Here is a 56,347-nt window from a genome sequence, read left to right as displayed (position 1 = left end):
GACGCAGCCGGCTCGGCGCGCGCGGCCGGCCCTTCAGCCCGCCAGCTCGGCCAGGTCGAAGACGGCGTGGTCCACGTGGAGGATGCGCCGTACGGCCAGGAGGACGCCCGGGGCGAAGGAGTCCCGGCTGGAGCTGTCGTGCGTCAGGGTGAGCGTCTCCCCCGTCCCGCCGAAGATGAGCGTATGCCGCGCGACGAAGCCGGGAAGGCGGACGCTGTGGATGGGTACGGGCGACCGGGCCCCCGCCGCCGCCAGCGCCTCGGAGAGGTGGAGCGCCGTCCCGGAGGGAACGTCCAGCTTGGTGTCGTGGTGGAGCTCCACGACCTCCACCTTGGGGAAGAAGCGGACCGCCTCGCGCGCGAAGCGGCCGAGGAGAAGGATGCCGAAGGAGAAGTTGGGGATGACCGCGGCCCCCAGGCGGAGCTCGTGCGCGCGCTGGCGGATCGCCTCCAGCTCCTCGTCGGCCAGGCCGGTCGTCCCCACGATGGGCCGCACGCCCAGTTCCAGCGCGAGGAGTGCATGGCCCCCCGCCACCGCGGGAAGCGTGAAGTCGACCAGCACATCCGGGCGCTCGCGCTCCAGGCAGGCGCGCAGGTCGGCCTCCACTTGGAGCGGCGTCGCGACTCCGGTGAAGGCGCTGAGCGGCTCGCCCGCGTGGCGCTGGCCGACGGCCCCCACCACCTCGACGCCCTCGGCGGAGAGAAGGCCCCTGGTCACCGCGCTGCCGGTCCTGCCCGAGGCCCCCGCCACCACCACGCGTACCGAGCTGCTCATGGCCTCGCCACCCCCGTTCAACGGACCATGCTAGCAGAGGGCGGGGGCGCACGTCAGGCGCACCCCCGCCCTCGCCTCCCGTCCGCAAGGAGCCGGCCGCCTAGTAGCTGCGCACGTCCCGCGCCCCTTGCTGGCGCAGGATTTGCGCCGCCTCGTCCGCCCTGCGGCTGTCCTGCACCACAGCCAGGAAGCGGCCCTGGCGCACGTCCTGCTCGTACCTGCGGCTCTCGTTCTCGGGGATGCCCATGTCCACCAGCCCGCCGGCCAGGCCGCCGGCGGCGGCACCACCCAGGGTGGCGGCCAGCGGCCCCATGGCCACCAGCGGTCCGATCCCCGGGATGGCGAGGGCGCCCAGCGAGGCGGCCAGACCCACGCCCGCCCCGATGCCGGCGCCCCATCCGGTGCCGTTGGCGAGGTTCTGGTCGCCCCAGCCGCCCCCGGCCCCGGCGCGGTCACCGGCTCCGCCGCGCGCCCGCTCGTCCTTGCCCGCCAGCGAGACCTGGCGGTCGTTGAAGCCGGCCTGCTCCAGCGCCCGGACCGCCCGTTCGGCGGCGTCCCGGCTGTCGAAGAGCCCGGCTACCGTCCTTGCCATCGCACAACCCTCCCAGGCCAACCTGACTGCCGCCGCTAGTATTCCCGGCGGCCCGCCGCGCGGAGGGAGAGGCGCGATGCCCGATCCTGCCAGGGCCCGGCCGCGCCCGTCAGAGCCGGACCGTGGCGGGGTCGACGTCGACGATGACCACCTCGCTACCGATACGACGGACGCTCGACCAGGGGATCTCCCAGACGCTGCGGCCGCCGAGGAGGCGCCAGCCGCCCTCCACCGCCAGCGCGTGGATCTCCCCCGTGGCCGGGTCGATGATCAGGTCCGCGTCCGACATGCGGCCCAGCTTCTCGCCGTCGCGCAGGTTGACGATCTCCTTGCCTTCGAGGTCACTCCAGAGCATCCGCCCCACCTCCGTCCCGCTCGCGTACGGCGTAACCCGGCCGGCTGGAACGGCCGCGCTGCCGTGCCAGGTTCTCGCGCTGCTTGCGCACGTAGGCCTCATAGAGCTCCTCCGGGCCGACGCCCAGATGGAGGCAGAGGCTGACGAAGAAGTGGAGGACGTCGGCCAGCTCCTCCCGCACCGCCTCCGCCTGGACGGGTTCCGGGTTCTTCCACCACTTGAAGTTGAGCGCCTCCAGCACCTCGAACAGCTCGGCGGTCAGCGCCAGGCTCAGCTTCTCCGCCCAGACCTCGGCGGGGAAGTCGAGGCCGCGCAGCCGGGCGATCTCCTCGTCCAGCTCCGCCTGGCGCAGAAAGATGTCCGCCAGGCGGTCGTGAACCCGCTCCGCCTCCGCCAACGCTTCCCACCCCCGGACGGCGCCTAGTTCGCCGCACCGGCGTGCGGCGCCTGCGCCGGCGCCAGGATCCATACGTGCAACTGCCAGCCCTCGATCCGCGCCCGGACGAGGACCGGCCCGTCGCTGTCGTTGCGGAAGCGGAAGTCCAGCATATCCCAGGCCACGGTGGCGTCGCGGCCCGGCGGGACGTAGTCGACGGCCAGGCTGTGACCGTGCCGCTCCACCACCTCGAGGCCGGCGTCCAGCACGGCGTTGTAGAGCGTCGAGGAGACCTGGCAGAGCCCGCCGCCGACGCCGGGCACGAAGGCCTCGCCCGAGATGACCGGCGCCTCCAGGTAGCCGCGGGCCCGCGTCGGCTCACCCAGCGCCCTCCAGAAGGAGAAGACCTCGCCCGGCAGGACCAGCGAGTTGTCCAGGGCGGCCGCGCCCACCTCGATGTTGTGCACCCGCTCCCAGCTGCCTTCGAGCCAGGTCCGGTAGCTCCCCAGCTGGCGCGTCATGGAGCGGAGGAGGCGGGCGGTGATGCGCGGCTCGACGGGCAGGCGGACCGAGCGGAGCCGCGCCCCGGCCCGCGCGTCCAGGACGGCGCGCACGGTGGCGGCGACGTCCACCTGCTCGCCCGCCTGCTCGGGCAGGATCCGCCCGCTACCCGGCTCCACGCGCGCGTTGCGCGGCGGCCGGTAGGCCGCGCGGGCCATGGCCTGGACGCGCGCGCGCACCTCGCCCGGCAGGAGCCCGCCCATGGGCTTCCCATCCAGCGTGACACCGGGGCGGACGCCGAAGAGCAGGCGCTCCACCCGCGGCACCGCCCCGCCGGCGGCCAGCACCAGGAGCAGCGCCAGAACGAGGAACCAGGCCCGGCGTCGTTCCCGCGCGCTTCCTCCGCCTCCTGCCAGCCCCCTCCAGCCGGCCAGCGCCCCTTCGCCTCCGCTCCACCGCTATGCCCAGGCTGTCCCCGGCTATGACGGCAGCAGGCGGCGGGTGGCGCGGGACAGGCATGAAAAAAGCTTCCCCCGTGCTCCGCCAGCGTGATCCGGTAGGAAGCTCTCCTCGTGGTACCCGCCCGGCCGTGCGACGGAGCGGGCCTCCAGCGGTTACTCTCCGTCCCTCTCTCAGCGTCGGTGCCCGTGACGCGAGCGGTGGCGCGGCGGGCGCTCGCCCTCCGGCTGCGCCGCCTGCCCGTCCCGCGCCTCGCCGCCCCGACCGGGCGCCGGCTTGCCCGAAGCCCGGTGGTCGGCGGGGGCGACCTTCGGATGCACCTCCTCTTCGGCGGCGCGCTCGGGGAACTGGCGCAGCGCGTCGCGACGGGAGAGGTTGACCCTGCCCAGCTCGTCGATCTCGGTCACCTTGACCAGGATCCGGTCGCCCAGCGAGACCACGTCCTCCACCCGGGCCGTCCGCTCGGGGCCCGCACCCAGCTGCGAGATGTGGACGAGGCCGTCCTTGCCCGGGAAAAGCTCCACGAAGGCGCCGAAGTTGGTCAGGCGGACCACCTTGCCCAGGTAGACCTCGCCCGGTTCCACCTCGTGCGTCAGCTCGCGGATCATGGCCACCGCCCGCTCCGCCGCCGCCAGGTCCGGCGTGGCCACATAGATCTTGCCGCTCTCCTCCACGTCGATCTTGGCGCCGGTCTCCTGGACGATGCGGTTGATGGTCCGGCCGCCGGGACCGATGACGTCGCGGATGCGGTCGGGGTTGATCTGCAGCGTCAGGATGCGCGGCGCGTAGGGCGAGAGCTCGGGGCGCGGCTTGTCGATGGCCTCCAGCATCTTGCCCAGGATGAAGAGCCGTCCCCGGCGGGCCTGCTCCAGCGCGCGCGCCAGGATCACGCGGTCCACGCCCTCGATCTTGGCGTCCAGCTGCATGGCGGTGATGCCGTTCCGCGTGCCCGCCACCTTGAAGTCCATGTCGCCCAGGTGGTCCTCGATGCCCTGGATGTCCGAGAGGACCTCCACTTGGTCGCCCTCGCTGATCAGGCCCATGGCGATGCCCGCCACCGGTTCGCGAATGGGGACGCCGGCGTCCATCAGCGCCAGCGTGCTGCCGCAGACCGAGGCCATGGAGGAGGAGCCGTTGGACTCCAGGATCTCGGAGACCAGACGGATGGTGTAGGGGAACTCTTCCTCGGGCGGGATCATCCGCTGAAGCGCCATCTCCGCGAGGCGGCCGTGGCCGATCTCGCGCCGGCCGGGCGCGCGCAGCGGCCGCACCTCGCCGGTGGAGTAGGGCGGGAAGTTGTAGTGGTGCAGGTAGCGCTTGTACTCCTCCGGCTCGCCGATGGAGTCCAGGAACTGGCGGTCCTCCAGCGCACCCAGCGCGGCCACGGTCAGCGCCTGCGTCTGCCCGCGGGTGAAGAGGGCCGAGCCGTGCGTGCGCGGCAGGAGGCCGACGCGGCAGCTGACCGGCCGGATCTCGTCGGGTCTGCGCCCGTCGGGGCGGATCTTCTCGTCCAGGATCATGCGCCGCAGCTGCTCGCGCTCGATGGCGTCGAGCACCGTGGCCACGGCCTTCTCCTGCTCCGGGAAGCGCTCCAGCAGGGCGTTCTTCAGCTGCTCCTTGGCCTGGGCCAGCGCCTCCTCGCGCGCCAGCTTGTCCGGGTTGAGCAGCGTCTCGCGCAGCACCGCCGTCGCCTCGGCGCGGACGGCCTGCTCCAGCTCCTCGGGCACCGCCACCGGCGTGAAGGCGAACTTGGGCCGCCCCAGCTCGGCGACGATGCCGTCCTGCCACTCGATCAGCTGGCGGATGGCCCGGTGGGCGAAGTCCATCGCCGCCAGGATGTCTTCCTCGGGCAGCTCGTCGGCGTTCCCCTCGACCATGATGACCGCCTCGCGGGTGCCGGCCACGGTCAGGTCCAGGCGCGAGCGCTGGTACTGCTCCAGCGTCGGGTTGAGGACGAAGTTGCCGTCCACCATGCCCACCGTGACGCCGGCGATGGGCCCGTCGAAGGGGATGTCGGAGATGGAGAGGGCGATGCTCTCGCCGAGGATACCCAGGATGTCCGGCTGGTTGTCCCCGTCGAAGGAGAGGACGGTGCAGACCACCTGCACCTCGTTGGTCAGCCCCTTGGGGAAGAGCGGCCGGATGGGCCGGTCCATCAGCCGCGCCGAGAGGACCGCCCGCTCGCTGGGCCGCCCCTCGCGCCGGAAGAAGCTGCCCGGGATGCGCCCGGCGGCGTACTGGCGCTCCTCGAAGTCGACGCGCAGGGGGAAGAAGTCGATCCCCTCCCGCGTCTCCTTGGACATCACCGCGGTCACCAGGACCACGGTATCCCCGTACCGGACCAGGCAGGCGCCGTTGGCCTGCCGGGCCACCTCGCCGATTTCCACGCTGAGGGGCCGCCCGGCCAGGGTGGTGCTGAAGACCCGCTTCTCCAAACAGTGACCTCCTCTCTGCACGCGCGGGGCGGGGGAGGTCCCCCGCCGCCGCCTAACGGGTCCGGATCCCGAGGCTCCTGGTCACTTCCGCGTACCGCTTCGGGTCCTCCCGCTCCAGGTAGTTGAGCAACCGCCGGCGCTTGCCCACCATCTTCAGGAGTCCGCGCCGCGAGTGGTGATCCTTGGGGTGGGCCCGCAGGTGCTCGGTCAGGTCGTTGATCCGCCGAGTCAGGATGGCCACCTGCACCTCGGTGGAGCCGGTGTCCTGGGGGTGACGGGCATAGCTCTCGATGATGCTCCTCTTGACGGACTGTTCCAGGGACATGCTGCCTCCAGCCTCCCTCGCGGGGCGCCCGGCGGGCGCCGATCGTCGCCCGCGGCCAGGGATGCGCCGGGAGGTCGCTCGCCATTCCGGGCCGGGGCCTGAAAACCGCGGTTATTCTACCACGCGAGCCGTCGCCGGGCTGCTTGGACGTCCTCGGCGATCTGGCGGCGAAGCTCCTCCGCCCCGGCGAAGCGCCGCTCCTCCCGGAGCCGCTCCACCAGGTCCAGGGAGAGCCGGACGCCGTAGAGATCCTCCTCGATCCCCGGGAGGTGCGCCTCCACCACCTCGCGACGGCCGTCGAAAGTGGGCCGGATGCCGACGTTGACCACCGCCGGCGCCCGGCGCACCGGCCTCCCCTCCCTCGCCCGCGCCCCGCCGGGCGCCTCCGCCGGCTGCCACTCCGCCCAGGCCGCGTAGACGCCCCGGGCCGGCCGCAGCAGCTCCTCCGGCACGTCCAGGTTGGCGGTGGGGAAGCCCAGCTGCCGGCCGCGCCGGTCGCCCGGCACCACGCGCCCCTCCAGGCGGAAGGGCGCGCCCAGGAGGCGGCCGGCCTCGGCCACCTCGCCGGCGGCCACCAGGGCGCGAATGCGCGAGGAGGAGACGGGCCGCCCGCCCTCGCAGACCGGCTCCACCACCACCGTCTCGAAGCCCAGCTCTCCCCCCAGCCGGCGCAGCGTCTCGGGCCGCCCCTCGGCGCCGCGGCCGAAGGTGAAGTTGTAGCCGACGACCACCGTGCGCACGTCCAGCCGGGCCGCCAGCAGCTCGCGCACGAAGCGCTCGGCCGGCCAGGAAGCCACCCCGGGCGAGAAGGGGATCTCGAAGAGCGCGTCCACGCCCAGCGAGGCGATGCGCCGCGCCCGCTCCTCCCGGCCGGTGAGGAGCCTGGGCGCCCCGGCCGGCGCCAGGACCTGCGCCGGGTGCGGCCAGAAGGTGAGCGCCACGGCCTCGCCACCCTCTTCCCGCGCCCGTTCCACGGCCCGCCGGATCAGTTCCCGGTGGCCCAGGTGGACGCCGTCGAAGGTGCCGATGGCCACCCGCGCCCGGCGCGCGGCGAACTCCTCCAGGCGGTCAGAGCGTCGCACGCCAGCCCTCCTCCGCCCGCCAGATCATCTCCGGCCGGCAGACCAGCCAGGCCGAGCCCTCCGGACGCGGCCGCACCACGCCCACCCAGGCGTCGCGCGTCTCCACCTGCAGCCGTTCCGGCGGCGGGTCGCCGGGCACCACGAGCCGTGGCAGGCGGATGGGCTGGCCGTGGCGCAGACGCCGGGCGTCGATGCGGTCGACCGTCACCCGGGGCAGCTCCGGCAGCGCGCGCCCCGGCGGCAAGAGCGCCTCCCAGCGCTCCGTCGGGCGGAGATCCTCCAGCTCCTCCAGCGTCCAGGCCGACTCCAGCCGGTGGCCGCCCACCTCGACGCGCAGGAGCGAATCGAGGACGGCGCCGGTGCCCGCCTCCTCGCCCAGGCGCGCGCAGAGCGAACGGACGTAGGTGCCCGCCGAGCAGCGCAGGTCGAGCAGCGCGGCCGGCTGCTCCCCCTCCTCCCACCCGCGCAAGACGAGGCTTTCGATGTGCACCTCGCGCTCCGGCATATGCACCGTCCGGCCCTGGCGGGCAAGCCGGTAGGCCCGCTCGCCCTGGACGTGCGCGGCCGAGTAGATCGGCACCGGCAGCCGGACGCGGCCCTGGAAGCGCGGCAGCAGGGCCTCCACGTCGCCCGCGCTCAAGTGCGAGGCGGAAGTCCTCTCCAGCCGCCTGCCCTCCGCGTCGCCCGTCTCGGTGCGAAGGCCGAAGCGGCACCAGAAGAGGTAGCGCTTCTCCCCGCCCAGCAGGTAGGCCAGGAGGCGCGTCCCCCGTCCCACGCCCACCAGCATCAGCCCGGCGGCCGCCGGGTCGAGGGTGCCGGCGTGGCCGACGCGCCGCTCGCCGAAGAGCCTTCGTATGCGGTTGACCAGCTGCTGCGAGGTAGGGCCGGGCGCCTTGAGGACGGACAGGAGCCCTCCCTCGGCGCGGCGCGCGGGTCCGGTCGCCTCTTCTCCCGCGACCCTCACGCCTCCCCGCCTCCCGCCTCGGGGCCGGCGGCCAGCGCCTCTTCCACGGCGCGGCTCACCTCTGCCACCACCTCGTCCAGGCTCCCCTCCACCGTGCAGCCGGCCGCCCGCCCGTGGCCGCCGCCGCCGAAGCGGACGGCCACCGCGGAGACGTCCAGCCAGCGGTTGGAGCGGAGGCTGACCCGGACGGCCGGCCGCCCTTCCAGGCGGACCTCCTGGAAGAGGGCGGCCGCCTCGACGCCCTGGAGGCTGCGCGGGTAGTTGACCAGCCCCTCCACGTCCTCCTCGGCCGCCCCCGCCTCCTCGAGCAGCCGCGCCGGCACGCGCACCCGCGCGAAGCGGCCGCCCGCCAGGACCTCCAGGCCCTCCAGCACCCGCCCCAGCAGGCGGAGCGAGCCGGGCGTCCTCTCCTCCCAGAGCCGTCGCGCGATCTCGTCGGGCCGCGCCCCCGCCCGCACCAGGCGCGCCGCCCGCTCCAGCGTGGAGGCGGTGGTGTTGGAGTAGCGGAAACCGCCCGTGTCGCTGGCGATGGAGGCGAAGAGCGCCGTGGCCACCGCCTCGTCCGGCTCCAGTCCCAGCTCGTCCAGCAGGTCCAGCACCTGCTCGCCCACGGCCGCCGCCCCCGGCTCGATCCAGCGGGTGCTGCCGTAGCGGGTGTTGGAGGGGTGGTGGTCGATGTTGACCACCTCGCGCGCCTGCTCCAGGAGCGGCCGCACCTGGCCCACCCGCTCCAGGTCGCCGCAGTCCAGCAGCACCGCCGCGTCCGGGCTCTCCTCCAGCGGCGCCGGCGGCTCGAAGCGCCCGGCGCCCGGCAGCCAGGCCAGGTAGCGCGGGATGCCGCCGTCCACCAGGAAGCGCACCCGCTTCCCCGCCCGCTCCAGGGCCAGGCCGAGCCCCAGCGCCGATCCCACCGCGTCGCCGTCGGGCCGGACGTGAACCGCCAGGAGCAGGCTCTGCGCGGCGCCGAGGAGGCGGGCCACCGCCTCCCGCCCCTCGTGGGCCCGCTCTTCCGCCTCGCGCACGTCGCGGATCAGCTTGGAGATGCGGACGCCCCGCTCGATGCTGTGGTCCGGCACCCACTCCAGCTCCGGCGCCAGGCGCAGGCGAAGGCGCCGCGTCACCTCGCCGCGGAGGTAGCCCTGCGAGCTGCGCAGCCCCTCCAGGGTGGCGGCCTCCGCCTCGGGGCCGCCCAGCACGCTGACGTAGACGCGCGCGTGGCGGAGGTCGGGGCTGACCTCGACGCCGGTGATGGAGACGAAGCCGATCCTGGGATCCTTCAGCTCGCGCAGGATGGCGCTCAGCTCCCGCTCCAGGCCGCCCGCCACCCGCCCCATGCGTGTCTTGGAGACCACCCTCGCACGCCCCCAGCTCTCAGCGGGCCACCTCGACGACCTCGAAGAACTCGAGGACGTCGCCCACCTTGATGTCGTCGAACCGCTCCAGGCCGACGCCGCACTCGTAGCCCTGGGCCACCTCGCGCACGTCTTCCTTGAAACGGCGCAGCGAGGCCACCCGGCCCTGGTAGACCACGACGCCTTCGCGGATGAGGCGGACGCCGGCGTTCCGCCGCACCACGCCCTCCTGGACGTAGCAGCCGGCCACCGTGCCGACGTCGGGCACGCGGAAGGTCTGGCGCACCTCGGCCCGGCCGATGACGCGCTCCTCGGTCTTCGGGGCGAGAAGACCGCTGACCGCCTTGCGCACGTCGTCCAGGAGCTCGTAGATGACGCGGTAGGTCTTCACCTCCACCCGCTGCTCCTGGGCCAGGGCCGTGGCCTTGGCGTCGGGCCGGACGTTGAACCCGATGACGATGGCGTCCGAGGCGGCGGCCAGCATGATGTCCGACTCGTTGACACCGCCCACCGCGGCGTGGATCACGTCCACGCTCGCCTCGTCGTTGCGGATCTCGCCCAGCGAGCCGCGCAGCGCCTCCAGCGTCCCCTGCACGTCCGCCTTGAGCACCACGCGCAGCTGCTTCTGCCCGCCCTCGGCCTGCCGCGCGAAGAAGGTGGCCAGCGTCACCGGCTGGCGCGTCCCGATCTCCGCCTCGTGCGCCTCCGCCTGGCGGGAGAGGGCGATCTCGCGCGCCGTCCGCTCGTCCTCCACCACGCGGAAGACGTCGCCGGCTTTGGGCAGGGTGGCGAAGCCCGAGATCTCCACCGGCGTGCCCGGGCCGGCCTCCTCCAGGCTGCGGCCACGGTCGTCCGTCATGGAGCGGACGTGGCCGTAGGCCGAGCCGGCGACGAAGGGCTGGCCCTGGCGCAGCGTCCCGTCCTGGACCAGGACGGAGGCGACGGGGCCCAGCCCCCGGTCCAGGCGCGCCTCGATGACGGTGCCGATGGCCGGTCCGTCCCGATGGGCGCGCAGCTCCTGCATGTCGGCCACCAGCAGAATCATCTCCAGGAGCTCGTCGATGCCCTGGCGCTTCAGCGCCGAGACCGGGACCACCACGGTCTCGCCGCCCCACTCCTCGGGCACCAGCCCCTGCTCGGCGAGCTGCTGCTTCACCCGGTCCGGGTTGGCGTTGGGCTTGTCGATCTTGTTGAGCGCCACCACGATGGGCAGGCCCGCCGCCCGCGCGTGCTGGATGGCCTCCACGGTCTGCGGCATGATGCCGTCGTCGGCCGCCACCACCAGGACGGCCACGTCGCCGATCTGGGCGCCGCGGGCGCGCATGGCCGTGAAGGCCTCGTGCCCCGGCGTGTCGAGGAAGACGATGCGCCGCCCGTTCTGCTCCACCGTCGAGGCGCCGATGTGCTGCGTGATGCCGCCCGCCTCGCTGGCGGCCACATGGGTCTCGCGGATGGCGTCCAGCAGGCTGGTCTTCCCGTGGTCGACGTGGCCGAGCACCACCACCACCGGCGGCCGCTCCATGCCCGAGGCGGCCGCCTCGCTCAGGCGCTCCTGGAGAAGCTCCTCGTCGCTCAGCACCCGCTCCGGCCGGCGGATGGTGGCGCGGGAGCCGAAGGCCTCCGCCACCCGTGCCGCCGTCTCGGCGGGAATCTCCTGTCCGGCCGAGGCCATCACGCCCATGGAGACCAGCCGCTTCACCACCTCCACGGTGGGCAGGTGAAGCTTCTCCGCCAGGCGCGAGACGCCGATGCCGCCCTCGTCCAGCTCGATCTCCGCCGGCACCTGGATCTGCGCCAGCCGCTCCGCGGCACTCCGCTTCTTCCGTACCGGCTGCTTCGGTCCGCGCGGCGCGCGCCGCTCCTCGTCCAGGTCGACGAGACGTCCGTCGCGCCAAGCGTCCCGCCCCGCCTCCGGCCGCGCGCCACCGCCCCGGCCGCGTCGTGCCGGGCGCCCGCGTTGCCCGGCCGCAGGGCGGCCTCCCGCCGCCGGCGCCGGCCGTCCGCCGCCGAAGCGGCCGCCCCCGCCAGGCCGGCCGCCACCCGGGTGGCCGCCTCCGCCCGCGGGAGCCGCCCCACGCGGGGCGCCCCCCGGGCGCGGCGCACCGCCCCGCGCGCCCGCCGAGGCCGGGCGCGCACCCGCCGGCGCCCCGGCGCGCGGCGCACCGCCGTTCCCGTGTGGGCGCGCGCCGCCCGGCTGGGTGCGCGCGCCGCCCGGCGAGGCGGTACCCTGCCCGGGCCGCGCGGGAGCTCCGCCCGCCTGGGGGCGCGGGCCGCCGCCCGGTCTCCCGCCCGCGGCCGCAGGCCGCGGCTGGCCCGCCGCCGGCGCCCGGCCGGGCTGGGGCTGGGCGGTTCCGGCCACCCCCGCGGCGCCGCCACGGCCGCCGCCCTGCTCGGCCGCCGACCTGCCCGGCGGGGCGACCGGCGCCTCGGGATGCGCGGCCGCTTCGCGCTGCGCGGCCTGGCCCTGCACCTGGCCCTGGCCCCGGCCGCGGGCGCCGCCCGCCCGGCCGCCGGCCTGCTGGGCCTGGGTCGCCCGGTCGGCGAACTCACGCCGGATCCTGGCCGCCACCCGGTCGTTGATGGTGCTCATGTGGTTGTTGATGTCGATGTTCATCTCCTTGTGAAGGAAGTCCAGGATCTCCTTCGAATGGATGTGCAGCTCCCGCGCCAGCTCGTAGACTCGGATCGCGTGCGGCAATAGCCTCCACCTCCTGGCGAGCCGGCCGGTGAGGGTCGCTCGCCGCTTTCCATCGGTCCTCCAACGTCTCGGCCAGCCGGCGGTCGGTGACGGCCAGCACGCCCACGGGCGGCCGGCCGATGGCCGAGCCCAGCTCCAGGCGGCAGCCGGCCACGAGGCAGGGTACGCCGGCACGCGCCGCCTCCCGGCTGACCTGTTCCCGCGCCGCGGGTCCCGCGTCCTCGGCCAGCACGATCAGGGCGGCCCGGCCCTCCTGCAGCGCCTCCCGCGCGGCGCGCCGCCCCCACGCCACCCGGCCGGCCGCCATGGCCAGTCCCAGGAGCTCGCGCCAGGCCCGTGGCAGCGCGCTCAAGGCGTCGCCCCCGGTCCGGCCAGGAGCGGCTCCAGCTCCCGGCGGAGCGCCTCCACCGTCTCCGGCGCGGGTCGGAGGCGGAGCGCGCGCTCCAGCCGGGCCGGCGTCAGCCCCCGCTCCACGCACTCCACTTCGGCGTGGAGGTAGGCGCCCCGTCCCGCACGCTTGCCGGTGGGATCGAAGCAGATGGCGCCGTCGGGGGTGCGCACCAGGCGGAGCAGCTGGCGCTTGCCCCCGGTCTCTCCGCAGCCGATACAGGTCCTCTGGGGCGGCTTCCTCACCCTGTTCATGGTCGTCGTCCCCCGTCCCCGCCCTTCGTCCCCGGTCCGGCCTCCGTCGCGGGGCCCGGCTTCAGAGGTCGTCCTCTGCCTCCTCCCCGGAGCGCTCGGGCCGTTCGGGCTCGGGTGCCTCCGGGAACGGTGGCAGGTCGACGTCGTCGAAGTCCAGCTCGTCGCCGCTCAGCTCGCCCGCCTCCTGCAGGCGCCTGCGGCGCTCCTCGCGCTCCCGGCGCTCCTTGAGCGCCTGGCGGAAGGCGCGCTCGAAGGGGAGCATGTCGGCCTCGCTGACGAAGGTGCGCAGCTCCTCGGCGCCCGACTGGACGGCCGCCTTCATGGCCTCGTCCGCCAGCTGCGACTCGCTGCGGATGTCGATGCGGTAGCCGGTCAGCTTGGCGGCCAGGCGGGCGTTCTGGCCGGAGCGTCCGATGGCCAGGGAGAGCTGGTAGTCCGGCACCACGACGCGCGCGCTCCGCTCCTCCTCGTGAATCCGGACCTGGCTGACCCGGGCCGGGCTGAGCGCCGCCGCCACGAACTCGGCCGGGTCGTCGGACCAGCGGATGACGTCGATCTTCTCGCCGTGCAGCTCGTTGACCACGTTCTGGATGCGCATGCCGCGGTGGCCCACGCAGGCGCCCACCGGGTCGACGTTGGGGTCGCGCGAGGCGACCGCCACCTTGGCGCGGGCTCCCGCCTCGCGTGCGACGGCACGGATCTCCACGACGCCGTCGTGGATCTCCGGAACCTCCAGCTCCAGGAGGCGTTTGAGGAGTCCGGGGTGGGCGCGGGAGAGGACGACCTGGGGCCCTTTGGCCGTCTGGCGGACCTCGGCCAGGTAGACGCGGATACGGTCGCCGGGACGGTAGATCTCGCCCGGGATCTGTTCCGACGGCAGCAGGACGGCCTCCGTCCGGCCCAGGTCGATGTAGACGTTGCGGCCCTGCACGCGGCGGACCACCACCGTCAGCAGGTCTCCCTCGCGGCTGGCGAACTCCTCGTAGATCAGGTTCCTCTCGGCCTCGCGCAGTTGCTGCATGACCACCTGGCGGGCGGTCTGCGCGGCGATGCGCCCGAAGTCGCGCGGCTCCACCGGGCGTTCCACCACGTCGCCCAGCTGGTAGGCGGGGTCGATCTCGCGCGCCTCCTCCAGGCTGATCTCGGTCTCCGGGTCCTCCACCGGGTCGGCCACCGTGAACTGGTTGGCGACGCGAAAGTCGCCCGTCTCCGGGTCGATGCGCACCACCACGTTGCTGGCCGTGCCGTAGTGCTTCCGGTAGGCCGACTTGAGCGCCGTCTCCAGCGCCTGGATGAGGATCTGCCGGTCGATGCCCCGCTCGGTCGCCAGAGCGTTGAGCGCTTCGAGCAATTCCTGGTTCATGCCGGGCCCTCCTGGAGCAGTTCAGCTCTCCTCCTTCAACTGCACGCGTGCCACCTTGGCGCGGGGAAGGCGGAGGAGGCGCTCGCCCTCCTCCCCCTGGACCGCCAGGAGCACGTCCTCCCCCTCCAGGCCCTCCAGTCGCCCCACGTGGCTGCGCGCCCCCTCCAGCGGCTCGAAGCAGCGCACCTGGACGGTCCGCCCCCGGAAGAAGGCGAACTCGCGCTCGTTCCGCAGCACCCGGTCCAGGCCGGGCGAGGCCACTTCGAGGTAGTACGGTTCGTCGATCAGTCCCAGTTCGTCCAGGCGGGGGTCGATGGCCCTGGAGAAGCGCTCGCACTCCTCCATGCTGACGCCGCCCCCGGGCCGGTCGATGACGAAACGGAGGAAGCGCCGCCCGTTCTCTCTCTGCCAGGCCACGTCCAGGAGCAGAAGGCCGAGCCCCTGCAGGAGAGGCTCGGCCAGCGCCGCGGCCGACTCCTCGATCTCCCTCCGCGCCACACCCCTCACCTCCGACGAGAGAGCGGCCACACACAGAGAAGAGTGGGTGCGGCACCCACTCTCCCACGCGCCTCCTGCGGTCAGTTCACTATAGCACGCTGCCGCCGGAGGCGGCAATCGCCCCGCCCGCCTCTGCGAACCAGCGGAGCGTGCGGCGGAGCCCTTCCTCCAGCGGCACCTCGGGCCTCCAGCCCAGCCTCCGCTCGATGCGCCCGGCGTCGAGGAGGCTCGAGCGCAAGTCGCCCGCCCGCGCCGGACCGTGGACGGGCGCCCGCGCCCGGGCGCCGGTCAGCTCGGCCAGCGCCCGGCCCATCATCTCCACCAGCCGGTTGACGGTGGTCCCCCGCCCGGTGCCCACGTTGAAGGCGACGAAGGGGGTCCCTCCCCCGGGCAGCAGCCGCGGCGGCTCCGCCTCCAGCGCCAGCCGGTTGGCGCGTGCCACGTCCGCGACGTAGACGTAGTCGCGTACGTTCTCGCCGTCCCCGTGGACCAGCGGCGGCTCCCCCGCCAGGAGGCGGCGGCTGAAGATGGCCACCACGCCGGCCTCCCCGTGCGGGTCCTGGCGCGGGCCGAAGACGTTGCCGTAGCGGAGCGCGACGCCCTCGAGGCCGTACTCCCGGGCGAAGAACTCCAGGTAGCGCTCCCCGGCCCACTTGGCGATGCCGTAGGGCGAGACGGGCGCCAGCGGCTGCTCCTCCACCGCCGGCCGCTCCACCTCCCCGTAGAGCACGCCCCCCGAGGAGGCGAAGACGACCCGGCGGCTCCCCGTCTCGCGGGCCGCCTCCAGCACGTGCAGAAGCCCCACGACGTTGACGCGGGCGTCGGCGGCCGGCTCGCGCACGGACCGGCTGACCGAGATCTGGGCCGCCAAGTGGAGCACCAGCTCGGGCCGCAGCCGCCGGAAGAGGCCGCGCACCGCCTCGGCGTCGCCCACGTCGGCCACCCAGAGCTCCGCCCCGGGCGGCAGGTTCTCCCGCCTCCCGCCCGACAGGTCGTCCAGCACCGCCACGCGGTGCCCGCGGGCGAGAAGCTCGTCCACGCTGGCGCTCCCGATGAAGCCGGCGCCGCCCGTCACCAGGATGGTGGCCAACCGCTCACCTTCCCCCTCGCCTCCGCTCTTGCCGGTCCCTCACAGGCGGACGAGCACGCGCCCCCGCACCTCCCCGCGCAGGAGGCTCGCCGCCGCCTCGGCTACCCCCTCCAGCCCCACCTCGGCCGCCCGCACCCGTTCCAGCACGACCGCCGGCAGCTCGGCGGCGAGACGCCGCCAGACGCGCCGGCGGAGTTCGACCGGCGCGTAGGCCGAGTCGATGCCGGCCAGGGTGACGCCGCGGAGGATGAAGGGATGGACGCTGGTCCGGAGCTCCGCGCCGCCCGCCAGGCCGACCAGCGCCAGCGCCCCGCCGTAACGCAGGGTGCGCAGGAGATAGGCGGTGGTCTCCCCGCCCACGGGGTCGACCGCCGCCGCCCAGCGCTGGCTCTCCAGCGCCTTGGACGAGGACGCCGAGGTGGCGGCGCGCTCCAGCACCTCCTCCGCGCCCAGCTGCCGCAGGTAGGCGTCCGCCTCCGCCTTGCCCGTGCTGGCCGCCACCCGGTAGCCCCGCGCGGCGAGGAGCGCCACCGCCAGCGAGCCGACGCCGCCGCTGGCGCCGGTCACCAGCACCGGGCCGTCGCCGGGCCCGAGCCCCAGTTGCTCCAGGCGCTCGACGGCCAGGCCGGCCGTGAGACCGGCCGTGCCCAGCGTCATGGCCTCGCGCGGCCCCCAGCCCTCCGGAATGGGCAGGAGCCAGTCGCCCGGCAGCCGGGCGTACTCGGCCAGTCCGCCGAAGTGGGCCACGCCCAGTTCGTAGCCGGTGGCCAGCACCTCCTCTCCGGGCCGGAAGCGCGGGTCGCGCGAGTCGACCACGCGGCCGGCCAGGTCGATGCCCGCCACCATGGGGTAGCGCCGCACCACGCGGCCGTCGGGACGCGTGGCCAGGGCATCCTTGTAGTTGAGCGAGGAGTACTCCACCCGCACCGTCACGTCCGCCTCGGGCAGCGCCTCCGCGGGCAGCTCCCGAACCCCGGCGAAAAAGCGCTCGCCTGTACGCTCCACCCAGAAAGCGCGGAAACTCGACCGACCCTCCGGCTTCATGCCGCCACACCCCCTCGTCGGGCTCGGTCTCCCGCCGCCGGGGCGCCCGCGGTGCGGACCGCCCCCGGCCCCGTGCCGCCCCCAGGCCGGCGGGGCCTCAGAAGAGGACCATCTGGTCCGAGAGCGGCAGCCCCTCCAGGACGCCGTGGCGCTCCAGCAGCTCCATGACCGCCCGGCTCAGGCGGCCGCGCCGCTGCAGGTCCTCGCGGGAGAGGAAGGGCGCCTCCTCGCGCGCGCGCACGATGGCCTCCGCGGCGCGGGCGCCCAGCCCCTGGATGGCGACGAAGGGCGGCCGCAACCCGCCCTCCTCCACCAGGAAGCGGGCCGGGTGCGAGCGCTCCAGGTCGATGGGCAGGAAGCGCATCCCGCGCAGCGCCATCTCCACGGCCACCTCCAGGATGGTCACCTGGTTCTTCTCCTTCGCCGTGGCCTCGTTTCCCTTCGCCTCGATCTCGCGGATGCGGCGCCGCCAGGTGGACGGCGTTTCGCCGATCCAGGCGGCGTCGAAGTCGTCGGCGCGGACGCTGAAGTAGGTGGCGTAGAAGGCGGCCGGATGGTGGACCTTGAACCAGGCGATGCGGAAGGCCATGATCACGTAGGCCACCGCGTGCGCCTTGGGAAAGAGGTAGCTGATCTTCTGGCAGCTCTCCACGAACCAACCGGGGACCCCGTGGCGGCGCATGGCCTCCTCGTCGGAGGGCTTCAGCCCCTTCCCTTTGCGTACCTGCTCCATGATGCGGAAGGCTTCCTCCCGCTCCATGCCCCAGCGGATCAGGGCCAGCATGATGTCGTCGCGGGTGGAGATGACTTCCTGGAGCGTGGCACGCCCCGAGGCCACCAGCTCCTGGGCGTTGTTGTTCCAGACGTCCGTGCCGTGGGAGAGGCCCGAGATGCGGACCAGCTCGGCGAAGCTCTTGGGACGGGTCTGGGAGAGCATGCCGCGCACGAAGCGCGTGCCGAACTCGGGCAGCCCCAGCGTGCCCACGTCGCTGCCCAGCTCCTCGGCCGAGAGGCCCAGCGGCTCCAGCCCCGAGAAGAGCGCCAGCGTCTCCGGGTCGTCGAAGGGGATGGCGTGGGCGTCGACTCCGGTCAGCTCCTCCAGCATGCGGATGGCCGTGGGGTCATCGTGGCCCAGCAGGTCCAGCTTGACCAGCCGCGAGGAGATGGAGTGGTAGTCGAAGTGGGTGGTGACCGTCCCCGACTCGCGGTCGTCGGCCGGGTGCTGGAGCGGCGTGTAGCGCAGGATGTCGTCGCCCCGCGGCACCACCATCAGGCCGCCCGGGTGCTGGCCGGTGGTCCGGCGCACCCCCGAGCAGCCGCGCACCAGGCGGCGCACCTCCGCCTCGCGCAACTTCCTGCCCGTCTGCTGCGCCCAGGCGCGGACGAAGCCGTAGGCGGTCCGCTCGGCGATGGTGGAGATGGTGCCCGCGCGGAAGACGTGCCCCTCGCCCAGCAGCTCCTCCGTGTAGCGATGGATGCGCGGCTGGTACTCGCCCGAGAAGTTGAGGTCGATGTCGGGCACCTTGTCGCCGTGGAAGCCCATGAAGGTGGCGAAGGGGATGTCGTGCCCGTCCTTGACCAGCCGCCCGCCGCAGCGCGGGCAGCTGCGCTCCGGCAGGTCGAAGCCGGAGGCGACGCCCGGCTGGGCCGGGAAGTCGCTCCAGCGGCAGTCGGGACAGCGGTAGTGGGGCGGCAGCGGGTTGACCTCGGTGATCCCGAGGAGCGTGGCCACCAGCGAGGAGCCCACCGAGCCGCGCGAGCCCACCAGGTAGCCGTCCTCCAGCGACTTCCGGACCAGCCGCTGGGCGATCATGTAGAGGCTGGCGAAGCCGTTGCCGACGATGGAGCGGATCTCGTACTCCAGCCGCTCGGCCACCGCCTCCGGCAGCGGCTCGCCGTACAGCTCGCGGGCGCGCCCCCGCGCCGTCTCCTCCAGCTCCTCGGCGGCGCCGGGCAGCTCGGGCGCGTGGAGTCCCTCCGGGACGGGGAGGATGTCCGGGCTGCAGAGCGCCGCCACCTGCCGCGGCCCCTCGATCACCACCCGGCGGCAGCGCTCCTCGCCCAGGTAGTCGAACTCGGCCAGCATCTCGTCGGTCGTGTGAAAGAAGAGCGGCGACTCGCGCTCCGAGTCGTCGTAACCCTGGGCCGCGTGGAGCACGTTCCGGAAGAGGCCGTCCTCCGGCTCCACGAAGTGGCAGTCGCTGGTGGCGCAGACCGGCTTCCCCAGCCGCTCGCCCAGCTCGACGATGCGCCGGTTGATCTGGCGCAGCGCCTCCTCGTCCGGCAGCGTCCCGTTCTCGATCAGGAAGCGGTCGTTGGCCAGCGGCTGCACCTCCAGGTAGTCGTAGAAGGAGGCGATGCGCTCCAGCTCCTCCTCCCCCGCCCCGGCCAGGAGGGCCCGGAAGAGCTCCCCCCGCTCGCAGGCGGTGCCGATCAGGAGGTGCTCGCGCCGCGCCGCCAGGAGGCTCTTGGGAATGCGCGGGAAGCGGTGGAAGCTCTCCAGGTGCGAGCGCGTCACCAGCTCGTAGAGGGCGTGCAGCCCTTCCTGGTCGCGGGCGATGAGGATGGCGTGGTTGTATGGGCGGCTCAGGTCGCTCTCGTCGACCTGCAGGTAGGCCTCCATGCCGTAGAGGATCTGGACGCCGTACTTCTTCCCCGCCTCGTACGCCTCGGGGAAGGACTGGACCACGCCGTGGTCGGTGATGGCGATGGCGGGATGCCCCCACTCGGCCGCCCGGCGGACCAGCTCCTCCGTCTCGCTGACCGCGTCCATGGCGCTCATGCGCGTGTGGCAGTGGAGCTCCACCCGCTTCTCCGCCGCCTCGTCCCGCCGCCGTCGCGGCGCCACCACCTGGGCGTCGCGCACCGTCAGGCGGGGCTCGCCGGCCGTCTTCTCCATCTCCCAGCGGCCGCGCAGGCGGAGGCGCTGGCCCGGCTTGAGGAGCGCGAAGCGGGCGACGCGCTGGCGCGGCAGGAAGCAGCGCGCGGTCAGGCTGTCGCTGCGGTCGCTCACATCCATCTCGAAGAGCCAGCGCCCGCTCTTCAGCTCGCGCCCCTCGATGGCGAGGATCTCGCCCTCCACCACCACCTCGCCGGGCTCCTCGCCCAGCTCGGCCATGCGCACCGGCTCCTCCGGGATGCGGCGGCCCGCCAGTACCTCGCCCTCGGTCGGCGGCTCCTGCCCGCCGGTCGCCGGCGGCTCGCCCGGGGCGCTCTCCACGGCAGCGAACGCCTCGCGTAGCAGCTCGGCCTCGATCTCCCCGGGCTCCTCCGCCTCCGGGGCCTCGTCGACGACCAGGCGCACCTCCACCTCGCGCCCCAAGAGCGCCGCCGCCTCCTGCGCCAGGAGCCCCTCGGCGCGCTCCTCGCGCAGCCAGTCCCGCCCGGAGGCGTGGGGCAGCCGGATCTCCAGCCGGTCCGGCTCGGGCCAGTCGGCCCGGCCGGCGCGCAGGAGCGGCCCCACGGCCGGGTTACGCGCCGCGGCTGCCTCCACCAGGCGCGGGAAAAGCTCCTCCGGGGAGAGCCTCCGCACCTCGACGCGGTACTGGCGGAAGCCGGGGAAGCGCCGCCGGAGCAGGTCGGCCAGCTCCCCGCCGGCCTCCGGATCGCAGCCCGTCACCTCCAGCCGCGCCTCACTGGCGTCGGCGGCCAGGCGGAGCGCGGCCACCCGCGCCCCCGCCCAGCGGCGCCGCTCCTCCCCGGAAAGCCCCGTCCAGAGCTCTCCCAGGAGCCAGTCCACGCCCGCGCCGGCGGGCGCGGCCGGCTCCACGCGCAGCCACCTCGCCACCACGCCGCCCACCCTACTCGGCGGAGAGCGCGGCCCGGTCGGCCGCCAGGCGGCGGCGCAGGACGTCCGCCAGCTCCTCCAGCGGCAGGCTCTCGGTCTGTCGGCCCGCCCGCCGCGTCAGCTCCACTTCGCCGCGCGCCAGCGCCTTGGGCCCCACCGTCACGCGGTAGGGGTAGCCCACCAGGTCGGCGTCGTTGAACTTGACGCCGCTCCGCTCGTCCCGGTCGTCCAGGGCCACCTCCACGCCCGCCTCCTGCAACTCGCGGTAGAGGCGCTCGGCCGCCTCGCGCTGGGCCGGTTCGGCGTAGTGGACGGGTACCACCACCGCCTCGAAGGGGGCGACGCTGACCGGCCAGACGATGCCGGACTCGTCGTGGTGCTGCTCGATCACCGCCGCCACCGTGCGCGTCACGCCGATGCCGTAGCAGCCCATCAGGATCGGGCGGCTGCGCCCTTCCTCGTCGTAGAAGGTGGCGCCCAGGCGCTCGGAGTACTTGGTCCCCAGCTCGAAAACCTGGCCCACCTCGATGCCCGCCCGGCTCTCCATGGGCTCGCCGCAGCGCGGGCAGGGATCGCCCGCACCCGCCAGACGCAGGTCGTGGACCGGACCAGCGGGGAAGTCGCGCCCGGGGTTGGCGTTGCGCAGGTGCCAGTCCTCCTCGTTGGCGCCCACGGCCCAGTTCCGGCCGGCCGCCACCTCGCGGTCGAGGAGGAGGCGGGCGCCGCGAAGCCCCACCGGCCCGGCCGAGCCGAAGGGGGCGCCGGTCTCCCGCAAGACCCGCTCCTGGTCCGCCATGCGCACCTGCAGCGCGCCCAGCGCGTTCTTCAGCTTGATCTCGTTGAGCGTCCGGTCGCCGCGCAGGACGGCGGCCACCAGCTCCTCGCGCCCGCCGGCGTAGGTGGCGACGTAGAAGAGGATCTTGGCCGTATGCCCCACGTCCACCGGGAGGAAGTCGACCAGCTCCTGGATGGTCCGCACCCCCGGCGTCGCCACCCGCTCCAGCGGCCGGAGGGGCTCCTCGCCCGCCGGCGGCGCCGCCGACTCGGCCTTCTCGGCGTCGGCCGCGTAGCCGCAGCGCGGGCACCAGACCACCTCGGCCTCGCCGCTCTCGGCCAGGGCCATGAACTCGTGCGTGTAGCTGCCGCCGATGGCGCCCGAGTCGGCCTCCACCACGCGGAACTCCAGCCCGCAGCGGCGGAAGACGCGCTCGTACGCCTCGTACATGGCCCGGTAGCTGCGGTGCATGCCCTCCTCGTCCCGGTCGAAGGAGTAGGCGTCCTTCATCACGAACTCGCGCGAGCGCATCACCCCGAAACGGGGGCGCACCTCGTCCCGGTACTTGTTCTGGATCTGGTAGAGGGTGAGCGGCAGCTGGCGGTAGGAGGAGACCGTGCCGCGCACCAGGTCGGTGACGATCTCCTCGTGTGTCGGCCCCAGCGCGAAGAGCCGCCCGTGGCGGTCACTGAGGCGGAACATCTCCGGGCCGTACTCCTCCCAGCGGCCCGTCTCCTGCCAGAGCTCCGCCGGCTGGACGATGGGCAGCCGCACCTCCAGCGCCCCCGCCCGGTTCATCTCCTCGCGCACCATCTGCTCCACCTTCTGGATGGCGCGCGTCCCCAGCGGCAGGAAGGTGTAGATCCCCGCCGCCACTTTGCGCATCAGCCCCGCCCGCAGCATCAGGCGATGGCTGGGAATCTCGGCCTCGGCCGGCTCCTCGCGGAGCGTCGGGGCCAAGTACTGCGAGAGGCGCATCCGCCGATCCCCCCGTCTCCTCGCTCCTTGCCTCTCCCGGATAAAAATGTTTCCGCGGGGCCTCGCCGGCCCTGCGGAAGAGCGGTCGCCGGGCGCGGGTCAAGATCCGGCGCCGACCGGTTCGGACGCCTCCCCGGCCCTGCCCAGCCGGGCGATCTCCTCCAGCAGCACGTCGACCATCTCGCGCTCCGGCACCTTGCGCAGCACCTGCCCCTTGCGGAAGATGAGGCCCACGCCGTTGCCCGAGGCCAGCCCGATGTCGGCCTCCCGCGCCTCGCCGGGCCCGTTGACGCCGCAGCCCATGATGGCGACGCGCAGCGGACGCTCCACCGGCGGCATGCGCTGCTCCACCTCGTGGACGATGCGGAAGAGGTCGACCTCGCACCGTCCGCAGGTGGGGCAGGAGACGATCTCCAGGCGCTTCTCGCGCAGGCCCAGGGCATAGAGGATCTCCAGCCCCACCGCCACCTCTTCGGCGGCGTCGCCCGTGATGGAGACGCGGATCGTGTCGCCGATCCCCTCCGCCAGCAGGTGGCCGATGCCCACGGCCGACTTGACCGCCGCCGCCAGGCCGGGGCCCGCCTCGGTCACGCCCAGATGGAGCGGATACGGCACCTCGCGGGCGATCTCCTCGTACGCCGCCACCATGGTGGGCACGTCGGAGGCTTTGAGCGAGATGACGATGTCCTGGAAGTCCATGCGCTCCAGGATCTCCACGTGGCGGAGGGCGCTCTCCACCATGGCCCGCGGCGAGCGGCCGTACTTCTCCAGCAGCGGCCGCTCGATGGAGCCGGAGTTGACGCCGATGCGGATGGGGACGCCCCGCTCGCGGCAGGCCGCCACCACCTCGCGCACCTTCCACTCGGCGCCGATGTTTCCCGGGTTGATGCGGATCTTGTCCACTCCCTGGCGCAGCGCCTCCAGCGCCAGCCGGTAGTCGAAGTGGATGTCGGCCACCAGGGGGAAGTCGCCCACCTCGCGCTTGATGGCACCCAGGGCGACGGCCGCCTCGGCGTCGACCACGGCCAAGCGCACGATGTCCGCGCCCGCCATGGCCAGGCGCCGGATCTCGTCCACCGTGGCGGCGACGTCCCGGGTGTCCGTCTTGGTCATGGTCTGCACGGTCACCGGGGCACCGCCGCCGATGGCCACTTTGCCTACGCGCACCTGCCGGCTCTCGCGCCGGTCCACCTCTCCCGACCTCCTCACGCTCCGCGCCCGGGGCCCGCTTCGGCTCCCGGGAGTCAGCCGATCAGCCTCACCAAGTCGCGGTAGGTGACCGCGATCATCAGCAGCATCAGGAGAGCGAAGCCGATGAATTGGACCAGGTTGACCTTGGCGGGATCGACGGGCCTCCCGCGGATCCACTCCACCAGGATGAGAAGCAGGTGACTCCCGTCCAGGGCAGGGATCGGCAGGAGGTTGATCAGACCCAAGTTGGCGCTGATCAGCGCGCCCCAGAGGAGCAGGTAGGAGAAACCCAGCAGGCTGGCCTGGAAGATCTCCGCGCCGATGCCCACCGGCCCCATCACCTGGACGCCGCCGGCGTGGCTGACCATCGCCCCGATCCCCTGAAACCAGCCGGCGATGACGCTCCACGTGGCCCCGAAGGCCTGGAGGATCCCCTGGCCGGGGCTCATGCGCCGCAGCTCACTGGCCGGGGCCACCCCCACCAGGCCATGCCCGTCCGCCTGGCGCTGGGGTGTGACCGCCAGCGTCAGCAGGCGGCCGTCCCGCTCCACCGTCAGCTCCAGCCTCCGGCCCGGGCTGGAGGCCACCACCTGCTGGAACTGCTGCCATTCGGTCAGCCGCTGCCCGTCGACAGCCACCAGCCGGTCGCCCGGGCGAAGCCCCGCCGCGGCCGCCGGGAGGCCCGCCTGCACCGAGGCGATACGCAGGGTGGTGCCGGAGGGGATGCCGGCCACGGTGAAGGTGACGGCAAAAAGCACCACGGCCAGGGCGATGTTGAAGAGTGGCCCGGCGGCGATGATGGCCAGTCTCCAGAGGAAGGACTTGTCCTGGAAGGAGCGGCCGGGCGGGATCGGCGGGCGGAGCCTGAGCCGTGCCCGGGCCGCACCCTCCCCCTCCTCGTCAGCCGCCCGTGGAGGGCCGTCTCCCACCACCTCGCGCGCCAGGTCGTCGGGCTCCGCCTCGAGGCCCGCCAGCCGGCAGAAGCCACCCAGGGGGAGGAGACGGAGGTTGTAGGCGGTCTCGCCCCAGCGAAAGCCTGCCAGCCGGGGGCCGAAGCCCACCGCGAACTCGTCCACGCGGACGCCGCTCAGCTTGCCCATCAGGTAGTGGCCGAACTCGTGGAAGACGATCAGGAAGGCGAAGACGGCCACCACCAGGATCCAGTTGCTCACCATGTCGCCGCCATCGCCTCCATTCGCCGGCGCGCCCGCTCGCGCGCCCAGCGGTCGGCCTCCAGGACGTCCGCCAGCGAAGGCTCGGCCACCGCCCGGTGCTCCGCCAGCACCTCCCCCGCCACCTCGGGCACGGCCAAGAAGGGAAGGCGCCCCTGGAGGAAGCGTCCCACCGCCTCCTCCTTGGCGGCGTTGAGAACCGCCGGCGCCGTGCCGCCCGTCCGTCCGGCCAGGTAGCCCAGCTCCAGCGAGGGGAAGGCCTCGCGGTCGGGCGGGGCGAACTCCAGCCGGCCCACGCTCGCCAAGTCCAAGCCGGGCGCCGGCGAGGGCCACCGTTCCGGATAGGTGAGCGCGTACTGGATGGGGATGCGCATGTCGGCCGCGCCCAGCTGGCCCAGGACGGAGCCGTCGACGAAGGCGACCAGCGAGTGGACGATGCTCTGCGGGTGGATGACCACTTCGATTTGATCATACCCGACGCCGAAGAGGAAATGCGCCTCGATCACTTCCAGCGCCTTGTTCATCAGCAGCGCCGACTCCACCGTGATGCGCGCCCCCATCCGCCAGGTCGGGTGGCGGAGCGCCTGCTCCACCGTCACTCCCGCCAGCCGCTCCCGCGGCCAGCCGCGGAAGGGACCTCCCGAGGCCGTCAGGATGAGGCGCGCCACCTGCCCTTCGGCCCCCCGGCCGGCCAGGCACTGGAAGATGGCGCTATGCTCGCTGTCCACGGGCAGGAGCGGCGCCTCGGGCCGGTGGACGGCGAGGCCCGGCTCGGCCGCGAGCCAGGGGTAAAGCCTCTCGAGTTCGCGTCGCACCACCGGCCCGGCGGCCACCAGGCTCTCCTTGTTGGCCAGCGCCACCCGCCGGCGCGCCTTGAGCGCCGCCAGCGTCGGCGCCAGGCCCGCCACGCCGGTGACGGCACTCAGCACCCCGTCCGCCTCGGTGGTGGCGGCCAGCTCCACCAGCCCCGCCTCGCCGGCCAGAACCTCCACGCCCTCGCCGGCCAGCCGGCGCTCCAGCTCCGCCGCGGCCGCCTCGTCGGCCAGCGCCACCCGCCCCGGGTGGAACTCGCGCACCTGTGCCTCCAGGCCGTCGACGTCGCGGCCCGCCGCCAGGCCGCGCACCCGCCAGCGCCCCGCGTGGGCGCGGAGGACGTCCAGCGCCTGGCGGCCGATGGAGCCCGTGGAGCCCAAGATGACCAGATCCCGCAAATCCGAAAGCCTCCCGCTCGGCCGGCGGCGCCGCCTCAACCGGCGCCGGTGAAGAGGCGGATCAGGACCAGGCTGGTGGGCGCGATCAGGAGGAAGCTGTCGAAACGGTCGAGCACCCCGCCATGCCCCGGGATGAGGCTGCCGGAATCCTTCCACTCCGCCGCCCGCTTGACCAGCGATTCGAAGAGGTCGCCCACCGGACCCAGCAGGGCGGCCGCCATCCCCAGGGCGACGGCGCCCGGCAGAGCCAGACCCGTCCAGGGCGTCGCCGCCATCCAGACCACCAGCGCCGTCACGCCGCCCGCCACCGCCCCCTCCACGCTCTTGCCCGGGCTCAGCCCGGGCGCCAGGAGGCGGCGGCCCCAGAGTCTGCCCACGAAGAAGGCGGCGGCGTCGTTCAGCCAGGTCCCGGCGAAGACCAGGGTAAGCCAGAGCGCCCCGTGCTCCAAACGGCGCAGCGCCACGGCCGAGGCGAAGAGGGAGGGGTAGAGCAGCGCCGCCACCAGCGCCACGTACTCCACCAGCGCCTCCCGCGCAGGCCTCCGCTCGGCCACCACCTGCCACTCGGCCCGCGCCAGGAGCAGGAGGAGGGAGAAGGCGAGTACGTAGAGGCCGACACGCGGGCGCAGCTGCCAGAGGAGGACCGCCAGGGCGGGCGGCAGGGCGGGCAGCCAGGGGGCGAAGCGGACGCCCAGCGCGCCCGCCAGCCGGCCCCCCTCCCAGCCGGCCACGCCGGCCAGGAGCGCCATGGCGGCCGCCAGGGGCCAGCCGCCCAGGAGGACCGCGGCCAGCAGCAGCGGCAGGCCGATCAGCGCCGAGAGGAGCCGCTCACGGAGCATCGCCGGGCCACTCCGCCAGTCCTCCGAAGCGGCGCTGCCGGTGCGAATACTCCTCCACCGCCCGGCGCAGCTCCTTCTCCCCGAAGTCCGGCCAGAGCACCTCGCTCACCCAGAGCTCGCAGTAGGCCACCTGCCAGAGGAGGAAGTTGCTGATGCGGTACTCGCCCGCCGTCCGGATGAGGAGATCGGGGTCGGGGATCCCCGCCGTGTACAGCTCGCGCGCGAAGCGCGCCTCGTCGATCTCGTCCGGCTCCGCCTCGCCCCGCGCGCAGGCCGCGGCCAGGCGCCGGGCCGCCTCCACGATCTCGCGCCGGCCGCCGTAGTTGAGCGCCACCTGCAGGTAGAGCCGGTCGTTGCCCGCCGTCCGCTCCTCCGCCAGCCGGATCTGCCGGCGCGTCTCCTCCGGCAGCTCCTCCAGCGCGCCGATGGCCCGGAAGCGGACGCCCTGGCGGTAGAGGTCGTCCAGGTCGCGGGTGACCGCCTGCCCCAGCAGATGCCAGAGGAAGCGGACCTCCTCCGGCGGGCGGCGCCAGTTCTCGGTGGAGAAGGCGTAGAGCGTCAGGTAGCGCAGGCCCAGTTCGATGGAGCCGCGGACCACCCGGCGAACCGACTCGACCCCGGCCTGGTGGCCGAGGCCGCGCGGGAGCCCGCGCCGCTCGGCCCAGCGCCCGTTGCCGTCCATGATGATGGCCACGTGCGCCGGCAGGCGCAGCGCCCGCGGCCCCTGCGCCTGCTCCTCGCCCGCCTCCGACCTCGGCCCCGCCGTCCGCCCGCTCACCGCCCGCACCTCCATCCCCACCCTACTCCCGCGGCGCCTCCGCCGCGAAATCGGGGAAGCGGGCGGCGAGCAGCTCCACACCCCCCGCCTCGCCGGGCCGGACGCGCACCACGCGGGCGCGCCCCGGCCCCTCGCCCGTCCACCGCACCCTCACCTCCAGGCCGGCGGCCCGGGCCTCGGCCTCCACCGTCTCCAGCGGCCGCAGGAGCCACCTCTCCCCGCGCTCCAGGCCCGGCGTCGCCTCGCCTGTCGACTCCGCCCCCGCCAAGGCTCAGACCTCCATGATCTCCTTCTCCTTGGCCGCCAGCGCCTCGTCGATGGCCTGGACGAAGCGGTCGGTCAGCCTCTGGACCTCCTCCTGCTCGCGGCGCTCCTGGTCCTCGCTCAGCGCCTCCGCCTTCATCTCGGCCTTCAGCTGCTCGTTGGCCTCGCGGCGGATGTTGCGCACCGCCACGCGCGCCTCCTCGGCCATCTTGCGCACCTGGCGGACCAGCTCGGTGCGGCGCTGCTCGGTCATGGGCGGGATGACCAGGCGGATCACCTGGCCGTCGCTGGACGGGTTGAGGCCCAGGTCCGACTTGAGGATGGCCCGTTCCACCGCCGTCACCAGCCCCTTGTCCCAGGGCTGGATGACCAGGGTGCGCGCGTCGGGCACGTGGATGGAGGCCACCTGCTGCACCGGCAGTTCGCTCCCGTACGCCTGCACGCGGACGCGCTCCAACAGCGCCGGCGTGGCCCGCCCCGCCCTCACGCCGCCCAGCTCGCGCTCGAAGTTCTGTACCGCCTTCTCCATGCGCTGGCGCGCCCCGTCGATGACCGCGCGGCTCACTGCGGCTCACCCCCGACCCAGGTTCCGATGGCCTCGCCCAGGACCACGCGCCGGATGTTGCCCGGCCGGGTGACGTCGAAGACGATGATCGGAATCCCGTTGTCCATGCAGAGCGAGGCGGCGGTGGCGTCCATCACCCCGAGGCCCCGCTCCAGCACCTCCATGAAGCCGACCGTCTCGTAGCGCCGCGCCCCCGGGTGGGAGCGGGGGTCCGCTTCGTAGACCCCGTCTTCCTTGGTCGCCTTGAGGATGACCTCGGCCTCGATCTCGGCCGCGCGCAGGGCCGCCGTCGTGTCGGTGGAGAAGAACGGGTTGCCGCTGCCGGCGGCGAAGATGACCACGCGGCCCTTCTCCAGGTGGCGGATGGCGCGGCGGCGGATGTACGGCTCCGCCACCTCGCGCATCTCGATGGCGGTCTGGACGCGGGTGGGGACGCCCAAGTGCTCCAGCGCGTCCTGCAGGGCGAGGGCGTTGATCACCGTGGCCAGCATGCCCATGGCGTCGGCGGTGGCCCGGTCCATGCCCATGGCGGCGCCGGCCGCACCCCGCCAGATGTTCCCCCCGCCGACCACCACGGCCAGCTGGACACCCATGGCCGCCACCTCGGCCACCTGGCGGGCCAGGCTCTCGACCACCTGGGGATCGATGCCGTAGCCCTTCTCGCCGGCCAGCACCTCCCCGCTCAGCTTGAGGACGATGCGGTGAAACCTGGGTTGCGGCGCTGCCTCCATCGGCGGAGACCTCCCTGGGAGCGGGGCGGCCTACGCGCCGGCAGACGCCGCCACCCCGGCGCCCGGCGCCTGCTCCCCCGCCTCCTCGCCCAGCTGGAAGCGGACGAATCGTCGTACCACGATATTCTCGCCGAACTGGGCGATGGCCGAGCGTACCAGCTCGCCCACCGTCCGCTCCGGCTCCTTGACGAAGGGCTGGTCCAGCAGGCAGTATTCCGCGAAGAACTGCTTCTCCAGGCGCCCTTCGACGATCTTATCCACGATCTGTTCGGGTTTTCCTTCTTCCAGCGTGAGGCGGCGGATCACCTCGCGCTCGTGGGCCAGAACCTCGGCCGGAACCTGCTCGCGCGAGACCCAGCGCGGGCTGGCGGCCGCCACGTGCAGCGCCAGGTCGTGGGCCAGCTGGCGGAAGCCCTCGGTCCGGGCGACGAAGTCGGTCTCGCAGTTGAGCTCCAGGAGGACGCCGACGCGGCCGTTGGTGTGGATGTAGGCCTCGATCAGGCCCTCGCCGGCGTGGCGCCCGGCCTTCTTGCCGGCGGCCGCCAGGCCCTTCTCCCGCAGCCAGTCGGTCGCCTTCTCCATGTCGCCGCCGGTCGCCTCCAGCGCCCGCTTGCAGTCCATCATCCCGGCCCCGGTGCGCTCCCGGAGCTGCCGTACCTGTTCCGCCGTGATCTCCGCCATGCTCCGACCTCCCTTGTTCCGCGGTGGACATGGCGAAGGGGCGGCTCGCCGCCCCTTCGCCTCGGGCCCGTCCCGTCAGGCCGAGACCTGGACGCCCTGCCGGCCCTCCAGGATGGCGTCGGCGATCTTGGACGTGATCAGGCGTACCGCCCGGATGGCGTCGTCGTTCCCCGGGATCACGTGCGTGATCTCATCCGGGTCGCAGTTGGTGTCGACGATGGCCACGATGGGGATGCCCAGGCGGCGCGCCTCGCTGACGCAGATCCGTTCCTTGCGCGGGTCGACCACGTAGAGCGCGTCCGGCAGCGAGGACATGCCGCGGATGCCGCCCAGGTACTTCTCCAGCTTGGCCTTCTCGCGCAGGAGCGAGGCCTGCTCCTTCTTGGGCAGCCGCTCCAGCTCGCCCTCCTCCACCAGCCGGGTCAGCTCCTCCAGCCGCTTGACGCGCGAGCTGATGGTGACGAAATTGGTCAGCGTGCCGCCCAGCCAGCGCTGGTTGACGTAGGGCATGCCGCAACGCTCCGCTTCCTCGCGGATGGTCTCCTGGGCCTGCTTCTTGGTGCCCACGAAGAGCACGTTGCCGTCCTGGAAGGCGAGGTCGCGCACCCAGGCGTAGGCCTCGTCCAGCATCTTGACGGTCTTCTGCAGGTCGATGATGTAGATGCCGTTCCGCTCCGTGAAGATGTACGGCCGCATCTTGGGGTTCCAGCGGCGCGTCTGGTGGCCGAAGTGGACGCCGGCCTCCAGCAGCTGCTTCATGGAGACGACCGACATGCTCCCACCTCCCGGTTCTCCTCCGCCGCCTCATCCCGCCTGCCCACCCGCCTCGGCGGGCACCGGGGGCGGTCGGCGCGCGTGCGAAATGGGGCTGCGCGCGGCGCGCGGCCCGTCGCAGTATACCATCGGCCCCCCGGGGCGGCAATCGAGCCGCCCCCCTCCGGAACGGGGCGGGCGGGCCTCAGGCCGGCCGGGCTCGGCCGGCCGTCATCTTCCCGCGGATCCGCAGGACGGCGCGCGAATGGAGCTGGGAGATGCGCGAGACGGTCACGCCCAAGAGACCCGCCACCTCGGTGGCGGTCAGCCCCTCGTAGTAGAGGAGCGTGATGATCAGGCGCTCGCGCTCGGGCAGCTCCTCGATGGCCCGACCCAGCTCCCGGATGGTCTCCTTGCGGATGACCGACTCCAAGGGGTCGTCGGCCGCCTCCGCCTCCTGGAAGGCCGGCGCGCCCAGGCTCTCGCCGGGGATGCCCAGCTCCTCCAGGCTGAGCACCGCCGCCCGGCTCAGCTCCGTCAGCCACTGGCGGACGGTGCGTGCCGGCACCCCGAGCCGCTCGGCCACCTCGGCGTCAGTGGCCGGCCGGCCGCGCTCCGCCTCCAGCGCGGCGTAGGTCTCGCGCAACTGGCGGTCGTGCTGGCGCAGCCGCGTCGGCGCCCAGTCCAGGGCGCGCAGCCCGTCGATCATGGCGCCCTGGATGCGCGGCACGGCGAAAGTCTCGAAGCGGATGCCACGCGAGGGGTCGAAGCGGTCGATGGCCTGGAGGAGACCGCCCAGGCCCTCGTTGACCAGCTCCTGCTGCTCCACCTGGGGCGGCAGACGGACGGCGAGGCGGCTGGCGATCCGCTGCACCAGCGGCAGGTAGGCCAGCACCAGCCGCTCGCGGAGCGCGCGGTCGCCGGACTGGCGGTAGGCGGCCCAGAGCCTCGCCAGCTCCGCCTCGCCCGGACCGCCCGTCTCGGGGCTCGGCGGGCTGCCGGCTCCCGCCGGGCTTCCAGCTGCCATGCCTCCACCTCCGTTCAGATGAGCCCCTGGCGGCGCCAGCGCCGCTGTTCGGCGAAGATGCGTCGCATGATGGCCTGCTCCTCGGCGGGTCCCAGCTCCAGGAAGGCGAAGGCCGCCTCCCAGAGGCCCGCCTCCCGCGGCGCCGGCGCGGCGCGCACCAGGCGCGCGGCCAGGTCCAGCTCGGGAGCGGCCGGGGTCGGGCGACGCCCCCTCTCGCCGCCGGCGGCTGGCCCTCCCTCCCCGGAGGCCCCCAGGTCGAGGCGCAGCCGGTAGATCTCGCCCGGCGTCAGGCGGGCGCCGCCGCCCCCCGCAGCACCGCCCCCCTCCCCGGTGCGGTCGCGCAGGCGGAGGCGGCAGAAGAGGCCGCCCACGCTCAGGTCGACCGTCGTCCCCTGCCAGCGCGGCCCCGCCTCGGGCCTGGGTATCGCCCGCAGGCGCTCGCCCGGCAGCCCCATGCGGACCGCCTGCTGGACGGCCGGCGGCAACGGGAGCACCTCGACCGGCAGGTGGAGCGGCCAGCGGACCGCCGCCCGGCGATAGTAAGGCGCCGGAGGGCCGAGCCGCAGGCGGACCCGCTCGGGCGGCGCCAGCAGGTTGGCCTCTACCGTCGCCCGGCAGGCGAACCAGCGCCCGTCGCGGCCGAAGCGCAGCTCCACCTCCGCCTGCGGCTCTGGCAGGCGCAAGCGCCCGTGCTCCAGCGGCGCGGCCACCTCCACCAGCTCTTCCTCGCCCCCCAGCACCAGCGAGGGGAAGACGTGCAGGCGCTGGGAGTCCGGGTCGCCTCCGGCCAGGTCCGCCTCCCGGACGGCCAGCTCGACCCGGTCGCCCAGCCGCGGATAGCGCGAGACGCTCACCGGGCTTCCTCCTCCTCCAGCCAGCGGCGCGCCAGCGAGGAGACCGCCCGCGCCGCCGGCGCGGCGGGGTTGAGGCGGAGGAGCGGCCGCCCGAGGCGGACGCTGCCGGCCAGCTCGGGATCCTCCGGCACCCAGCCCAGGAAGCGGGGCCTGAGCCCCAGGTGTCCCGCGGCCACCGAGACGAGGGCGTCGCGCACGCGCATCGCCTCACTCGGGGAGAGCGCCTGGTTGACCGCCAGCCAGAGCCGGGCCTCGGGGTTGAGCCGGGCCGTCGCCTTGAGCACGGCGTACCCGTCGGTGACCGAGGCCGGATCCGGCGTCACCACCAGCAGCACCTCCGGCGCCCAGGCCAGGACCGCCCGCACCAGTTGGCCGAGGCCGGCGCCGTTGTCGACGAGGAGCGTCTCGCCCGGGGCGCCCAGGCGGGCCAGGGCGGTCACCAGGCGCCCCACCTCGGCGGCGCCCAGGGAGGCCAAAAGCTCCTCGCCGGGGCCACCGGAGAGGAGGCGGACCCCGCGCTCCGGCTCCCAGAAGGCCTCCTCGATCTCGGCCCGGCCGGCGAGGACATCGCCCAGGTGGTAGCGCCCGCGCCCCCCCGCCACGGCCATGGCGCCGCCCAGGCCCAGATCCAGGTCGACCAGGAGCGCCCGCTCGCCGGCCGCCGCCAGCGCCAGCGCCAAGTTGACCGCCAGCGTCGACTTGCCCACGCCGCCCTTGCCGCTGACCACGGCGAGGCTGCGCACCCGTCGTGCTCCCGGCGGCCTCCGCGCCCCCAGCCGCAGGCGGGCCCTCACCTCCCGGGCCAGCGCGGCCAGGGCCGAAACCTGCTCGTTCACGGCTCCACCCCCAGCAGCTCGTCGGCCAATGCCCCGGGCGAGAAGACGGCCAGGTCGTCGGGGACGCGCTGTCCGGCCGCGACGTAGCTGACCGCCAGCCCGCTCGCCGCCACCGCGTTGACCAGCTCGCCCGGAGCGCGCGTCTCGTCCACCTTGGTGAAGAGCAGGCGGTCGGCGCCGATCCCCCGGTAGGCCTCCAGCGCGTAGAGAAGGTCCTCGTGGCGGGTGGTGGCGCTGAGCGTCAGCAGGACCGCGTCCGCCCGCGCCTCTTCCACCAGCTGGGCCAGGCGGCGAAGGGAACGGCGGTCGGAGGGGCTGCGGCCAGTGGTGTCGATGAGGACCAGATCGACGCCCGAAAGCCGCTCCAGGGCGGAGCGGAGCTCGCCCGGCTCTTCCGCGGGCAGGCAAGGGAGGCCCGCAGCGCGGGCGTAGGCGTCCACCTGCTCGAAGGCGCCCGCCCGGAAGGCGTCCAGGGTGACGATGCCCACCTCCAGGCCGCGGTAGAGCGCCATCTGCCCCGCCAGCTTGGCCACGGTGGTGGTCTTGCCCGCGCCCGTCGGCCCCACCAGCACCAGACGGCGTTCGCGCCCCGCCTCCACGGGCCGCGCCCGGCCCAGCAGCTCGAGGAGCCGCTGGCGCACCGCCTCGCGTGGGCTCGCCCCGGGCTCCGGGGCCGGTTCGGCCAGCCGGGCGGCCAGGTCGGGCAGGAGCCCGCGCCTCTCGAGGCGGAGGCGGAGTTCCTCCCAGCCGCCGGGCGCCGTGGCCTGCGGGGCGGTCCTCCCGGCCGGGCCGGCCGCCCCGGCTCCGTCCGCCGGCTCTTCCCCCTCTCCAGCGGGCGGAGGAAGGGCCACCGTCGCCACCACCGGACCGCGCCTCCCGGTCAGCCGCTCCCACCAGCGCGGGGGCTCGCGGCGCAGGTCGAGGAGGAGGGCGTCGGCGCCCGCTTCCTGACGCACCTGCGCCAGGAGGGCGCGCACGTCGGCCGCCCGGAAGCGGCGGATGCGGAGCGGCGCGCTCATGCCAGTCTCACCGTCCCCAGCACGTCGACGGGCACCCCGTCGCTCACCTCGTTGTAGGAGAGGACCGGCAGGCGCGGCAGACTCCGCTCCAGAAGGCGACGCAGGTGGAAGCGGAGGCCGGGGGCGCAGAGGAGGACGGGCTGGACGCCCTGCTCCAGGACGCGGGCCACCTCCGCCTCCAGCCCGCGGATCAGCCGGCCCGCCAGCTCCGGTTCCAGCACCAGGGTGCGGGCGTTGCCCTGGCCGCGGATGGACTCGGCCAACTGGCGCTCCGCCGCCGGTTCCAGGGTGATGACGCGCAGGCGCCCGTCCGGCCCCACGAGCCGCTGGGTGATGCTCCGGCCCAGCGCCTGGCGCGCCGCCTCGGTCAGCTCGTCCAACGCCTTGGAGGCGGCCGCCTGGTCGGCCAGGGCCTCCAGGACGGTGCCCAGGTCGCGGATGGGCACGCCCTCGCGCAGCAGGTTCTGCAGCACCCGCTGCACCTCGCCCAGGGTGAGGAGAGCCGGCACGCTCTCCTCCACCAGGGCGGCCGCGCTCTGATGGAGCGTGTCCAGCAGGCGGCGCGTCTCCTGGCGGGTGAGGAGCTCCCAGGCGTGGGCGCGCACCACTTCCGTCAGGTGCGTCGCCAGGACGGCGGCCGCCTCCACCACCGTGTAGCCCGAGGCCTCGGCCAGGGCGCGCTGCTCCGGCCGGATCCAGAGGGCCGGCAGGTTGAAGGCGGGGTCGCGCGTCGGCTCGCCCTCCACCCCCGCCACCTCGGTCCCCTGGGGGATGGCCAGGAGCCGGTCCAGGCGCAGCTCCGCCTCGCCCACCACCTCGCCCTTCAGGAGGATCCGGTAGCGGTTGGGCTCCAGGCTCAAGTTGTCGCGGACGCGCACCAGCGGCAGCACCAGCCCCAGCTCCAGCGCGATCTGCCGCCGCAGCAGCGCGATCCGGTCCATCAGCTGGCCGCCCTCCTCGGCGCCCAGCGGCAGCAGACCGTAGCCCAGTTCCACCTCCAGCGGGTCGACCGGCAGGAGGCGGGCGGCCTCCTCCGGCGTCACCCCCAGCGTCGCCTGCACCGGTGCCGCCTCCCCCTCGCCGGGACGGAGCCTCGCCTGCCGCGCCTGCAGGTAGGCGACGCCGCCGGTGACCGCGGCCAGGGCCAGGAAGGGTGCGGCCGGCAGGCCCGGTACCAGACCGAGCACGGCCAGCGTCCCCGCCGCCACCCAGAGCGCCCTGGGCTGGGCCGCCACCTGGCGCAGCACGTCGTGGCCGAGGTCCGACTCGCCGGCCGCACGGGTGACGACGATGCCCGTGGCGGTGGAGATGAGCAGCGCCGGCAGCTGGCTGGCCAGGCCGTCGCCGATGGTCAGGATGGTGTACTGGCGCAGGGCGTCGGCCCAGGCCAGGTGGCGGACGAGCATCCCCATGGCCAGCCCGCCGACGATGTTGATGGCCAGGATGACCAGGCCGGCGATGGCGTCGCCGCGGACGAACTTGCTGGCGCCGTCCATGGCGCCGTAGAAGTCCGCCTCGCGCTGGATCTGCTGGCGGCGGCGGCGGGCTTCCTTCTGGTCGATGAGGCCGGAGTTGAGGTCGGCGTCGATGGCCATCTGCTTGCCCGGCATGGCGTCCAGGGTGAAGCGCGCGGCCACCTCGGCCACGCGCTCGGCGCCGCGGGTGATGACCAGGAACTGGATGATGACCAGGATCAGAAAGACGATGAAGCCGACCAGCGGGTTGCCCCCGGCGACGAACTGGCCGAAGGCCTGGATGACCGCGCCCGCGTCGCCGTAGAGGAGGATGAGGCGCGTCGAGCTGACGTTGAGCGCCAGACGGAAGAGCGTGGTCAGGAGAAGCAGCGAGGGGAAGGCCGAGAACTCCAGCGGCTGCGTGTCGTACATGCCGACCAGGAGCACCAGCAGCGAGATGGCCAGGTTGGCCGCCAGCAGCACGCTGAGCAGGCCGGGCGGGACGGGAATGACCAGCATGGCCACCACCGCCACCACGCCCGCGGCCAGGAGGAGGTCGCTCTGGCCCACCAGCCGCCTCAACGTCTGCGCCATGCCAGCCGCCCTCCCTCTTCCAGTTGCCAGACCCAGGCCATCACCTCGGCCACGGCCTTGTAGAGCGCGGCCGGGATGGTCTGGCCGACGCGCGTGGAGGCGTAGAGCGCCCGCGCCAGGGGCGGGTCCTCCACGATGGGGACGCTCCGGCGCCAGGCTTCCTCGCGGATGCGGAGCGCCACCTCGTCGGCGCCGCGCGCCACCACCTGCGGCGCCTCCATCCGCTCGGGCTCGTAGGCCAGCGCCACGGCCACGTGGGTCGGGTTGACCACCACCACCCGCGCCCGTCTCACCGCCTCGATCATCCGCGCCGCCGCCAGCTGCGACTGGAGCCGGCGGATGCGGCGGCGGACCTCGGGGTTGCCCTCGGTCTCGCGCAGCTCGCGCTGCAGCTCGTGAGGCGTCATGCGCAGGCGGCGCTCGGTGGCCCAGAGCTGATAGGCGTAGTCACCGCCCGCCAGCGCGAGCCAGGCCAGCCCCACTTCGAGAAAGAGACGTGCCACCTGCCCCTCGATCCAGCCGACCACCCCGGAAAGCGGCGCCCCGAGCAGGCCCGGGGCCGCTTCTACCGCCGTCCGCACGGTGCCCCAGGCGACTCCGACGATGACGCCCAGCTTGAGCAGCGCCTTGGCCAGCTCCACCAGTCCCTGGCCGGAGAAGAGGCGGCGCAGCCCCGCCAGCGGGTTGAGGCGCGCGACGCGCGGCACCAGCCCCGCACCGGTGAAGGTGAAGCGGCTCTGCGCGAAACCGGAGGCGAGGCTGAGCGCCACGGTCGCCAGGAGGAAGGGCGCCGCCGCCGAGGCACCCACCCCCAGGGCCCGCGCCAGGAGCGCCGCCGCCTCGCCCGCCCCCAACTCGCCCGTCCGCGGCCCGCGGGCGAGCCAGCCCCCCCAGGCCTCCGTCAGGAAGCGGAGCATCCGCTCTTGGGCCGCGCCGCCCGCCAGCAGGAGGAGCAGCGTGCCGGCCAAGAGGAGGAGCGCGCCGGTCAGCTCGGCGCTCCTCGCGAACTCTCCCTCGCGGCGCGCGCGCTCCCGGCGCCGCGGCGTGGGCGGCTCGCTCCGCTCGCCCGCCTCCTCGTCGGCGGCGAAGAGCTGCAGGTCGAAGCGCCACCGGCCCCGGGTCAGCGGAGGGAGAGCCAGGCCGCCAGCACCTCCTCCACCCGGGGCGCCACCGCCTGGACCACCAGGGGAAAGGCGGGAACCAGCGCCGCCAGGAGCAGGATGCCGACCAGCGCCAGGGCCGGCAGCTGGGCGAGGAGCACGTTCACCTGCGGCGCCGCCCGTGCCACCAGCCCGAAGGCCGCGTTGACCAGGAGCAGCGCGGCCAGCAGCGGGGCGGCCAGCGCCAGCGCCGTCTCGAAGGACCAGGCTAGCGTCTGGAGCACCAGCTCGCTCCAGGCGGGCGTCCAGCGGAAGAGGCCGGGGGGGATCCGGCGGAAGCTCTCCGCCAGCGCCGCCAGGAGCGCATGGTGGCCGTCGGCCAGGAGCCAGAGCAGGAGCAGGAGCGACCAGAGCAGCGTCCCCACCAGCGGTACCGGCTGCCCGAAGGCCGGGTCGAGCAGCTGGGCCAGCGAGAACTCCATCTGGATGCCCAGCAGCTCCCCCAGCAGCTGGACAGAGCTGAGGACCACCAGCGCCAGCAGCCCGATGGTCGTCCCCACCGCCAGCTCGCCCAGGAGCGAGCCCACGTAGGCCGCGCCCGAGCTCCAGAGCGTCGCCGCCGGCGGCCGGAGCGGGAAGGAGAGAAGGAGCGCCAGGGCCACCGCCAGGCCGGCGCGGACGCGCCAGCCGACGGCGGCGTGGCCGAAGAAGGGGGCCACCAGCAGCATCCCCGTCACCCTGGCCAGCACCAGCCCGAAGAGCGCCAGCCGCCCCGGGTCGAAGAAGAACGTCCACGGCCACGCGAGTGCCACCCCTTCCACCCCTCCGGGCGCCTCACCCTACGAAGGAGCCCAGGTGCCCCAGGATGCCGGAGGTGAAGTCGACCAGCTGCTGGAGCATCCACGGTCCCAGCAGGAGCAGCGCCAGCAGGACGGCCACCATCTTGGGCACGAAGGTGAGCGTCTGCTCGTTGATCTGGGTGGTGGCCTGGAAGAGACTGACCAGGAAGCCGACCGCCAGGCTGATCCCCAGGAGCGGCGCCGCCACCGTCAAGAGGAGCCAGACCGCCTGCCGGAAGAGTTCCAGGACCGACGCCACCGTCACCGGCGCACCTCCTAGCGGTAGCTCGCCACCAGCGACTGGGCCAGCAGGTGCCAGCCGTCCACCAGCACGAAGAGCAGGATTTTAAACGGAAGCGAGATCAGCATGGGCGGCAGCATGAACATGCCCATGGACATCAGCGTCGAGGCCACCACCAGGTCGATGACCAGGAAGGGCAGGTAGAGGACGAAGCCCATCTCAAAGGCGCTCTTCAGCTCGGAGATGACGAAGGCCGGGATCAGGTCGCGCAGCGAGGCCTGCTGCGGGCTTGCAGGCCGCGGCGCGGAGCCGTCCAGCGAGACGAAGAGCTCCAGGTCCGAGGTCCTCGTCTCCTTTAACATGAAGGTCCGCAACGGCGCCTCCGCCCGGTTCAGCGCCGTCTGCTGGCTGATCTGCCCCGCCTGGTACGGCTGCCAGGCCTGCCGGTAGATCTGGTCGTAGACCGGCGCCATGGTAAAGATGGTCAGAAAGAGCGCCAGTCCCACCAGCACCTGGTTGGGCGGCGTCTGCCCGGTGGCCAGCGCGTTGCGCACGAAGGAGAGGACTACCACGATGCGCGTGAAGGAGGTGGTCATCACCAGCGCCGCCGGCGCCAGCGCCAGGAGTGTCAGCCAGCCCAGGATCTGGAGCGTGGTCGCCACTTGCTGCGGCCCCTGCGCGCCGCCCACGCTCACCTGCAGCGTCGGGATCACGGCTCCTCCCTCTTCCCCGCCAGGCGCCGCCCCAGAAGCTCGGCGAAGCGCTGGCCGCCGCCCCCGCCCGGCGGGTCCAGCCGCGCCACCCGCTCCGGCTCGTCCACCCGCTCCAGCAGCGTCACCTGGCGGTCGGTGACGCCCAGCAGGAGCAGCTCGTCCCCCATGCGCACCAGTGCCAGCCCCCGGCGCGGCCCCAGCGGCAGCTGGCCGACGATCCGCAACGGACCGCCGGCGCCCGCCCCCAGCCGGCCGACGCCCAGGCTGGCGAAGTAGGCCAGGGCGACGACCGCCAGGAAGGCGAGCAGCCCCGCCAGGACGCGCAGCACCTCGCCCAGCGCCGCCACCCCCCTAGCCCAGCTGGCGGAGCCGGTCGGCCGGACTGAGGATGTCCGTCACCCGGATGCCGAAGTTGTCGTCGATGACGACCACCTCACCGTGGGCCACCAGCTTGCCGTTGACCAGGATGTCGACGGGTTCGCCCGCGGCCCGGTCCAGCTCCACCACCGAGCCCGTGCCCAGGGCCAGGACCTCGCGTACCGAGCGGCTGGCCCGGCCCAGCTCCACCGTGATCTCCAGGGGCACGTCGTAGAGCAGCTCCAGCCCGGCCGGGCTCGGCCCCGTCCCGGGCGCGTCCAGCGCCTGCCAGACGTGGGGGCTGGAGCGCCCGGCAGCCGGTGCGGCGGCGGAGGAAGCGCCGCCCGCCGCGGGGGACGGCGCCTGCGCGGAGGGCGTTGGCACGCCCCCCGCCGCCTCCGCTCCGCCCGAGGGCGCGCCGCCCGCGGCCACCGTGGCGGCGGCCGTTCCCCGGCCGCGCGCGGCCGCCTCCACCAGCGCCTCCAGGGCCCCCCGCGGCGCCACCAGGCCCGCCTCGCGCGCGGCCCCGCCGCCCTGCCAGCGGAAGAGAAAGCCCGCCGGCTCGGCGGGGAGCAGCCCGCCCGGCGACCAGGCCTCGCCCGGAATCACCTCCACGCTGCCGGCGAGGAGGCCCTCCAGCGCCTCCGCCAGCTGGCCGCACCAGGCGTCCAGGAGCGCCTGGCCCGGCTCGAGCCCCTGGCCGAGCCAGAGCACCGCCTCCCAGCGTGCCAGCCCGCCGCCCGAGACGGCGGCCCGCCGGCCTGCGGCCGCGGCGGCCGCCTGGTTGGGCGGCGCCTCCTCGCCGTCCACCTGCGAGCCGGCGTCCAGGAGGGAGGGGGCGGTGCGGCGCAGCGCCTCCTCCAGCGAACGGGCGAAGAGGTCGGCCAGCGCCTCGGCCGCCTCGGGGGCGAGGCGGGGCGCCGCCTCTTCGCGCTCCAGGCTGCGCCGGAGCGCGTCGATCTCCTCCTGGCTCAGCAGCGGGTCGCTCATGCGCTCTCACCTTCCTCGGGCAGGCGCGCCACGATCTCGACCGCCAGGTGGTGGCCCACCCGGCCGGGGCGCGCCGCGAACTTGGGCCGTCCCTGCACCGTCACCCGGATGGGGGCGGCGACGCGCTGGTCCAGGAGGATCACGTCCCCCACCTCCAGCTGGACGAAGTCGCGAAGTCGCAGGCGCGCATGGCCCAGCACCGCCGTCACCCGCAGCGGCACGCGGCGCAGCGCGGCCTGCATCTCCTGCTGGCGCTGGCCGGCACCCTCCGCCTCGCGTGTCAGCCAGCGCTCGGCGGAGAGGGCGGGCATCAGCGGGGCGATGGTGGTGTAGGGCAGGCCGATGCGCAGGTAGCCCTGCAGCCGGCCCAGGCGCAGGCTGACCAGCAGCTGGACGGCCATGTCGCCGGGCGGCGCCACCTGGGCGAGGAGCGGGTTGGACTCCAGCGAGACCAGCGCCGCATGGAGCGGCGTCACCGACGACCAAGCCTCCTGCCAGGCCTGGATCAGGTCGCGGCAGATCCGCTGCAGGAGCGCCTGCTCGATCTCGGTGATGCTTCGCAGGCGGTAGCTCTCCTCGCCGGCTCCGCCCAGGAGGCGGTCGACGAGCGCGAAGGCCACCTGCGGGTCCAGGCTCATCACCGCCTCGCCCTGCCACTCCTCCGCCCGCACGATGGCGATGATGGCGGGCTCGGCGATGCCGGCCAGGAACTGCTCGAAGCTGACCAGCTCCGCCAGCTCGGAGACCGCCTGGGCGTTCCCCCGCAGCCGCGTGGAGAGAAGGGTGGTGGCCCCCCGGGCGAAGTTCTCGTTGATCATGGCCAGGGTGCGCAGCTGGTCCTTGGAGAGGCGGTCCGGCCGCCGGAAGTCGTAGGCACGCACCCTGGCGCCCGCCGCCGCCACCCCGCCCGTTCGCCCGCTCGTCCGGATCACCCGTGCTTCCTCCCGTCCGCCCGGCCCGCCCGTCCGCTCGTCACGGGCCGCTCACTGGACCACGAAGCTGGTGAAGTAGACGTCGCGCACCCGCACATCGGGAACCGCCCTCTCCACCTCGCTCTCGATGCGCGCCCGCACCGCGTCCATGCCCTGCGCACCGGCCAGCTGGGCCGCGCTCGTGGCGCGCAGGACGCGCAGGACCGCGTCGCGGACGGCCGGCTCGGCCGCCTTCAGCTGGTCGGCCGCCGCCTGCCCGCCTACTTCCAGCACCACGTCCACCTGCACCAAGCGGGGCGGGTCGGCATCAGAGAGGTTGGTGGTCAGCGTCCCCACGTCGACCGCCACCGGCGGCTCCGCCTTGGAAGCGGCGGAGGAGCTCTTGCCGGGCAGGTTGCAGCCGCCCAGCAGGAGCGCGGCCAGCAGCAGCGCCGCCACGCCGCCCGCCCGGCCGGACAGCCGGCTCACGGCTCCACCTCCTCGCGGCGCGGGCCGGCGGCGATCTCCCGCCGGTAGGCGACGACCCGCCGGATCACCTCGTCGGGGCTCTCCGCCACGATCCAGCGGTGGCCGTTGGCCAGGGTGATGACCGTGTCGGGCGTCGCCTCCACGGTCTCGATCATGTCGGCGTTGACGACCAGCTCGTCGCCGTTGAGCCGGGTGAGCCAGATCACGGCCCGTCCTTCCCTTTCCTCCGTCACGGCGCGCGGGCGCCGGCTACTGCTTCAGGTTGGTGAGCACCTGAAGCATCTGGTCGGCGGTGGTGATCACCTTGGCGTTGGCCTCGAAGCCGCGCTGGGTGGTGATCATGTCGGTGAACTCCTGGGCCAGGTCGACGTTGGACATCTCCAGCGTGCCGGAGCTGATGGTGCCGGCCGCGGTGCCCGAGCCCCCGACCTCGTAGAGCGGGTTGTTGGTCCCGGTCACTCCGGAGTTCGCCGAGGCGCCATACTGGCCGCCGCCCAGTTCGTCGAGGCCGCTGGGGTTGGGGAAGACGGCCAGGGCGATGCGGGCGATCGGTTGGATCGTTCCATCCGACTCGATCCCGTTGACGGTTCCGTCGGGGCTTATGCTGTAATCCACGAACGTATACGGCCCGCCCGCCCCGGGCGGCGAGTACGACTGGCCGAGGACGATCTGGATTTTTCCCGTCGGATAGGCGGTTGTGGGCGCGTTGGGCACCGTGTTCCCGTCCCAGCCCAGGACGTACTTCCCGCTGGCCGCGTCCACGAGGTAGCCCTGAGCGTCCAGCTTGAAGTCGCCCAGGCGCGTGTAGGTCAGGTTGGGCGGATTGGCGTTGTCGCCCAGCACGAAGAAACCCTCGCCCTGGATGGCCAGGTCGGTGGGGACGCCGGTGGACTGGAGGGCGCCCTGCGTCATCAGCTTGTCGATGCTGGCCAGGCGGACGCCCAGCCCCACCTGCTGCGAGTTGACGCCGCCCACGTTGGCCTGCGGCCCGGCGGCGCCGGCCAGCAGCTGGTAGAACATGTCCGCGAAGACGGTCCGCGAGCTCTTGAAGGCCGGCGTGTTGACGTTGGCGATGTTGTTGCCGATCACGTCCATGGCCGTCTGGTTGGCGCGCAGGCCCGAGACCGCGGAATACATGGAACGCATCATGGCTTCCTAACCCCCCTGCGCGGTCGAGGCCGAGCCGCCCTGGAGCTGCTGGGCCGCCGCGATCTGGTCGAGCTTCTGCCGGATCTGCTCCAGCTCGCTCAGCATGCTGAACTGGGCCAGCTGGGTCACCCACTGCGTGCCGTCCATGGGCTGCAGCGGGTCCTGGTACTGGAGCTGCGCCACCAGAAGCTGCAGGAAGCTCTGCTGCAGCCCCGCGCCGGCCAGCGGGTTGCCCGCCGTCGCCGTCGTGGCGCCACCCGCCGTCGCGCTCGAAGAGCTGACGCCGCTCACGCCCATACCTGCTCGCCTCCCCGTCTTCCGGCATCGGATCTTCCCCGCCCCTCAGAGGAGCAGGTCGACGCCCGCCCCCCGCCACCGCGCCCGGCGCAGCTCCGGTGGCGCCAAGCCGCTCCCGGCCGCACCCGGCGGGGCACCCCTCGCCCCCGTCCACGCGCCTCCGCCTTCGCCCCCGCCGTAGGAAGCGGCGCCCGCCTCGCCCCCCGCTCCCCCGGAGGCGATCCCCGACCCGCCTCCGCCAGCGGCGCCGGTACCCGCGCTGCCGAAGCCGCTCACCGTCACCCCGGCCAGGGGCACGCCCTGCCGGCTGAGTCCCTGCTGGAGCGCCGGCAGCGCCTCTACCAGCAGCTCGCGGGCCGAGAGGCGCGTGGTCTCCACGCGGATGGCCACCTGCCCGCCGCCCTCCAGCGTCAAGCGAGCCGCCACGTCGCCCACCCGCTCGCCGCGGAGGCGCACCTCCGCCTCGCGCGCCCCCAGGTGGAGCTGGGCCACCCGTGCGGCTGCGGCGGCCTCCGCCGTCCTCGCTTCCCCACTCGCCCCCGGCGCCGGCCCCACACCGCCGCCGGGCGTCGCGGGCGCCGTCTGGCCGCCCGCACCCGCCGGCGCGGGCGCCACCGCCACCGCCGGACCGTCGCCCGGGGCCGGCGCTCCGCCCGCCGCGGCGCTCCCCTCCGCTTTCGGCCCGTCCTGTCGCGCCGGCGCAGCGGGCAGCCCGCCGCCGTCCGTCCGGGCGCGGCCCGCCGCCGTCGCGGAGAGAGGGCTTCCCGCCCTTTCCGGCGACCCGCCTGCCGCGCCCGCTTCCGCCGCCGGCCGCGCGCCCTCCCCGCCGGGAGGCGCACAGGCTCCGCCGCGCGGGAGCGCCGGGCGCCCCCCGTCCCGGGGAGGTCCGCCAGGCCCGCCCCTCGGCGCCGGCCCGCCGGCGTCACCCGTCCTCTGCCCGGCCGCGGCCGCCTCGCCGGCCAGCGGCGCCGGCGGCCACCCGTCCCCGCTTCCGCCCGCCGCTCCCCCGGCGGCGGCGCCCGCCGCCGGCGAGCCGGGGGCCGCCCCTCCCGCTTGCGCCGCGGCGGAGGGCCCGGCCGGTCCCGGCACGGCGGTCGCTTCCCTCCCCGTCTCCCCCGCGGCGCCGGGCCCCGCCGTCGCAGGGCTCCCGGCCCCCCCCGCTCCCGCGCCCTCGGGGGGCGCCGGCGTCGAGGGGAGAGGCACGGCCGGCGGGGGCGTCGCGGCCGCAGCCGCTTCGTCCCGTACGGCCGGCCCGCCGGCGGCCGGCGCCGCCGGCAACCCCTCCGCGGTTCCGCCGCCGGCGGGCGTCCCCGCGCCGGGAACGCCCGGCTCCGCCGAGCCGGGGGTCGGCTGCCCTGCGGCCGCCGCCACCGCAGCCGCCAGCGCTGTGAGGAGGGCTTCCTGCGGGTCACCGCCCGGCTCCGGACGACGGGAGGGCCCCTCCTTCTCCCCCGGCGCGGGCGCGACCGGGGCGGCTTTCGGCCCCCCGCTCCGCCCCCGCGCCGCCTCGCCGAGGAGGCTGGCGAAGCTGCCCGCCCCGCCCGCCCCGGCGGGCGCACCGGCCTGCCCGGCCGCGCCCGCCGCCTCCGCGCCCGCGGCGCCTCTCGCCTCCGCGCCCGGCGCCACCGGAAGCGGTCTCATCACGCGCGCCCGCCCCCTTCCTGGCGGAGCCGGAGCCAGCGCAGCCTGCCCAGCTCGTCCAGCTCGCGCTGGTCGCCCCGCTCCTCCTCCAACCGCCACTCCTCCCGCCGCCGCTGGTGAAGCCGCTCCAGGCTCCGCTCCCGGCTCCTCGCGCCGGCCAGCTCCGCCCGCGCCGCCTCCACCTCGGCGGCCGCCGCCTGCTCGCTCCGCCCGGCCTCCGCCAGGAGCCGTTCCAGCTCCTCCAGCCAGGCCGCGCGCTGGCGCCAGGCGGCGGCCGTCATGCCGCTCCGCTCTTCGCTCCAGCGCCGGCGCGCCGCCGCCAGCGTCTCCGCCAGCCGCCGGCGCCGCTCCCGCGCCTCCTGCTGGCGGCGCGTGGCCGCGCCCAGCGCCAGCTCGGCCGCCCGCCGCTCCTGGCGGCGCAGGTCGAGAAGGCGCTGGAGGCGGAACCGGAAGGCGCTCACGCCGCGCTGCCCCCTTCGAAGAGCGCCTCGAGCTGGCGCAGCGTCGCCTCCATCTCCACCCGGCTGCCCTGCTCCTGCGCGGCGAAGGCCGCCATGGCCTCGATGCGCGCCACGGCCTCGTCGATCTCGCGGCTTGAGCCGGGCCGGTAGGCGCCCACCTGGATCAGGTCCTCCGCCTCGCGGTAGACGGCCAGCAGTCGGCGGTAGGTCTGGGCCAGGGCCTGGTGCCGCGGCGAGGCCACCTGGGGCATCAGGCGGCTGACGCTCTCCAGCACGTCGATGGCCGGGTACTGGCCGCGCGCCGCCAGCCGGCGGCTCAGGACGATATGGCCGTCCAGGATGCCGCGGACGGCGTCGGCGATGGGCTCGTTCATGTCGTCGCCCTCGACCAGGACGGTGTAGAAGGCGGTGATGCTGCCGCTCTCCGTCCGCCCCGCCCGCTCCAGGAGAAGCGGCAGGCTGGCGAAGACCGAGGGCGGGTACCCCTTGGTGGCGGGCGGCTCGCCGGCGGCGAGGCCCACCTCGCGCGCCGCCATGGCGAAGCGCGTCACCGAGTCCATCAGCAGGAGCACGTTCATGCCGCGGTCGCGGTAGAACTCGGCCACCGTGGTGGCCGTCTGGGCCGCCTTCATGCGCACCACCGGCGGCTGGTCCGAGGTGGCCACCACCACCACCGAGCGAGCCAGCCCCTCGGCGCCCAGGTCGAGGCGCAGGAAGTCGCCCACCTCCCGCCCCCGCTCGCCCACCAGCGCGATGACGTTGACGTCGGCGTCGGTGCCGCGCGCCATCATGCCCAGAAGGGTGCTCTTGCCCACACCGGAGCCGGCGAAGAGGCCGACCCGCTGCCCCTGGCCGATGGTGAGCAGCCCGTCCACGGCCCGCACGCCCACCGAGAGCGGCCGCTCCACGGGACGTCGCAGGAAGGGCGGCGGCGGCGGCGCCAGCACGGGCCGCCGCTCCTCCACGCGCCAGCCGCCGCCCCCGTCCAGCGGGCGGCCCAGCGCGTCGACGACGCGGCCCAGCATCTCCTCGCCCAGCTCCACCTGGAGCGGCCGGCCCAGCGCCTCCACGCGCGCGCCCGGGCGGATGCCCTGGACGGGTCCGAGCGGCATGAGCAGCGTGCGGCCCTCGCGGAAGCCGACCGCCTCGGCCAGCGCCCCCCCGTTCCCCTCGTCGATGCGGCAGAGCTCGCCCACCTCGCAAAGCGGCCCCTGCGCCTCGACCAGCAGGCCCACCACCTGGCTGACGCGCCCCTGGCGGGCGAGCAGCCGGCTCGTCCGCACCGCCTCGCTCGCCCTCTCCCAGTCCAGCGTCGCCGGCGCCCGCTCAGCCACCGCCGAGCGCCTCCTCGATACGACGGCGCAGCTCGCCGATCTGGCGCAGGAGCGTGGCGTCGAAGTCGCCGCCCTCGGTCTCCACGCGCAGGTCACTCGGCCCGAGCCGCTCGTCCTCCGCCACCTCCAACGCCACCCCGGGAAGCGCGGCCGACAGCGTCTGGAGGCTCGCCTCCAGCAGCGCCCGGTCGCTCCGGCTGGCGAGCAGGCGTGCACGGGCACGCGGGCCGGCCTCGGCCAGGATGCCGCGTGCCATGGCCACCAGCGCCTCGGGCTCGGTCTCGAGCCGGCTCCGCAGCAGGCGCACGCCCACCTCCACGGCCAGCGCGGCCACGGCGGCCGGCACCGCCTCCAGCTCGGCCGCCGCCGCCTCCTCGGCCCGTGCCAGCACGTCCTCGGCCTCGGCCGCCAGCGCCGCCGCCCGCTCGGCCGCGTCGGCCAGCGCCGCCCGGTAGCCCTCCTCGTAGCCTCGCTGCCGGCCCTCCTCGCGTCCCGCCGCCCTGCCCTCTTCCAGTCCGCGCCGGTAGCCCTCGGAATAGCCCTCAGCCTCGGCCCGCCGCCGCGCCAGGGCCGCCTCCTCTGCGGCCCTGGCCGCCGGCGCGGGTGACGGCTCGGGTGCCGCGGCGCCCTCCGGGGGGAGGTCCTCCCAGAGCGCGCGGGGGGCCGCCTCCCCCGCCAGGCCGGCGCTCTTCAAGAGCCTAGACAAGGACCTCATCCCTTCCTCCGCGGCTGACGACGATCTCGCCCGCATCCTCCAGGCGACGGACGGCGGCCACGATCCGCTGCTGCGCCTCCTCCACCTCGCGCAGGCGCACGGGGCCGAGGTACTCCATGTTCTCCTGCAGCAGCTGGCCGGCGCGCTGCGAGAGGTTGCGCAGGATCTTGGCCTTCACCTCGTCGCTGGCGCCGCGCATGGCCAGCGGCAGGTCGGTGTTGAGGTCGATCTCGCGCAGCGCCCGCTGCAGCGAGCGGTCGTCGAGGAAGACCAGGTCCTCGAAGACGAACATGCGCTGGCGGATCTCCTCCATGAGCTCGGGGTCGGTGGCGCCCAGGTTCTCCACGATGCTCCGCTCCGTGCCCCGGTCGACCCGGTTGAGCATCTGCACCACCGCCTGCACGCCGGCGATCTCGGTGGAGCCCTGGCTGGTGAGGGCGGCCAGCTTCCTCTCCAGGACCCGCTCCACCTCCTTGACCACGTCGGGCGAGGTGCGCGCCATGGTGGCGATGCGCCGCACCACGTCCACCTGCATCTCGGGGGGCAGCGCAGCCAGCACCTGGGCGGCCTGCTCGGGCGACATGTAGGCCATCACCAGCGCCACCGTCTGCGGGTGCTCCCCCTCCAGGAAGCTGAGCAGCTGGGCCGGGTCAGCGCGGCGGATGAAGTCGAAGGGGCGGACCTGGAGCGTGGCCGTCAGGCGCTGCAGGATCTCGGCCGTCTTGGCCGGCCCCAGCACCTGGTCCAGCAGCTGCCGGGCGGCGCTGATGCCGCCCACGCGGACGTAGCTCTGGGCCTCGCCCAGGGTGGCGAAGTCCTCCAGAACGCCCTCCTCGGTCTCCGGCTGGACGGGGCCCAGGTTGGCGATCTCCAGCGTCAGCTGCTCGATCTCCTCGTCCGTCAGCCGCCGGAAGATGGCCTGGCAGGCCTGGGGCCCCAGGGCCTGGCAGAGGATCGCCGCCTTCTGCCGCGGTCGCACCGTCACCTTGCTCACCCTTCCTCTCGCATCCGGCTCGCTAGTTCTCCGAGAGCCAGGAGCGAATCACGTTGGCGGCGGTCTCGGGGTCGGCCAGGGCCAGACGCCTCGCCCGCTCCAGCACCGCCCTGCCGTCGCGCGGTGGCTCCGCCGCCGCCGCGGGCGCCGGCTGCGGCGACGGCGCCTCCTGACGCCGCGCCAGCAACGCCTGCATCTCCTCCAGCTGCGCCTGGGCTCGCCGGCGGGAGCGGGCGGCCAGCGCCACCGCCACGGCCAGCAGCAGGAGCAGGAGCGCCGCCGCCGCCAGCGCGTAGACGTAGGGCGGCTGGAGCAGCGACGGTCTGGGCGCCGTCGCCGGCTGCGTGGCGGCCGGCCGTGCCGAGCGGAAGGGCATGCCCAGCACCGTCACCACATCGCCGCGCTGGGCGTTGGCCCCCACCGCAGCCTCCACCACCCGCTGTACCGCCTGCTGCTGGGCCGGCGTCAGGTTGGCGCCCACCACCACCGCCACCGAGAGGCGCTGGATGGCGCCCGGCGCCACTTTGATCTGCTCCTGGATGTGATTGACGAGATAATCGGTGGTGGTGTCGGTCTGCGTGTAGGTGTTGGTACCGCCGTTGCCTCCGGCCGGGTAGGTGGGCACGGTGGCGCCAGGCGGCAGGTTGCTGGCCGAGCCGGCCAGCCCGCCGGGCGGCAGGCCCGTGCCGCTGAACTGCTCCTGCAGCTGGTGGACGCTCTGCGCCAAGCCGCCGTTGCCGCCGGCGCCGGCGGGCGGCGTGTAGGTGTCGTTCTGGATCGTCCGCTGGTTCATGTCCAGCGAGGCGCTGACCCGGACGGCCACAGGCGTGGAGCCGAAGACCTGCTGCAGCAGGCCGGTCACCGACTGCTGCAGGTCCTGCTCGAAGGCCCGCTGCTGGGCGTACCCCGCCGGCCCCGCCGCGGCTTGGTCGCCGCTGGCGGTGTCCAGCGAGCGCCCGTACTGGTCGACGATGACCACGTCCTCCGGCTTCAGGTCCGGCACGCTGGCCGCCACCAGGTGGCGGATGCCGGCCACCTGGTCGGGTTCGAGGAGCTGGCCGGGCGCCATCTCCACCATCACCGCGGCGCTGGCCGGCTGCTGCTGCGAGACGAAGACGCTGGGCTGGGGCAGGTTGATGTGCACCCGCGCCCCCGCCACCCCCTGGATCTGCAGGATGGTCCGCGTCAGCTCGCCCTCCAGGGCGCGCAGGTAGGCCACCTGCTGCTGGAAGGAAGTCGCCCCCAACGGCAGACTGTTCATGCTCTCGAAGCCCACCACGCCCGAGGAGGGGAGGCCTTTGGCGGCCATGTCCAGGCGGAGCTTGTAGACCTGATCGGCAGGGACGAGGACGGTCTGGCCCTGGTCGGCCAGCTGGTAGGGGACGCCCTGACTCTGCAGCTGCTGCGTGATGGCCGCCGCGTCCTGGCTGTTCAGGTGCGAGAAGAGCGGCGCCATGGCCGGGGCGCGGTGACCGAGGAAGGCGACCGCCACCACCGCCGCCAGCGCCAGCGCCGCCGCGCCCGCCAGCAGCCGGCGCGGCCCGCGTTCCAGGCGGTTCCAGAAGCTGCCCAGCTGCTCGCCCAGCGCCCGGACCGAGAGGCTCATACCGACCGGCTCCGCCCCCATCCCGCGGGTCTGCCCCGCCATCACCGATGACCGCTCCGCCGGGGAGCTAGAGCGGCGTCCGCATCACGTCCTGATAGGCGGCCAGCGCCTCGTTGCGCACGGTGGCCACGAGCTGGAGGGCCAGCGAGGCTTTCTCGCTGGCGATGACCACCTGGGCGACGTCGCCCACGCCGCCCTGGAGGAGCGAGGCGGCCGCCTGCTGCGCCTCGAGCTGGAGCTGGTTGACCCCGTCCAGCGCCTGCGCCAGCTGCTGGGCGAAGCTCGACGCCGTGCCACCGGCGGCCCGGCCGCCAGGCCCGGACGGCCCGACCGGACCGGCGGGGGCGGCGGGAAGCGACTGGACAGGCGAGAGACCCGTGGGCACCCTTCTTCTCCCCTCTCAGGCCTGCCCGATGGCCAGCCCCTGCCGGAAGAGGTCGCGGCCGACCGAGAAGGCGGTGGCGTTCATCTCGTAGGCGCGCGAGGCGGCCAGCAGGTCGACGGCCTCGCTGGTGGGGTCGACGTTGGGAAGCTGGACGTAGCCCTGCGCGTCGGCGGCCGGATTGCCGGGCTGGTACTCCACCGGCCCCGGGCGCGGGTCGCGGTAGACGCCGGCCACCACGACGCCGGCGGGGCCGTCGGCACCCCAGGCCTCCTGGAAGTAGGCCAGCTGGCGCTGGAAGGCCGCCCCGCCCGGCCGCGCCGCCGTGCTCTCCACGTTGGCCAGGTTGGAGGCCACCAGGTCGATGCGGAAGCGCTCGGCGGTCAGTCCCGAGGCGCTGATGTTCATGGACTGCCAGAGGTTCACGGCTTACTGCCTCCCCTCGCTGACCGCCGTCCGGAAACGGGCCAGCTCCGCGGCCGCCTGCCCGGCCATGGCCTGGTACCAGAGCGCGTTCTCCGTCAGGGCGACCACCGTCTGGTCGGGGTCGACGCCGCTGCCGTCGGCGCGCATGGTGGCGGCGGAAGCCACCAGCATGGCGCGGAAGCCGCCCGGCGCCGAGCGGTCGGCGACGGCCACCGCGTCCAGCGGCCGGTAGCCGGGGGTCTCCGCATTGGCCGCATCCTGGGCCAAAAGCCGCTGGCGCAGCGAGGCCAATCCGAGTCCGGCTTCCAGCCGGTCGAGAAGCGGCGACGCTGGCGTCATGCCTCTCCCTCCCTGCCCCGCCCGCATCGTCGACCACCCCCGCCCAGGGCTCGCTCCGCCGCCCGATGCCGCTGGAATGAAAACGCCTCTCGGCACCTGGCCGGGAGGCGGAGAACGTTCAGAACTCTCCGGCAGCCCGGCCGCCCTGTCGTCACCGACGAGGGCCCACGGCTTTGCGTCCCCGGCTTTCGCCGGGTTTGCCCTGGGCGGAGAAACTCATTATGTCGACAATTGGGCATGCGCTTCCAGTTGACAGACAGGTGCTTTCGACCCTGCTCGACAAACTCCTCCCAGGGGTGGAAAAAATCTCTGGCAGGGGGAGTACGAAGGAGGCCGCGGGCGGCGCGCCCCCGCTCTGCGCGTCGCCCGCGGCCCCGGGGAGCCCCGGCAGAAGGGCCGGCGGTCAGAGGATGTAGCGGCTCAGGTCGGTGTCCGCCACCACGTCGGCCAGCTGCCGGCGGACGAAGTCGCGGTCGATGCGGACGGTGGCGGGCGCCAGCTCGGGGGCGCGGAAGGAGAGGTCCTCCAGGAGCTTTTCCAACAGGGTGTGGAGGCGCCGGGCGCCGATGTTCTCCGTCCCCTCGTTGACCCGCTGCGCCAGCTCGGCGATCTCCTCGATGCCGTCCTCCGTCCACTCCAGCTCCACGCCCTCGGTGGCCAGGAGGGCGGAGTACTGCTTGGTCAGCGCGTTCTCCGGCTCCACCAGGATGCGCCGGAAGTCGGCCGCGGTCAGGGGCTCCAGCTCCACACGGATGGGGAAGCGGCCCTGGAGCTCGGGGATGAGGTCACTGGGCCTGGAGAGGTGGAAAGCGCCGGCGGCGACGAAGAGGATGTGGTCGGTCCGCACCGGCCCGTACTTGGTCAGGACGGTGGTGCCCTCCACGATGGGCAGGATGTCGCGCTGGACACCCTCGCGCGAGACGTCCGGACCGTAGCCGCCGCGGCCCGGCTCGGCGATCTTGTCGATCTCGTCGATGAAGATGATCCCGTTCTGCTCGGCCCGGTAGATGGCCTCGGCCTGGAGGCGGTCCTGGTCGATGAGGTGGTCCACCTCCTGCTCGACCAGCACCTTCCTGGCCTCGGCCACGCTCATGCGGCGCCGCCGGGTCCGGCGGGGGAAACCTTGGCCGAACAGGTCCTGGAGGTTGATGCCGAAGCTCTCGCTCCCCTGGCCGCCGAACATCTCGAGCAGGGGGGGCCGGCTCTCCTCCACCTCGATCTCGACGCTCTCCCCCTCCAGCTCGCCGGCGTCGAGCCGCAGCGCCACCTCCCGCCGGCGCGCGGCCAATGCCTGGCGCTCCTCGGGCGGTGGCTCCGGCTCGGGGGCTCCCCCGAAGCCCTGCATCAGCGCCTCCAGGGGGTTGCGGAAACCGCTCCGGGCACGCGGGGCGGGGACCAGCGCCTCGAGCAACCGCTCGCGGGCCGCCTCCTCCGCCCGCCCCCGCACCTGGCGCGCATGCTCCTCGCGCACCATGCGCAGCGACGCCTCCACCAAGTCGCGTACCATGGTGTCTACGTCCCGCCCGACGTAGCCCACCTCGGTGAACTTGGTCGCCTCCACCTTGACGAAGGGCGCCTCCACCAGGCGTGCCAGGCGCCGGGCGATCTCCGTCTTGCCCACGCCGGTGGGGCCGATCATGAGGATGTTCTTGGGCAGGATCTCCTCGCGCAGCGCCGGAGGAAGGCGCCGACGCCGCAGCCGGTTGCGCAGGGCGACCGCCACCGCCCGCTTGGCCGCCGCCTGGCCGACGATGTACTTGTCGAGCTCCTCGACGATCTGGCGCGGCGTTGGGTCGTGCAAGGGGGCCGGCATGGTCAATCCAGCTCCTCCACGGTGATCCGGTCGTTCGTGTAGATGCAGATCTCCGAGGCGATGAGGAGCGACTGGCGAACGATCTCCGCCGCCGTCATGGGCGTGTTCCGCAGCAACGCCCGCCCGGCCGCCAGCGCGTACGGCCCGCCCGAGCCGATGGCCATCACGGGCTCATCCGGCTCGATCACCTCGCCGCCGCCCGAGAGCAGGAGGAGGTTCTCGGCGTCGCCCACCAGCATCAGAGCCTCCAGGCGGCGGAGCACGCGGTCCGTCCGCCACTCCTTGGCCAGCTCGACCGCCGCCCTACCCAGCCGACCACCGCTCTGCTGCAGGTGGCCCTCGAACTTCTCGAAGAGCGTCAGCGCGTCGGCGACCGAGCCGGCGAAGCCGGCCAGCACACGGCCGCCGCCCAGGCGCCGCACCTTCTGCGCCCCGTGCTTGAGGATGATCGACTCCTGGGTGACCTGGCCGTCCGAACCCATGGCCAACCGCCCGTCGCGGCGGACGGCCACCACGGTGGTGGCGCGGAGCATGCGCATCCCTCCCGGCGGACCGGCAGGCCGGCCTACGCCCTCGGGTGCGCTCGATTGTACACCTCGCGGAGGTGGAGGCGCGAGACGTGCGTGTAGATCTGCGTCGTCGAGACGCGGGCGTGGCCGAGCAACTCCTGGACCACGCGGATGTCCGCTCCTCCGTCCAGCAGATGGGTGGCGAAGGCATGGCGCAGCGTGTGCGGGCTGAGATGCTCCAGATCGGCCAGTCGCTCCACGTACTGGTCGAGGATGTGGCGGACTCCGCGTGCCGTCAGGCGACCGCCCCGCTGGTTGAGCCAGAGCGCCTCGCGCGCGTCAGGGCTCTCGCGGCGGGCCCGCGCCGCCAGGAGCGGCCGTCCCTCGGCCAGGTATCGCGCCAGGCTGCGGACCGCCTCGCGCCCCAGCGGCACGCGTCGCTCCTTGGCGCCCTTGCCGAAGAGAAAGAGCTCCTGCCTTCCCAGGTCGATCCGCGTCATGTCCAGCCGGACCAGCTCCGAGACACGCGCGCCGGTGGCGTAGAGCGTCTCGAGCAACGCCCGGTCGCGCAGGCCGGCGGCCGTCTCATCCGGCAGGCTGATGAGGCGGAAGACCTGCTCCACGCTCACCAGGCGCGGCAGCGGGTGCTCCAGCTTGGGCGCCTCCAGGAGGTCCGTGGGATCGACCTCCAGCCAACCGCGCCGCCGCCCGTAGCGGAAGAAGCTGCGCAGGGCGGCCAGCTTCCTCGCGACCGAGCGGCGCGCGTAGCCCTCGCCCAGACTGAGCGTGCCGAGGAAGGCGCGCAGCCGGCCGCTCTCCACCTCCGCCAGCCGCTCCACCGGCTCGTCCGGCTCCAGGCCCAGCGCGCCCAGGCACTGCAGCACGTCGCCCGTGTAGGCGCGCACGGTGTGCGGCGAGTAGCCGCGCTCGGCCTCCAGGAAGCCGCGGAAATCCTCCAGCGCCTCGCCCAGTCGCTCCGTTCCGCCCGGGCTCCCGCTCATCGAGCCGGCCCCCTCCCCGCCGATCCGCTCCCTGCGGATCCCTGCCGGGGAATCGAACCGCGGGGGGACGCCTTGACGCCCCTCCCGCACGGCGGCGACGCGCGGTCAGGCGCGGCCGCCCCGGGGCAGTGCCGCCTCCTCCGCCGGCTGGACGTAGCCGCATTTGCGGCCGCACTGGATGCCGACCCCGTTCCGGGTGCGCCGCTCCACCAGCCAGCCGCCGCAGTTGGGGCAGCGGCCCTCCACCGGGCGTTCCCAGCTGACGAAGGTGCACTGCGGATAGTTGGCGCAACCGTAGAAGCGGCGGCCCTTGCGGCTTCGCCGCACGACCAGCTCCCCGCCGCACTCGGGGCAGGCGACCCCCACCTTCTCCAGGAGGGGTCGTGTACGCTTGCACTCCGGGTAGCCGGTGCAGGCCAGGAAGGGCCCGAAGCGGCCGTGCTTGACCACCATGGGGCGGCCGCAGAGGTCGCACGTCTCGTCCGTCGGCTCGCTGGGCAGCTCGACCCGCTCCACCTCCGCCTCGGCGCGCCGGACCGCCTGGTCGAAGGGGCCGTAGAACTCGGCCACCACGTCGCGCCAGGCCAGCTCGCCCGCCTCCACGCGATCCAGCTGGCTCTCCATGCGCGCGGTGAAGTCGACGTCGACGATCTCCGGGAAGTGTTCCTTCAGCAGGCGGGTGACGGTGCGCCCCAGCTCGGTGGGCACCAGCGTCCGCCGCTCGCGGCTGACGTAGCCGCGCTGGACGATGGTCTCGACGATGGGCGCGTACGTGCTGGGCCGGCCGATGCCCCGCTCCTCCAGCGCGCGGATGAGGCTGGCGTCGGTATAGCGCGCCGGCGGCTGCGTCCAGTGCTGCTCGGGGAGCAGTCCGGCCAGCTCCAGCGCCATGCCCTCCTCCAGCGGAGGAAGCGGCCGCTCCCCCTCCTCCCCCGCCTCGCCCCGCACCCCTTCGCCCTCCTCGTCCCGGCCCTCCTGGTAGAGGACGGTGAAACCGGGGAAGAGGAGCGTCGAGCCGGTCGCGCGGAAGCGGTGCTCTCCCATCTCGATCTCGGCCGTCAGCGTGTCGTAGACGGCCGGCGACATCTGGCTCGCCAGGAAGCGCTCCCAGATCAGGCGGTAGAGCCGGTACTGGTCGCGCGACAAGTCCTCCTTCAGCCGCTCCGGCGTCCGCTCCACCGAGGTCGGGCGGATCGCCTCGTGGGCGTCCTGCGCCCCGGCCGCTGCCGAGCGCTGCCGCGGCGTGGAGAAGGGCTCGCCCCAGCGCTCCACGATCCAGCGGCGCGCCGCCTCGCGCGCCTCCTGGGCGGTGCGGGTGGAGTCCGTGCGCATGTATGTGATCAGACCCACCTCGCCCTCTCCCCGGACGGCGATACCTTCGTACAGCTGCTGCGCGACGCGCATGGTACGGCTCGGGCTGAAGCCCAGCTTCCGCGAGGCCTCCTGCTGGAGCGTGCTGGTGATGAACGGGGGAGCCGGTTGCCGGCGCCTCTGGCGGCGGGCCAGCGAGGCCACCCGGACCGGCAGCCCCTCCAGCTCCTCCATCAGGCGGCGGACCTCCTCCTCGTCCCGGAGCGTCTCCCTGCCCTCGCCCCGGCCGCGGTACTCCGCCTCGAACTCCTCGCCGCGCGGCGTGCGCAGGCGCGCCGTCAGGCTCCAGTACTCCTCGGGGACGAAGGCCTCGATCTCCTCCTCGCGATCGCAGAGGATGCGCACGGCCACCGACTGGACCCGCCCGGCGCTCAGGCCGCGGCGCACCTTGTGCCAGAGGAGCGGGCTGAGGCGGTAGCCCACCAGCCGGTCGAGGACGCGGCGGGCCTGCTGGGCGTCGACCAGGTTGCGGTCGACCGAACGCGCCTCACGGATGGAGGCGCGCACGGTCTCGCGGGTGATCTCGTGGAAGGCGATGCGGCAGCGCGCCTCGGGATCCAGCCCGAGAAGCTGCGCCAGGTGCCAGGAGATCGCCTCGCCCTCGCGGTCG

At 74.2% G+C, this 56,347-nt stretch carries 58 protein-coding genes and 1 riboswitch; all 58 genes read right to left on the bottom strand.

Features of this window, described 5'->3' with window-relative positions:
- Nucleotides 1-33: 33 nt before the first annotated feature.
- Nucleotides 34-774, bottom strand: a complete 741-nt coding sequence (dapB, locus tag K6U79_01340) for a 4-hydroxy-tetrahydrodipicolinate reductase (protein MCL6521004.1) — start codon at nucleotides 772-774, stop codon at nucleotides 34-36.
- 100 nt (nucleotides 775-874) lie between these two features.
- On the bottom strand, nucleotides 875-1,366 hold the full coding sequence (locus K6U79_01335; protein ID MCL6521003.1) for a general stress protein: 492 nt from the start codon (nucleotides 1,364-1,366) through the stop codon (nucleotides 875-877).
- A gap of 109 nt (nucleotides 1,367-1,475) precedes the next feature.
- Nucleotides 1,476-1,721, bottom strand: coding sequence for a YlmC/YmxH family sporulation protein (locus K6U79_01330; protein MCL6521002.1), 246 nt, complete (start codon nucleotides 1,719-1,721; stop codon nucleotides 1,476-1,478).
- A complete protein-coding gene (locus tag K6U79_01325; GenBank protein MCL6521001.1) occupies nucleotides 1,708-2,190 on the bottom strand; it encodes a dUTPase in 483 nt (160 codons plus the stop codon). The genes K6U79_01330 and K6U79_01325 overlap by 14 nt, the downstream gene beginning before the upstream one ends.
- Nucleotides 2,142-2,945 (bottom strand): VanW family protein, encoded by an 804-nt coding sequence (locus tag K6U79_01320; GenBank protein ID MCL6521000.1) that lies wholly within the window; start codon nucleotides 2,943-2,945, stop codon nucleotides 2,142-2,144. The genes K6U79_01325 and K6U79_01320 overlap by 49 nt, the downstream gene beginning before the upstream one ends.
- A gap of 285 nt (nucleotides 2,946-3,230) precedes the next feature.
- Nucleotides 3,231-5,492: a polyribonucleotide nucleotidyltransferase gene (gene pnp, locus K6U79_01315; protein MCL6520999.1), complete on the bottom strand. Its 2,262-nt coding sequence runs from the start codon at nucleotides 5,490-5,492 to the stop codon at nucleotides 3,231-3,233.
- Between the two features lie 52 nt (nucleotides 5,493-5,544).
- Entirely contained in the window at nucleotides 5,545-5,817 is a 273-nt protein-coding gene (gene rpsO, locus K6U79_01310; GenBank protein MCL6520998.1) for a 30S ribosomal protein S15, read from the bottom strand.
- 116 nt (nucleotides 5,818-5,933) lie between these two features.
- Nucleotides 5,934-6,899: a bifunctional riboflavin kinase/FAD synthetase gene (locus K6U79_01305; GenBank protein ID MCL6520997.1), complete on the bottom strand. Its 966-nt coding sequence runs from the start codon at nucleotides 6,897-6,899 to the stop codon at nucleotides 5,934-5,936.
- Nucleotides 6,886-7,863: a tRNA pseudouridine(55) synthase TruB gene (gene truB / locus K6U79_01300; protein MCL6520996.1), complete on the bottom strand. Its 978-nt coding sequence runs from the start codon at nucleotides 7,861-7,863 to the stop codon at nucleotides 6,886-6,888. The genes K6U79_01305 and truB overlap by 14 nt, the downstream gene beginning before the upstream one ends.
- The gene (gene rbfA / locus K6U79_01295) at nucleotides 7,860-9,215 is read right to left on the bottom strand and encodes a 30S ribosome-binding factor RbfA (GenBank protein MCL6520995.1); all 1,356 of its coding nucleotides are present in this window, start codon (nucleotides 9,213-9,215) and stop codon (nucleotides 7,860-7,862) included. The genes truB and rbfA overlap by 4 nt, the downstream gene beginning before the upstream one ends.
- 19 nt (nucleotides 9,216-9,234) lie before the next feature.
- The gene (gene infB / locus K6U79_01290) at nucleotides 9,235-11,805 is read right to left on the bottom strand and encodes a translation initiation factor IF-2 (GenBank protein ID MCL6520994.1); all 2,571 of its coding nucleotides are present in this window, start codon (nucleotides 11,803-11,805) and stop codon (nucleotides 9,235-9,237) included.
- Nucleotides 11,762-12,265, bottom strand: coding sequence for a ribosomal L7Ae/L30e/S12e/Gadd45 family protein (locus tag K6U79_01285; protein ID MCL6520993.1), 504 nt, complete (start codon nucleotides 12,263-12,265; stop codon nucleotides 11,762-11,764). Before K6U79_01285 ends, infB begins: the two co-directional genes overlap by 44 nt.
- A complete protein-coding gene (locus K6U79_01280) occupies nucleotides 12,262-12,555 on the bottom strand; it encodes a YlxR family protein (protein ID MCL6520992.1) in 294 nt (97 codons plus the stop codon). The genes K6U79_01285 and K6U79_01280 overlap by 4 nt, the downstream gene beginning before the upstream one ends.
- 61 nt (nucleotides 12,556-12,616) lie before the next feature.
- Nucleotides 12,617-13,918: a transcription termination factor NusA gene (gene nusA / locus K6U79_01275; GenBank protein MCL6520991.1), complete on the bottom strand. Its 1,302-nt coding sequence runs from the start codon at nucleotides 13,916-13,918 to the stop codon at nucleotides 12,617-12,619.
- Nucleotides 13,919-13,939: 21 nt separating this feature from the next.
- Nucleotides 13,940-14,416 (bottom strand): ribosome maturation factor RimP, encoded by a 477-nt coding sequence (locus tag K6U79_01270; GenBank protein ID MCL6520990.1) that lies wholly within the window; start codon nucleotides 14,414-14,416, stop codon nucleotides 13,940-13,942.
- Between the two features lie 88 nt (nucleotides 14,417-14,504).
- Complete coding sequence (locus tag K6U79_01265; GenBank protein ID MCL6520989.1) at nucleotides 14,505-15,506, bottom strand: NAD-dependent epimerase/dehydratase family protein; 1,002 nt, start codon at nucleotides 15,504-15,506, stop codon at nucleotides 14,505-14,507.
- Nucleotides 15,507-15,545: 39 nt separating this feature from the next.
- Nucleotides 15,546-16,550 carry an acryloyl-CoA reductase gene (locus tag K6U79_01260; GenBank protein ID MCL6520988.1) on the bottom strand — a complete coding sequence of 335 codons (1,005 nt, stop codon included), beginning with the start codon at nucleotides 16,548-16,550 and terminating at the stop codon, nucleotides 15,546-15,548.
- 97 nt (nucleotides 16,551-16,647) lie between these two features.
- On the bottom strand, nucleotides 16,648-20,337 hold the full coding sequence (locus K6U79_01255) for a PolC-type DNA polymerase III (GenBank protein ID MCL6520987.1): 3,690 nt from the start codon (nucleotides 20,335-20,337) through the stop codon (nucleotides 16,648-16,650).
- A gap of 13 nt (nucleotides 20,338-20,350) precedes the next feature.
- Nucleotides 20,351-22,090, bottom strand: a complete 1,740-nt coding sequence (locus tag K6U79_01250; GenBank protein MCL6520986.1) for a proline--tRNA ligase — start codon at nucleotides 22,088-22,090, stop codon at nucleotides 20,351-20,353.
- Nucleotides 22,091-22,189: 99 nt separating this feature from the next.
- Nucleotides 22,190-23,299 carry a flavodoxin-dependent (E)-4-hydroxy-3-methylbut-2-enyl-diphosphate synthase gene (ispG, locus tag K6U79_01245; protein ID MCL6520985.1) on the bottom strand — a complete coding sequence of 370 codons (1,110 nt, stop codon included), beginning with the start codon at nucleotides 23,297-23,299 and terminating at the stop codon, nucleotides 22,190-22,192.
- Between the two features lie 35 nt (nucleotides 23,300-23,334).
- Nucleotides 23,335-24,456, bottom strand: coding sequence for an RIP metalloprotease RseP (rseP, locus tag K6U79_01240; protein ID MCL6520984.1), 1,122 nt, complete (start codon nucleotides 24,454-24,456; stop codon nucleotides 23,335-23,337).
- Nucleotides 24,450-25,664: a 1-deoxy-D-xylulose-5-phosphate reductoisomerase gene (locus tag K6U79_01235; GenBank protein MCL6520983.1), complete on the bottom strand. Its 1,215-nt coding sequence runs from the start codon at nucleotides 25,662-25,664 to the stop codon at nucleotides 24,450-24,452. The genes rseP and K6U79_01235 overlap by 7 nt, the downstream gene beginning before the upstream one ends.
- A gap of 35 nt (nucleotides 25,665-25,699) precedes the next feature.
- Nucleotides 25,700-26,503: a phosphatidate cytidylyltransferase gene (locus K6U79_01230; protein MCL6520982.1), complete on the bottom strand. Its 804-nt coding sequence runs from the start codon at nucleotides 26,501-26,503 to the stop codon at nucleotides 25,700-25,702.
- The gene (locus tag K6U79_01225; protein MCL6520981.1) at nucleotides 26,493-27,296 is read right to left on the bottom strand and encodes an isoprenyl transferase; all 804 of its coding nucleotides are present in this window, start codon (nucleotides 27,294-27,296) and stop codon (nucleotides 26,493-26,495) included. The genes K6U79_01230 and K6U79_01225 overlap by 11 nt, the downstream gene beginning before the upstream one ends.
- Before the next feature lie 7 nt (nucleotides 27,297-27,303).
- The gene (locus K6U79_01220) at nucleotides 27,304-27,549 is read right to left on the bottom strand and encodes a hypothetical protein (GenBank protein MCL6520980.1); all 246 of its coding nucleotides are present in this window, start codon (nucleotides 27,547-27,549) and stop codon (nucleotides 27,304-27,306) included.
- Between the two features lie 3 nt (nucleotides 27,550-27,552).
- A complete protein-coding gene (gene frr, locus K6U79_01215) occupies nucleotides 27,553-28,110 on the bottom strand; it encodes a ribosome recycling factor (protein ID MCL6520979.1) in 558 nt (185 codons plus the stop codon).
- A complete protein-coding gene (gene pyrH, locus K6U79_01210; protein ID MCL6520978.1) occupies nucleotides 28,107-28,841 on the bottom strand; it encodes a UMP kinase in 735 nt (244 codons plus the stop codon). The genes frr and pyrH overlap by 4 nt, the downstream gene beginning before the upstream one ends.
- Before the next feature lie 30 nt (nucleotides 28,842-28,871).
- Nucleotides 28,872-29,522 (bottom strand): translation elongation factor Ts, encoded by a 651-nt coding sequence (gene tsf / locus K6U79_01205; GenBank protein MCL6520977.1) that lies wholly within the window; start codon nucleotides 29,520-29,522, stop codon nucleotides 28,872-28,874.
- A gap of 75 nt (nucleotides 29,523-29,597) precedes the next feature.
- Nucleotides 29,598-30,296 (bottom strand): 30S ribosomal protein S2, encoded by a 699-nt coding sequence (gene rpsB, locus K6U79_01200; GenBank protein ID MCL6520976.1) that lies wholly within the window; start codon nucleotides 30,294-30,296, stop codon nucleotides 29,598-29,600.
- 184 nt (nucleotides 30,297-30,480) lie between these two features.
- Nucleotides 30,481-31,302: a FliA/WhiG family RNA polymerase sigma factor gene (locus K6U79_01195; protein MCL6520975.1), complete on the bottom strand. Its 822-nt coding sequence runs from the start codon at nucleotides 31,300-31,302 to the stop codon at nucleotides 30,481-30,483.
- Nucleotides 31,303-31,316: 14 nt separating this feature from the next.
- A complete protein-coding gene (locus K6U79_01190; protein MCL6520974.1) occupies nucleotides 31,317-32,156 on the bottom strand; it encodes a PilZ domain-containing protein in 840 nt (279 codons plus the stop codon).
- On the bottom strand, nucleotides 32,153-32,992 hold the full coding sequence (locus tag K6U79_01185) for a P-loop NTPase (GenBank protein ID MCL6520973.1): 840 nt from the start codon (nucleotides 32,990-32,992) through the stop codon (nucleotides 32,153-32,155). Before K6U79_01185 ends, K6U79_01190 begins: the two co-directional genes overlap by 4 nt.
- Nucleotides 32,989-34,011: a hypothetical protein gene (locus K6U79_01180; GenBank protein ID MCL6520972.1), complete on the bottom strand. Its 1,023-nt coding sequence runs from the start codon at nucleotides 34,009-34,011 to the stop codon at nucleotides 32,989-32,991. Before K6U79_01180 ends, K6U79_01185 begins: the two co-directional genes overlap by 4 nt.
- Nucleotides 34,008-36,059 carry a flagellar biosynthesis protein FlhA gene (flhA, locus tag K6U79_01175; GenBank protein ID MCL6520971.1) on the bottom strand — a complete coding sequence of 684 codons (2,052 nt, stop codon included), beginning with the start codon at nucleotides 36,057-36,059 and terminating at the stop codon, nucleotides 34,008-34,010. Before flhA ends, K6U79_01180 begins: the two co-directional genes overlap by 4 nt.
- A complete protein-coding gene (locus K6U79_01170) occupies nucleotides 36,044-37,198 on the bottom strand; it encodes an EscU/YscU/HrcU family type III secretion system export apparatus switch protein (protein ID MCL6520970.1) in 1,155 nt (384 codons plus the stop codon). Before K6U79_01170 ends, flhA begins: the two co-directional genes overlap by 16 nt.
- Nucleotides 37,180-37,971, bottom strand: a complete 792-nt coding sequence (locus tag K6U79_01165) for a flagellar biosynthetic protein FliR (protein MCL6520969.1) — start codon at nucleotides 37,969-37,971, stop codon at nucleotides 37,180-37,182. Before K6U79_01165 ends, K6U79_01170 begins: the two co-directional genes overlap by 19 nt.
- A gap of 22 nt (nucleotides 37,972-37,993) precedes the next feature.
- Complete coding sequence (gene fliQ, locus K6U79_01160) at nucleotides 37,994-38,263, bottom strand: flagellar biosynthesis protein FliQ (GenBank protein MCL6520968.1); 270 nt, start codon at nucleotides 38,261-38,263, stop codon at nucleotides 37,994-37,996.
- Between the two features lie 11 nt (nucleotides 38,264-38,274).
- The gene (gene fliP, locus K6U79_01155) at nucleotides 38,275-38,952 is read right to left on the bottom strand and encodes a flagellar type III secretion system pore protein FliP (protein MCL6520967.1); all 678 of its coding nucleotides are present in this window, start codon (nucleotides 38,950-38,952) and stop codon (nucleotides 38,275-38,277) included.
- Entirely contained in the window at nucleotides 38,949-39,299 is a 351-nt protein-coding gene (gene fliO, locus K6U79_01150) for a flagellar biosynthetic protein FliO (GenBank protein ID MCL6520966.1), read from the bottom strand. Before fliO ends, fliP begins: the two co-directional genes overlap by 4 nt.
- Before the next feature lie 4 nt (nucleotides 39,300-39,303).
- The gene (fliN, locus tag K6U79_01145) at nucleotides 39,304-39,816 is read right to left on the bottom strand and encodes a flagellar motor switch protein FliN (protein MCL6520965.1); all 513 of its coding nucleotides are present in this window, start codon (nucleotides 39,814-39,816) and stop codon (nucleotides 39,304-39,306) included.
- Between the two features lie 479 nt (nucleotides 39,817-40,295).
- Nucleotides 40,296-41,231 carry a flagellar motor switch protein FliM gene (gene fliM / locus K6U79_01140; GenBank protein MCL6520964.1) on the bottom strand — a complete coding sequence of 312 codons (936 nt, stop codon included), beginning with the start codon at nucleotides 41,229-41,231 and terminating at the stop codon, nucleotides 40,296-40,298.
- A gap of 51 nt (nucleotides 41,232-41,282) precedes the next feature.
- Nucleotides 41,283-41,699, bottom strand: coding sequence for a flagellar basal body-associated FliL family protein (locus K6U79_01135; protein ID MCL6520963.1), 417 nt, complete (start codon nucleotides 41,697-41,699; stop codon nucleotides 41,283-41,285).
- Nucleotides 41,696-41,905, bottom strand: a complete 210-nt coding sequence (locus K6U79_01130) for a flagellar FlbD family protein (protein MCL6520962.1) — start codon at nucleotides 41,903-41,905, stop codon at nucleotides 41,696-41,698. Before K6U79_01130 ends, K6U79_01135 begins: the two co-directional genes overlap by 4 nt.
- A gap of 43 nt (nucleotides 41,906-41,948) precedes the next feature.
- Nucleotides 41,949-42,848: a flagellar hook-basal body complex protein gene (locus K6U79_01125; GenBank protein ID MCL6520961.1), complete on the bottom strand. Its 900-nt coding sequence runs from the start codon at nucleotides 42,846-42,848 to the stop codon at nucleotides 41,949-41,951.
- Between the two features lie 6 nt (nucleotides 42,849-42,854).
- The gene (locus K6U79_01120) at nucleotides 42,855-43,145 is read right to left on the bottom strand and encodes a hypothetical protein (GenBank protein ID MCL6520960.1); all 291 of its coding nucleotides are present in this window, start codon (nucleotides 43,143-43,145) and stop codon (nucleotides 42,855-42,857) included.
- A gap of 45 nt (nucleotides 43,146-43,190) precedes the next feature.
- A complete protein-coding gene (locus tag K6U79_01115) occupies nucleotides 43,191-43,766 on the bottom strand; it encodes a flagellar hook-length control protein FliK (GenBank protein MCL6520959.1) in 576 nt (191 codons plus the stop codon).
- A 1,019-nt stretch (nucleotides 43,767-44,785) separates the two neighbouring features.
- Nucleotides 44,786-45,247, bottom strand: a complete 462-nt coding sequence (gene fliJ / locus K6U79_01110; GenBank protein ID MCL6520958.1) for a flagellar export protein FliJ — start codon at nucleotides 45,245-45,247, stop codon at nucleotides 44,786-44,788.
- Entirely contained in the window at nucleotides 45,244-46,581 is a 1,338-nt protein-coding gene (locus K6U79_01105) for a FliI/YscN family ATPase (protein ID MCL6520957.1), read from the bottom strand. The genes fliJ and K6U79_01105 overlap by 4 nt, the downstream gene beginning before the upstream one ends.
- On the bottom strand, nucleotides 46,574-47,287 hold the full coding sequence (locus tag K6U79_01100) for a hypothetical protein (GenBank protein ID MCL6520956.1): 714 nt from the start codon (nucleotides 47,285-47,287) through the stop codon (nucleotides 46,574-46,576). The genes K6U79_01105 and K6U79_01100 overlap by 8 nt, the downstream gene beginning before the upstream one ends.
- Nucleotides 47,280-48,290 (bottom strand): flagellar motor switch protein FliG, encoded by a 1,011-nt coding sequence (fliG, locus tag K6U79_01095; GenBank protein MCL6520955.1) that lies wholly within the window; start codon nucleotides 48,288-48,290, stop codon nucleotides 47,280-47,282. Before fliG ends, K6U79_01100 begins: the two co-directional genes overlap by 8 nt.
- 22 nt (nucleotides 48,291-48,312) lie before the next feature.
- A complete protein-coding gene (gene fliF / locus K6U79_01090; protein MCL6520954.1) occupies nucleotides 48,313-49,896 on the bottom strand; it encodes a flagellar M-ring protein FliF in 1,584 nt (527 codons plus the stop codon).
- Between the two features lie 67 nt (nucleotides 49,897-49,963).
- Nucleotides 49,964-50,281 (bottom strand): flagellar hook-basal body complex protein FliE, encoded by a 318-nt coding sequence (fliE, locus tag K6U79_01085; GenBank protein MCL6520953.1) that lies wholly within the window; start codon nucleotides 50,279-50,281, stop codon nucleotides 49,964-49,966.
- A gap of 15 nt (nucleotides 50,282-50,296) precedes the next feature.
- A complete protein-coding gene (gene flgC / locus K6U79_01080; protein ID MCL6520952.1) occupies nucleotides 50,297-50,704 on the bottom strand; it encodes a flagellar basal body rod protein FlgC in 408 nt (135 codons plus the stop codon).
- A gap of 3 nt (nucleotides 50,705-50,707) precedes the next feature.
- A complete protein-coding gene (locus K6U79_01075; protein ID MCL6520951.1) occupies nucleotides 50,708-51,043 on the bottom strand; it encodes a hypothetical protein in 336 nt (111 codons plus the stop codon).
- A gap of 127 nt (nucleotides 51,044-51,170) precedes the next feature.
- A riboswitch (cyclic di-GMP riboswitch) is annotated at nucleotides 51,171-51,255 on the bottom strand.
- A 191-nt stretch (nucleotides 51,256-51,446) separates the two neighbouring features.
- Nucleotides 51,447-52,856 (bottom strand): ATP-dependent protease ATPase subunit HslU, encoded by a 1,410-nt coding sequence (hslU, locus tag K6U79_01070; protein ID MCL6520950.1) that lies wholly within the window; start codon nucleotides 52,854-52,856, stop codon nucleotides 51,447-51,449.
- A 2-nt stretch (nucleotides 52,857-52,858) separates the two neighbouring features.
- Nucleotides 52,859-53,389 carry an ATP-dependent protease subunit HslV gene (gene hslV / locus K6U79_01065; protein MCL6520949.1) on the bottom strand — a complete coding sequence of 177 codons (531 nt, stop codon included), beginning with the start codon at nucleotides 53,387-53,389 and terminating at the stop codon, nucleotides 52,859-52,861.
- 32 nt (nucleotides 53,390-53,421) lie between these two features.
- The gene (locus tag K6U79_01060) at nucleotides 53,422-54,366 is read right to left on the bottom strand and encodes a tyrosine recombinase (protein ID MCL6520948.1); all 945 of its coding nucleotides are present in this window, start codon (nucleotides 54,364-54,366) and stop codon (nucleotides 53,422-53,424) included.
- 105 nt (nucleotides 54,367-54,471) lie between these two features.
- The coding region (gene topA / locus K6U79_01055) for a type I DNA topoisomerase (protein MCL6520947.1) at nucleotides 54,472-56,347 on the bottom strand (1,876 nt) is incomplete at its 5' end.

Source organism: Bacillota bacterium (genome assembly GCA_023511835.1).
Taxonomy (GTDB): domain Bacteria; phylum Bacillota; class Sulfobacillia; order JAIMAT01; family JAIMAT01; genus JAIMAT01.
This window is presented reverse-complemented; position numbering and strand designations above follow the sequence as displayed.

Bases quoted from the DNA above. Each gene is read 5' to 3' on its own strand.
- tsf (MCL6520977.1), bottom strand. From the start codon at position 29,522: ATGGCGGAGATCACGGCGGAACAGGTACGGCAGCTCCGGGAGCGCACC.
- fliF (MCL6520954.1), bottom strand. From the start codon at position 49,896: ATGAGCCTCTCGGTCCGGGCGCTGGGCGAGCAGCTGGGCAGCTTCTGG.
- K6U79_01325 (MCL6521001.1), bottom strand. From the start codon at position 2,190: ATGGATCCTGGCGCCGGCGCAGGCGCCGCACGCCGGTGCGGCGAACTA.
- rseP (MCL6520984.1), bottom strand. From the start codon at position 24,456: ATGGTGAGCAACTGGATCCTGGTGGTGGCCGTCTTCGCCTTCCTGATC.
- K6U79_01125 (MCL6520961.1), bottom strand. From the start codon at position 42,848: ATGATGCGTTCCATGTATTCCGCGGTCTCGGGCCTGCGCGCCAACCAG.
- infB (MCL6520994.1), bottom strand. From the start codon at position 11,805: ATGAGCACCATCAACGACCGGGTGGCGGCCAGGATCCGGCGTGAGTTC.
- rpsB (MCL6520976.1), bottom strand. From the start codon at position 30,296: ATGTCGGTCGTCTCCATGAAGCAGCTGCTGGAGGCCGGCGTCCACTTC.
- K6U79_01330 (MCL6521002.1), bottom strand. From the start codon at position 1,721: ATGCTCTGGAGTGACCTCGAAGGCAAGGAGATCGTCAACCTGCGCGAC.
- K6U79_01195 (MCL6520975.1), bottom strand. From the start codon at position 31,302: ATGGCAGCTGGAAGCCCGGCGGGAGCCGGCAGCCCGCCGAGCCCCGAG.
- K6U79_01075 (MCL6520951.1), bottom strand. From the start codon at position 51,043: ATGACGCCAGCGTCGCCGCTTCTCGACCGGCTGGAAGCCGGACTCGGA.
- K6U79_01230 (MCL6520982.1), bottom strand. From the start codon at position 26,503: ATGCTCCGTGAGCGGCTCCTCTCGGCGCTGATCGGCCTGCCGCTGCTG.
- K6U79_01225 (MCL6520981.1), bottom strand. From the start codon at position 27,296: ATGGAGGTGCGGGCGGTGAGCGGGCGGACGGCGGGGCCGAGGTCGGAG.
- nusA (MCL6520991.1), bottom strand. From the start codon at position 13,918: ATGAACCAGGAATTGCTCGAAGCGCTCAACGCTCTGGCGACCGAGCGG.
- K6U79_01335 (MCL6521003.1), bottom strand. From the start codon at position 1,366: ATGGCAAGGACGGTAGCCGGGCTCTTCGACAGCCGGGACGCCGCCGAA.
- pyrH (MCL6520978.1), bottom strand. From the start codon at position 28,841: ATGGAGGCAGCGCCGCAACCCAGGTTTCACCGCATCGTCCTCAAGCTG.
- rpsO (MCL6520998.1), bottom strand. From the start codon at position 5,817: ATGTCCCTGGAACAGTCCGTCAAGAGGAGCATCATCGAGAGCTATGCC.
- K6U79_01280 (MCL6520992.1), bottom strand. From the start codon at position 12,555: ATGAACAGGGTGAGGAAGCCGCCCCAGAGGACCTGTATCGGCTGCGGA.
- K6U79_01250 (MCL6520986.1), bottom strand. From the start codon at position 22,090: ATGCGCCTCTCGCAGTACTTGGCCCCGACGCTCCGCGAGGAGCCGGCC.
- hslV (MCL6520949.1), bottom strand. From the start codon at position 53,389: ATGCTCCGCGCCACCACCGTGGTGGCCGTCCGCCGCGACGGGCGGTTG.
- hslU (MCL6520950.1), bottom strand. From the start codon at position 52,856: ATGCCGGCCCCCTTGCACGACCCAACGCCGCGCCAGATCGTCGAGGAG.
- dapB (MCL6521004.1), bottom strand. From the start codon at position 774: ATGAGCAGCTCGGTACGCGTGGTGGTGGCGGGGGCCTCGGGCAGGACC.
- flhA (MCL6520971.1), bottom strand. From the start codon at position 36,059: ATGGCGCAGACGTTGAGGCGGCTGGTGGGCCAGAGCGACCTCCTCCTG.
- K6U79_01260 (MCL6520988.1), bottom strand. From the start codon at position 16,550: ATGAAGCCGGAGGGTCGGTCGAGTTTCCGCGCTTTCTGGGTGGAGCGT.
- K6U79_01060 (MCL6520948.1), bottom strand. From the start codon at position 54,366: ATGAGCGGGAGCCCGGGCGGAACGGAGCGACTGGGCGAGGCGCTGGAG.
- K6U79_01120 (MCL6520960.1), bottom strand. From the start codon at position 43,145: ATGGGCGTGAGCGGCGTCAGCTCTTCGAGCGCGACGGCGGGTGGCGCC.
- K6U79_01180 (MCL6520972.1), bottom strand. From the start codon at position 34,011: ATGAGCGCGCCGCTCCGCATCCGCCGCTTCCGGGCGGCCGACGTGCGC.